This window comes from Bradyrhizobium sp. B039 (genome assembly GCF_038965675.1).
Classification (GTDB): Bacteria; Pseudomonadota; Alphaproteobacteria; order Rhizobiales; family Xanthobacteraceae; genus Bradyrhizobium; species Bradyrhizobium diazoefficiens.
The window spans coordinates 4,583,032-4,638,087 of sequence record NZ_CP152416.1 but is presented as its reverse complement, the minus strand read 5'-3'; the positions used below and the strand labels follow the sequence as shown (position 1 = coordinate 4,638,087).

The 55,056-nt window shown below is 63.0% G+C and carries 55 protein-coding genes (1 of these 55 only partly in view); 20 read left to right on the top strand and 35 right to left on the bottom strand.

Annotation, left to right across the window (positions count from 1 at the left end):
- Positions 1 to 250: 250 nt before the first annotated feature.
- The 7 genes from AAFG50_RS21670 to AAFG50_RS21640 form a co-directional block, all read right to left on the bottom strand.
- The gene (locus AAFG50_RS21670; protein ID WP_028174021.1) at positions 251 to 835 is read right to left on the bottom strand and encodes a hypothetical protein; all 585 of its coding nucleotides are present in this window, start codon (positions 833 to 835) and stop codon (positions 251 to 253) included.
- A 171-nt stretch (positions 836 to 1,006) separates the two neighbouring features.
- Positions 1,007 to 1,303 (bottom strand): hypothetical protein, encoded by a 297-nt coding sequence (locus AAFG50_RS21665; RefSeq protein WP_028174022.1) that lies wholly within the window; start codon positions 1,301 to 1,303, stop codon positions 1,007 to 1,009.
- 330 nt (positions 1,304 to 1,633) lie between these two features.
- Positions 1,634 to 2,155, bottom strand: a complete 522-nt coding sequence (locus AAFG50_RS21660; protein ID WP_131234211.1) for a hypothetical protein — start codon at positions 2,153 to 2,155, stop codon at positions 1,634 to 1,636.
- Positions 2,142 to 2,486 (bottom strand): hypothetical protein, encoded by a 345-nt coding sequence (locus AAFG50_RS21655; protein ID WP_028174024.1) that lies wholly within the window; start codon positions 2,484 to 2,486, stop codon positions 2,142 to 2,144. The genes AAFG50_RS21660 and AAFG50_RS21655 overlap by 14 nt, the downstream gene beginning before the upstream one ends.
- Positions 2,483 to 2,908, bottom strand: coding sequence for a hypothetical protein (locus AAFG50_RS21650; RefSeq protein ID WP_131234212.1), 426 nt, complete (start codon positions 2,906 to 2,908; stop codon positions 2,483 to 2,485). The genes AAFG50_RS21655 and AAFG50_RS21650 overlap by 4 nt, the downstream gene beginning before the upstream one ends.
- Positions 2,909 to 3,219: 311 nt before the next feature.
- Positions 3,220 to 3,387: a hypothetical protein gene (locus AAFG50_RS21645; protein ID WP_166466010.1), complete on the bottom strand. Its 168-nt coding sequence runs from the start codon at positions 3,385 to 3,387 to the stop codon at positions 3,220 to 3,222.
- 46 nt (positions 3,388 to 3,433) lie between these two features.
- A complete protein-coding gene (locus tag AAFG50_RS21640) occupies positions 3,434 to 4,219 on the bottom strand; it encodes a hypothetical protein (RefSeq protein WP_028174026.1) in 786 nt (261 codons plus the stop codon).
- Positions 4,220 to 4,526: 307 nt separating this feature from the next.
- Here AAFG50_RS21640 and AAFG50_RS21635 point away from each other — a divergent pair, with 307 nt between their 5' ends.
- Positions 4,527 to 4,961, top strand: coding sequence for a hypothetical protein (locus AAFG50_RS21635; protein WP_131234213.1), 435 nt, complete (start codon positions 4,527 to 4,529; stop codon positions 4,959 to 4,961).
- Positions 4,962 to 5,298: 337 nt separating this feature from the next.
- Here AAFG50_RS21635 and AAFG50_RS21630 read toward each other — a convergent pair whose 3' ends face one another.
- The 3 genes from AAFG50_RS21630 to AAFG50_RS21620 form a co-directional block, all read right to left on the bottom strand.
- Positions 5,299 to 7,731, bottom strand: a complete 2,433-nt coding sequence (locus AAFG50_RS21630) for a DUF5906 domain-containing protein (RefSeq protein WP_028174028.1) — start codon at positions 7,729 to 7,731, stop codon at positions 5,299 to 5,301.
- Positions 7,732 to 7,871: 140 nt separating this feature from the next.
- A complete protein-coding gene (locus AAFG50_RS21625) occupies positions 7,872 to 8,117 on the bottom strand; it encodes a helix-turn-helix domain-containing protein (protein WP_080668163.1) in 246 nt (81 codons plus the stop codon).
- A 174-nt stretch (positions 8,118 to 8,291) separates the two neighbouring features.
- Positions 8,292 to 9,536 (bottom strand): site-specific integrase, encoded by a 1,245-nt coding sequence (locus AAFG50_RS21620; RefSeq protein ID WP_028174029.1) that lies wholly within the window; start codon positions 9,534 to 9,536, stop codon positions 8,292 to 8,294.
- A gap of 333 nt (positions 9,537 to 9,869) precedes the next feature.
- Here AAFG50_RS21620 and AAFG50_RS21615 point away from each other — a divergent pair, with 333 nt between their 5' ends.
- Entirely contained in the window at positions 9,870 to 10,613 is a 744-nt protein-coding gene (locus AAFG50_RS21615) for a DUF2786 domain-containing protein (RefSeq protein WP_028174030.1), read from the top strand.
- 337 nt (positions 10,614 to 10,950) lie between these two features.
- Positions 10,951 to 11,142, top strand: a complete 192-nt coding sequence (locus AAFG50_RS21610; protein WP_028174031.1) for a hypothetical protein — start codon at positions 10,951 to 10,953, stop codon at positions 11,140 to 11,142.
- A gap of 55 nt (positions 11,143 to 11,197) precedes the next feature.
- Here AAFG50_RS21610 and AAFG50_RS21605 read toward each other — a convergent pair whose 3' ends face one another.
- Complete coding sequence (locus tag AAFG50_RS21605) at positions 11,198 to 11,413, bottom strand: hypothetical protein (RefSeq protein ID WP_028174032.1); 216 nt, start codon at positions 11,411 to 11,413, stop codon at positions 11,198 to 11,200.
- 253 nt (positions 11,414 to 11,666) lie between these two features.
- Between AAFG50_RS21605 and AAFG50_RS21600 the strand changes: the two genes are divergently transcribed.
- Positions 11,667 to 11,984 carry a DUF1476 domain-containing protein gene (locus AAFG50_RS21600; protein ID WP_038967566.1) on the top strand — a complete coding sequence of 106 codons (318 nt, stop codon included), beginning with the start codon at positions 11,667 to 11,669 and terminating at the stop codon, positions 11,982 to 11,984.
- A gap of 117 nt (positions 11,985 to 12,101) precedes the next feature.
- Here AAFG50_RS21600 and AAFG50_RS21595 read toward each other — a convergent pair whose 3' ends face one another.
- Complete coding sequence (locus tag AAFG50_RS21595) at positions 12,102 to 12,683, bottom strand: TIGR00645 family protein (RefSeq protein ID WP_011087294.1); 582 nt, start codon at positions 12,681 to 12,683, stop codon at positions 12,102 to 12,104.
- Positions 12,684 to 12,896: 213 nt separating this feature from the next.
- On the opposite strand from AAFG50_RS21595, the gene AAFG50_RS21590 reads away from it, so the two are divergent.
- Positions 12,897 to 13,127: a hypothetical protein gene (locus AAFG50_RS21590; protein WP_085966842.1), complete on the top strand. Its 231-nt coding sequence runs from the start codon at positions 12,897 to 12,899 to the stop codon at positions 13,125 to 13,127.
- Positions 13,128 to 13,160: 33 nt separating this feature from the next.
- Here AAFG50_RS21590 and AAFG50_RS21585 read toward each other — a convergent pair whose 3' ends face one another.
- Positions 13,161 to 13,289: a hypothetical protein gene (locus tag AAFG50_RS21585; RefSeq protein WP_256380384.1), complete on the bottom strand. Its 129-nt coding sequence runs from the start codon at positions 13,287 to 13,289 to the stop codon at positions 13,161 to 13,163.
- An 801-nt stretch (positions 13,290 to 14,090) separates the two neighbouring features.
- Here AAFG50_RS21585 and AAFG50_RS21580 point away from each other — a divergent pair.
- On the top strand, positions 14,091 to 15,026 hold the full coding sequence (locus tag AAFG50_RS21580; protein WP_049832503.1) for a septal ring lytic transglycosylase RlpA family protein: 936 nt from the start codon (positions 14,091 to 14,093) through the stop codon (positions 15,024 to 15,026).
- Positions 15,027 to 15,164: 138 nt separating this feature from the next.
- Here the strand turns inward: AAFG50_RS21580 and AAFG50_RS21575 are convergent, their stop codons facing one another.
- Entirely contained in the window at positions 15,165 to 16,121 is a 957-nt protein-coding gene (locus AAFG50_RS21575; protein ID WP_028174035.1) for an alpha/beta hydrolase, read from the bottom strand.
- A gap of 152 nt (positions 16,122 to 16,273) precedes the next feature.
- On the opposite strand from AAFG50_RS21575, the gene AAFG50_RS21570 reads away from it, so the two are divergent.
- From AAFG50_RS21570 to AAFG50_RS21545, 6 genes are all read left to right on the top strand, one after another.
- On the top strand, positions 16,274 to 17,536 hold the full coding sequence (locus tag AAFG50_RS21570) for a D-alanyl-D-alanine carboxypeptidase family protein (RefSeq protein WP_028174036.1): 1,263 nt from the start codon (positions 16,274 to 16,276) through the stop codon (positions 17,534 to 17,536).
- A 2-nt stretch (positions 17,537 to 17,538) separates the two neighbouring features.
- Positions 17,539 to 18,225 carry a dTMP kinase gene (tmk, locus tag AAFG50_RS21565; RefSeq protein ID WP_028174037.1) on the top strand — a complete coding sequence of 229 codons (687 nt, stop codon included), beginning with the start codon at positions 17,539 to 17,541 and terminating at the stop codon, positions 18,223 to 18,225.
- On the top strand, positions 18,222 to 19,268 hold the full coding sequence (locus tag AAFG50_RS21560) for a DNA polymerase III subunit delta' (RefSeq protein ID WP_028174038.1): 1,047 nt from the start codon (positions 18,222 to 18,224) through the stop codon (positions 19,266 to 19,268). Before tmk ends, AAFG50_RS21560 begins: the two co-directional genes overlap by 4 nt.
- Positions 19,269 to 19,377: 109 nt before the next feature.
- A complete protein-coding gene (gene metG / locus AAFG50_RS21555) occupies positions 19,378 to 21,354 on the top strand; it encodes a methionine--tRNA ligase (RefSeq protein ID WP_097532087.1) in 1,977 nt (658 codons plus the stop codon).
- 12 nt (positions 21,355 to 21,366) lie between these two features.
- Positions 21,367 to 22,143 carry a TatD family hydrolase gene (locus AAFG50_RS21550; protein WP_011087286.1) on the top strand — a complete coding sequence of 259 codons (777 nt, stop codon included), beginning with the start codon at positions 21,367 to 21,369 and terminating at the stop codon, positions 22,141 to 22,143.
- 13 nt (positions 22,144 to 22,156) lie between these two features.
- Positions 22,157 to 22,954 (top strand): MBL fold metallo-hydrolase, encoded by a 798-nt coding sequence (locus tag AAFG50_RS21545; RefSeq protein WP_028174040.1) that lies wholly within the window; start codon positions 22,157 to 22,159, stop codon positions 22,952 to 22,954.
- Positions 22,955 to 22,983: 29 nt separating this feature from the next.
- Here AAFG50_RS21545 and AAFG50_RS21540 read toward each other — a convergent pair whose 3' ends face one another.
- Genes AAFG50_RS21540 through AAFG50_RS21530 form a run of 3 tightly spaced genes read right to left on the bottom strand, consistent with a single transcriptional unit; the run spans position 22,984 to position 27,590 of the window.
- Positions 22,984 to 24,645, bottom strand: coding sequence for an acyl-CoA synthetase (locus tag AAFG50_RS21540; protein ID WP_028174041.1), 1,662 nt, complete (start codon positions 24,643 to 24,645; stop codon positions 22,984 to 22,986).
- 20 nt (positions 24,646 to 24,665) lie between these two features.
- Positions 24,666 to 26,555: a TRAP transporter large permease subunit gene (locus AAFG50_RS21535; RefSeq protein ID WP_028174042.1), complete on the bottom strand. Its 1,890-nt coding sequence runs from the start codon at positions 26,553 to 26,555 to the stop codon at positions 24,666 to 24,668.
- 15 nt (positions 26,556 to 26,570) lie between these two features.
- Entirely contained in the window at positions 26,571 to 27,590 is a 1,020-nt protein-coding gene (locus tag AAFG50_RS21530) for a TRAP transporter substrate-binding protein (RefSeq protein WP_011087282.1), read from the bottom strand.
- A 478-nt stretch (positions 27,591 to 28,068) separates the two neighbouring features.
- Between AAFG50_RS21530 and AAFG50_RS21525 the strand changes: the two genes are divergently transcribed.
- The 3 genes from AAFG50_RS21525 (at position 28,069) to AAFG50_RS21515 (ending at position 30,269) form a co-directional block, all read left to right on the top strand.
- The gene (locus AAFG50_RS21525) at positions 28,069 to 29,265 is read left to right on the top strand and encodes a Xaa-Pro peptidase family protein (RefSeq protein WP_028174043.1); all 1,197 of its coding nucleotides are present in this window, start codon (positions 28,069 to 28,071) and stop codon (positions 29,263 to 29,265) included.
- A 312-nt stretch (positions 29,266 to 29,577) separates the two neighbouring features.
- A complete protein-coding gene (locus AAFG50_RS21520; RefSeq protein WP_256380385.1) occupies positions 29,578 to 29,700 on the top strand; it encodes a hypothetical protein in 123 nt (40 codons plus the stop codon).
- Positions 29,701 to 29,906: 206 nt separating this feature from the next.
- Positions 29,907 to 30,269 (top strand): hypothetical protein, encoded by a 363-nt coding sequence (locus AAFG50_RS21515; protein WP_231166479.1) that lies wholly within the window; start codon positions 29,907 to 29,909, stop codon positions 30,267 to 30,269.
- Positions 30,270 to 30,454: 185 nt separating this feature from the next.
- On the opposite strand, the gene AAFG50_RS21510 is transcribed toward AAFG50_RS21515, so the two are convergent.
- The 7 genes from AAFG50_RS21510 to AAFG50_RS21480 form a co-directional block, all read right to left on the bottom strand.
- Positions 30,455 to 31,846: a hypothetical protein gene (locus tag AAFG50_RS21510; protein WP_028174046.1), complete on the bottom strand. Its 1,392-nt coding sequence runs from the start codon at positions 31,844 to 31,846 to the stop codon at positions 30,455 to 30,457.
- Between the two features lie 84 nt (positions 31,847 to 31,930).
- A complete protein-coding gene (locus tag AAFG50_RS21505; RefSeq protein WP_028174047.1) occupies positions 31,931 to 32,395 on the bottom strand; it encodes a hypothetical protein in 465 nt (154 codons plus the stop codon).
- A 178-nt stretch (positions 32,396 to 32,573) separates the two neighbouring features.
- Complete coding sequence (locus AAFG50_RS21500; protein ID WP_028174048.1) at positions 32,574 to 33,401, bottom strand: hypothetical protein; 828 nt, start codon at positions 33,399 to 33,401, stop codon at positions 32,574 to 32,576.
- A gap of 124 nt (positions 33,402 to 33,525) precedes the next feature.
- Complete coding sequence (locus AAFG50_RS21495; protein WP_028174049.1) at positions 33,526 to 33,744, bottom strand: hypothetical protein; 219 nt, start codon at positions 33,742 to 33,744, stop codon at positions 33,526 to 33,528.
- A gap of 200 nt (positions 33,745 to 33,944) precedes the next feature.
- On the bottom strand, positions 33,945 to 35,234 hold the full coding sequence (gene fsrB / locus AAFG50_RS21490; RefSeq protein WP_028174050.1) for a siderophore utilization protein FsrB: 1,290 nt from the start codon (positions 35,232 to 35,234) through the stop codon (positions 33,945 to 33,947).
- Between the two features lie 57 nt (positions 35,235 to 35,291).
- A complete protein-coding gene (locus AAFG50_RS21485; RefSeq protein ID WP_028174051.1) occupies positions 35,292 to 37,280 on the bottom strand; it encodes a TonB-dependent siderophore receptor in 1,989 nt (662 codons plus the stop codon).
- A gap of 486 nt (positions 37,281 to 37,766) precedes the next feature.
- On the bottom strand, positions 37,767 to 37,910 hold the full coding sequence (locus AAFG50_RS21480) for a hypothetical protein (protein WP_157862133.1): 144 nt from the start codon (positions 37,908 to 37,910) through the stop codon (positions 37,767 to 37,769).
- A 66-nt stretch (positions 37,911 to 37,976) separates the two neighbouring features.
- Between AAFG50_RS21480 and AAFG50_RS21475 the strand changes: the two genes are divergently transcribed.
- The gene (locus AAFG50_RS21475; RefSeq protein ID WP_038967570.1) at positions 37,977 to 38,534 is read left to right on the top strand and encodes a helix-turn-helix transcriptional regulator; all 558 of its coding nucleotides are present in this window, start codon (positions 37,977 to 37,979) and stop codon (positions 38,532 to 38,534) included.
- 92 nt (positions 38,535 to 38,626) lie between these two features.
- Here AAFG50_RS21475 and AAFG50_RS21470 read toward each other — a convergent pair whose 3' ends face one another.
- From AAFG50_RS21470 to AAFG50_RS21455, 4 genes are all read right to left on the bottom strand, one after another.
- On the bottom strand, positions 38,627 to 39,292 hold the full coding sequence (locus tag AAFG50_RS21470) for a methionine ABC transporter permease (protein WP_011087273.1): 666 nt from the start codon (positions 39,290 to 39,292) through the stop codon (positions 38,627 to 38,629).
- Positions 39,282 to 40,418, bottom strand: a complete 1,137-nt coding sequence (locus tag AAFG50_RS21465; RefSeq protein ID WP_028174052.1) for a methionine ABC transporter ATP-binding protein — start codon at positions 40,416 to 40,418, stop codon at positions 39,282 to 39,284. The genes AAFG50_RS21470 and AAFG50_RS21465 overlap by 11 nt, the downstream gene beginning before the upstream one ends.
- Before the next feature lie 253 nt (positions 40,419 to 40,671).
- On the bottom strand, positions 40,672 to 42,144 hold the full coding sequence (locus tag AAFG50_RS21460) for a DASS family sodium-coupled anion symporter (protein WP_028174053.1): 1,473 nt from the start codon (positions 42,142 to 42,144) through the stop codon (positions 40,672 to 40,674).
- Between the two features lie 144 nt (positions 42,145 to 42,288).
- Complete coding sequence (locus AAFG50_RS21455) at positions 42,289 to 43,047, bottom strand: hypothetical protein (RefSeq protein ID WP_028174054.1); 759 nt, start codon at positions 43,045 to 43,047, stop codon at positions 42,289 to 42,291.
- 62 nt (positions 43,048 to 43,109) lie between these two features.
- Here AAFG50_RS21455 and nthA point away from each other — a divergent pair, with 62 nt between their 5' ends.
- From nthA to AAFG50_RS21440, 3 genes are read left to right on the top strand one after another with little or no spacing between them, the layout of a single operon-like run.
- Complete coding sequence (gene nthA / locus AAFG50_RS21450; RefSeq protein WP_028174055.1) at positions 43,110 to 43,736, top strand: nitrile hydratase subunit alpha; 627 nt, start codon at positions 43,110 to 43,112, stop codon at positions 43,734 to 43,736.
- On the top strand, positions 43,733 to 44,392 hold the full coding sequence (gene nthB, locus AAFG50_RS21445; RefSeq protein ID WP_028174056.1) for a nitrile hydratase subunit beta: 660 nt from the start codon (positions 43,733 to 43,735) through the stop codon (positions 44,390 to 44,392). The genes nthA and nthB overlap by 4 nt, the downstream gene beginning before the upstream one ends.
- Positions 44,392 to 44,769, top strand: a complete 378-nt coding sequence (locus AAFG50_RS21440; RefSeq protein WP_028174057.1) for a nitrile hydratase accessory protein — start codon at positions 44,392 to 44,394, stop codon at positions 44,767 to 44,769. The genes nthB and AAFG50_RS21440 overlap by 1 nt, the downstream gene beginning before the upstream one ends.
- Before the next feature lie 115 nt (positions 44,770 to 44,884).
- On the opposite strand, the gene queC is transcribed toward AAFG50_RS21440, so the two are convergent.
- Positions 44,885 to 45,598, bottom strand: a complete 714-nt coding sequence (gene queC, locus AAFG50_RS21435) for a 7-cyano-7-deazaguanine synthase QueC (RefSeq protein ID WP_028174058.1) — start codon at positions 45,596 to 45,598, stop codon at positions 44,885 to 44,887.
- A 128-nt stretch (positions 45,599 to 45,726) separates the two neighbouring features.
- On the opposite strand from queC, the gene mazG reads away from it, so the two are divergent.
- Complete coding sequence (gene mazG / locus AAFG50_RS21430; RefSeq protein ID WP_028174059.1) at positions 45,727 to 46,587, top strand: nucleoside triphosphate pyrophosphohydrolase; 861 nt, start codon at positions 45,727 to 45,729, stop codon at positions 46,585 to 46,587.
- 192 nt (positions 46,588 to 46,779) lie between these two features.
- Here the strand turns inward: mazG and hflX are convergent, their stop codons facing one another.
- From hflX to AAFG50_RS21400, 6 genes are all read right to left on the bottom strand, one after another.
- Positions 46,780 to 48,162 carry a GTPase HflX gene (hflX, locus tag AAFG50_RS21425; RefSeq protein ID WP_028174060.1) on the bottom strand — a complete coding sequence of 461 codons (1,383 nt, stop codon included), beginning with the start codon at positions 48,160 to 48,162 and terminating at the stop codon, positions 46,780 to 46,782.
- 11 nt (positions 48,163 to 48,173) lie between these two features.
- The gene (hfq, locus tag AAFG50_RS21420) at positions 48,174 to 48,422 is read right to left on the bottom strand and encodes an RNA chaperone Hfq (protein WP_007591126.1); all 249 of its coding nucleotides are present in this window, start codon (positions 48,420 to 48,422) and stop codon (positions 48,174 to 48,176) included.
- 289 nt (positions 48,423 to 48,711) lie between these two features.
- The gene (locus tag AAFG50_RS21415; protein WP_011087262.1) at positions 48,712 to 50,082 is read right to left on the bottom strand and encodes a sigma-54 dependent transcriptional regulator; all 1,371 of its coding nucleotides are present in this window, start codon (positions 50,080 to 50,082) and stop codon (positions 48,712 to 48,714) included.
- Between the two features lie 17 nt (positions 50,083 to 50,099).
- Entirely contained in the window at positions 50,100 to 52,526 is a 2,427-nt protein-coding gene (locus AAFG50_RS21410) for a PAS domain-containing sensor histidine kinase (protein WP_028174061.1), read from the bottom strand.
- A gap of 492 nt (positions 52,527 to 53,018) precedes the next feature.
- On the bottom strand, positions 53,019 to 54,461 hold the full coding sequence (ntrC, locus tag AAFG50_RS21405) for a nitrogen regulation protein NR(I) (protein ID WP_028174062.1): 1,443 nt from the start codon (positions 54,459 to 54,461) through the stop codon (positions 53,019 to 53,021).
- A gap of 9 nt (positions 54,462 to 54,470) precedes the next feature.
- Positions 54,471 to 55,056, bottom strand: partial view of an ATP-binding protein gene (locus AAFG50_RS21400; protein ID WP_011087259.1) — the final stretch only. Its footprint extends 590 nt past the window's final position; the window shows 586 of its 1,176 coding nt (coding positions 591-1,176); its start codon lies beyond the right edge, outside the window; its stop codon occupies positions 54,471 to 54,473.

The window sequence follows — 55,056 nt, the reverse complement described above, 5'->3', positions numbered from 1 at the left end:
CCTGTGTACAAGCCTCCTCCCGGACCGGAATACATGCCGCCGCCCGGACCAGAATAAAGACCGCCGCCGGGACCAGAATAGAGACCGCCACCGGGGCCAGAATAAAGCCCTCCACCCGGTCCGGAATAGAGACCGCCGCCGGGACCAGAATAACAAGCACCTCCGGGGCCGGTGTAGCCAAAACATCCAGCTGCATTTCCTGGGCTGCAAAGTAGAACGCTCGCCACTACAACGACAACGCTCACGAATTTCATGTTTCGCCCCGGGGCCTCGAATTAATCGCGTCCGAACGCGGAATGGATGTTGTCTTTACACCGGTCTGCGCCTCAAGAATGTTGTGGAACTGCCGCAGCATTCCTAAAAGGTGCAGGCTTTTGGTCATAAATCTTTCGAACCGCCACGGCTCAAAATACTCGCCGATTACACTATCGGTGTCCTCTGCAAATTTGTGCCAGACCACCCACGGCTTTTCATTGGTCATTGTCCATGCGCCGTGAACCATAAGGTTTCGGTCGTCGGCGAGTTGTCGAACGGTCTCCTTTAGCGCATCAAGTTTTAGACCCGGCTCCGCTTGCTCGACCGCCTCGATGATGTCGACGAAATTTTCTTTAGTCGGGGCGCGCGCGATTCTGAGCCTTTGCTTTAGGTCAGCATTACTCATTATCCATGCAATTTCGATCAACTCTTGCTCTATGCGCCCGAACACAATCACAGCGTCGGCAAGGGCGAGCTTTACCTGATCCGGTATTTCCTGCGAAAGCCGGAGTCCTTCGGGCATAGGGGTATGCATGATGACCTCTGACCGCCACGCGGTGGCGCGGCGATTCGCGCCCATGGCCTCTCTTTCAAATTGTCGCCCCAAGTTGACCCGCGCGCAATTCTTGATTTTTACACCCAAACCATAGCTGCGCGAGGTCCGCTCCGGGTCATAAGCCGCCGATGAACGACCGAACGGGTAGCTTCCGCTTTATAACCGAAAGCCGCCGTTTAGAGTACACGCCCCTATTTAGCCCGGAGTGAACGATGCGACTTGCGTGTTCGACGCTGTGATGATCTGGGCCGGCCAGTCTTGCTTCAGGCTGGGAGCGAATTCGGCGTGTTGCAGAAGCCGCACAAGGTCATCAAGCGCGCTTTTGTCACGCAGGAAGGTTAGCACCGGGACCGGTCCGCCGACATTGCGGTTTTCGATCGTGCGGTCGAGAGCGGCGAGGTTCACGTAGGCAGTCTTCAGCGCATCAACTGCGCTGGCATATGCCGCACCGGCAGCGGCTCGCTGCGTGATCAGTTGTGACAGTGTGCTCATTTGGTGGCTCTCCTATGCAGCAATGTGGCTGCACAAGATCGGCGGTTCGAGCCGGACGGTCAAAAATGGCAGATCAAGATCAGAAGGGATTACTAGGCGTCACGAGCGGTCATGAACGGTCATCGGGCAGATATCGCGTGACGATTTCCACAGTCATATAAACCGCAATGGCTAGACGCTTTGGTGAGTGCACTAAATTGGTGAGCGATGACAATGCACAGGGTGGAAGGCGCGTCCGCTTGCTTTGGACAATCCCCGATGGCCTGCATACGTCCAGCATGACCATCCGGGATGCTTGAATCGACAGGTGCTCGCTGCCGGGACATTCAATTAGCGTTCGTCCGATAAACCGCGTCGCTGTTTCCACTCAACCATTTCATGCAAAATCGTCAAAAAGGCGCGCGCACGGTCGCGTGGAGTAATCGTTTCGAGCCAGTCGAGCGCATCGTTTTTCTGGTTGGTGTACTCTTCGAACAATAGTGCAAGCTCGCGAGCTTTGAATGCGCCGCCCGGATTGTTTTTGCGCATGGAATGAAACGTAATGATCTTGAGAAACGTTTCAGCGTTGATTAACAGATTGTCATGACCAAGAGCATCTTTAGCGATGCGAAACGGTTCGGCCATCCCGCTCAATATCAATGCCTCTACGCGTTGAATGATTGGTCGCTTGTTTGCTTCATACTGACCGTGCCTCCGGTCGAATTCCTTTGCCGTTACGAAAAATCTAAACGTTGATGGCATCGACTGCCATGTGTACGGATCGATTTCAGGACCGAACGTGTAGATGATCGGCGTAGGATGCTCCACGCGGATCATGTGCCAACCTTCGGGAAGTCTCTCAACGTTGTTCATCGCAAAACTCCATATATCGCCGAGCCGCAGTGTCATCTGTATCGATCAAGAGCACTTTTGGCGTTTCGCCGAAAAGTGCTGCGGCGATCGCTCTAGTTAGTTGCGGGCCGTATCCGCGAAGTGTCATTGCGTAGGCGTTACCGGGGTCGCCATCCGGATCGATATCGTTGTCCGCGATAAATGCTGACATGCGTTCAACATAGCGGTCGTATTGGGCACGATCAGTTTCGTTCAACGCATCGAGACGCGCTTCCAACGAGTGTTTCGGACGCACAATTGCGATGATCGCGCTCAGTCGTTTCCGATCTCGTTCAAGTAAAAGCGCGGTCATCGCGGCTGTAGTTTTTCCAAAATCTCATTCATAATCTCGCGATGTTCAGCAAGTTCGCTGATTGCCTTGCTGGCTTTCTTGACTGCAACGAGTGCGGCCGACTGTTCAGGCGAGAGATCGCCATCGTTGAGCGCCTTCTCAACGTCTTCCATCTCGGTCCCATGCATCGGAATAGTCAAACCAGATGGAAGGGTGAGCCGGGCAATTAACTCAGCAGCCCATCTCTCACGATTGTCCAACGCGTCCGAAATTGCCTGCGCGGCACGCGGGATCATGGCAATTATGAGCGCAGAAAAATCCCGTTGGTGGCGAGATTTCGCGCCGTAGGGTCGTCCAATATTGCCGGTGCCTTTTGTAAAGCGTCCCTTGCCATCGCGACCGTTATTATCGGGTGGCATCGGGAGCGGCGCGACGTTGCTCATCTTCAAACCCAAATCACTGCGATGTTATGAGACGAACACCATCTCACAATATCGGCCGTCCGCGTAAGCGATGCATTCCCGACGCGCGTCGGCGCGGGCAGTCCATAAAGCTTTACCCACAGATGAATAACGCCGCGCGACCTTCCAAGCGCTTCCCGTAGGCTTGCGGCGTCAATCATCGGCGCAGTCGGCAACACGACGCTGTGCGGAAAGTTCGGACGGGGGCCGGGCATCAGAAATAGTCTCGATTGAGCCTGAGCGTGCGGTGTGCGTCCGACCGCACGCTCAGGCATGAACCGGCGTCGTTCGCGCTAAGCCGGAACATTCTTGTTGGGGGATGCGGCAGCGATCAGTGACCGCATGTGATCAGCGTGAAGTTCAAGCCTCGCTCGATCACCGTGCTTCTTTAGCAATTCGCGGATGTGGTCGAGATGCGAAATGCCTGCTTCGCGGTGTTGTTCGTTGGTCATCATCGCCATGGTGATGGTTCCTCTAATGTTGGACGATTGAAAGACGGCCTGTCCGTTAGCCGATTAAGTTGCGATATTGCCCAGTAACGAGCAAGTTGTAAGCCTGATCGCGGGGCAAATCGGTGCAAAGCGCAACAAGGTCCACAGTTGCGCGAAGCGTGTCGGAGACGTGCGCAACCGTGTCGGCGCGCGTGTTGAGCGTGTTGACGGCTTTACGTGCTGCCGACATCGCTGCTTCGACATTTGGCCCTGTCTTAAGAGGTTCCGAAAAATCGGGTTGTGATGGATAATCGCTCTGTAGGCCAGTGCGATCGATATGGCGTTTGAGCATGTATTTTTCGGTGATCTGCTTCTGCATTTCGGCCGGTACATCCCGGTAGGCTTCCGTTTCGATCAACGCGGCAAGCCCTTCCGTCGATAGCCCGTCGATCAACGCGCTCTTGTTGCCAATGCCCTGGGCGGCGTCCCATCGGGCCAAAGCCCTTTGCCGAATATGGAGGGTCGCAGCGTTCGCCGGGTCAACACTGAGTGCGGTAGCGCGCGCCATCGCGATCTGCTGGCCTTCCTTTCGTCCGTCGCTCTGTGTCGCTGCGAACGTCTTGGAGACCACATTCGCGACACCGGCCCGCAACTGTTCGGCGCGAGCGGTTGCTTTGAACTGAGCATCGGCGTTGTTCACGACGCCGGTGATATCGCCAAGCCGGGCCGCGAGATTGGCGACCGCCTTGGAAAGGGCGCTACCCTGTTCAAGCGAGGGTATATGCACGACGACGCTGCGGCCGTCCTCGTGACTGAGTGTGAAGATCGTACCGCGCGACGTGTCCGCCTGTTTCATTTCCATGTTGCAATTCCTTATCTCTGAACTTGCGCCGCTTCGGGCCGCTGTGAACGCGTCCCGAGTTAGAATGTTCGGCAGAGCGCTGACAAGATCATGAGTCCGGGCGACGCGGAGCGTAGCCACAACGCTCGTCGATAGGAGTTTCGAATTAGGTTGCGGTGGTCCGTGGCGCAATTGCGGTGAAGCGCTGTTCTGTTGCGATCGTCCGTGGCGCTATCGATTGGGCCTACAAATTGAGTTGCGATGGTCGGGACAGGCGAGCCGTTCAGTTTGTCCACAGGGGAATTTAGATCACCAGCATAGATGTCGTTTGGCTAGTGATCGTGGTGAGTACAGGGACCATCGCAATCATCATCGCAATCAATTCAGTTATTTAGAAGCAGACCACGGCGGAAGAAGCATCCGCTTGGGATTGCGGCGATCTGTTTTGAACACTGCCCGCGTCGATTATAACGACGAGACCGAAAGCAGGTCTGCAATAGTTGTACTGGGGCGGGGCATCATGAAACTAATCGGCGTAATTCTGTTGGTGGTGTTCGCAACAACCGCAGTGCTGTTCGTCATCACGTTTATACAAACCGCGAGCGAGCTAGAACACTTCCGCGCTGATTGCCGACAACTTTCCGAAAACCGCTTCAGAGGCGAAACGGCGTGGCACTGCAATGACGACATCACATACTTCAAAGATCCGAACGGGCAAATCATCAGTCGGGTTGGCAACCGAAACAGTCGGCCGAAGTACTAGTTTTAGAGTTGCTACGCGCGGCGCTGCAATGCTGTGATCGCGCTATGACGCGGAAACAATCATAGCGTCACTTTCTCCCTTATTTTGCTGCGTTTTTCGACTGTCCGCTATGATCGCTATGATCCTTCCTATTCTGAAATAGAAAAATAGAAGAGCCCGTCCATAATTACATAATTCTGGGCCATGCGCCGTCCTACAGTAGGGCCGGGTAGGGGGCGAATTGCAGCGATCGTAGCGATCATAGAATACGTGAGTCGTTTCAGAGACTTGTGGGCGCTATGATCGACGCTACAATCATTATTCGATCGCGGCGCCGAAATTGCATAAATTATGGCGATCAGTCATAGCCTTGAGCGCGCCCGTAATTGGCGACATCAGCATTTTCATCGACGTTCCACAGAACGCCGCGCTTGCTCGGATCATCCGCGAAGTAGGCTCGTCCGGCTTGCCCGCGATGATGATATTGGAGATTACCGATCGCGTTGCCAAGCGTGCGAGCCGCAACGGGTTTGCCGCCGCGTTCGCGAAGAAGCCGGGCCACGGCGGCTGTGCTTATCCAACCGCCCCGGAAGCCCTGCAAGCCATCGTTTACAGCTTCCGCAATTAGCTGTTCCAGCCAACCGCGACTTTCGATCAGCGCTTCGGCCGTGCTTGTCGTCTTCGGCGCGCGCATTGGGATCGCGCCACATTCGATCGGATAATTTAGCAGGTAGTTCGCGACAATCTTCAAGCCCGTCCTGTGTCCGCCGTTCTGTTCGTTGCCAAGCCAATAGTAGAGACCGTTAAAATAGTCGTCGTTCATTCCGCGCGATGTAAGATCACCCAAGGTTTGAAGAGGGCTATAGAATATCGCGAAGCGTCGTCCATTCGCGTGAATCGGGATCGCGTCCTTATGATTGGTAAAGAACAGCCAATTGCCCGGCGTATCGCCCATCTTTTGATTGATGTTCTTACCTTCGATTTCGAGTTCTGTCTCTGTAATGAACGGCTTGAGCGTTTCGACCATATCGCGCTTCTCATCGGTCTTGATCTCATCGACCAAGAAAAACAACTTTCCTTCCATCCACCCGTTAAATTTGCTCCCGCTATCGTTCAGTTGCTTCGCCTTCGGCTGGTAAAAGTACTGCGTGTCGATGACGTGGCGCATTACCTGCTTGAACACGTTCTTTCCAATACCCTCTGTCGATTGGATCAGCGGTGACCAGGGTATTTTGTGTCCCGGAAAGCGAGCGTTGTGCGCCAAGAAGTCGATCAGTGTACGTTGGTCGTGTGCATCTGGTAGCACTAAAGCAATATGCCGCAAGAACGGCATTGCATCACCATCCATGCGTTCAATAGTTGCCGGAATGTAGGTGTTGATATAGGTGCGAGACAAGCCATCGGTGATGATCTCGCCTGTTACCTGTCGCGGTCTAAAGCACGTTCCATCAACTGTTGGAATGCGCCATAACCGCGAGTTGGTCGCGGCTTCCCAAGGCTTGTTGACCGTCTTTCCTAACCCATCGACGACGAAATTCTTGCCGCCGTATGTGCTGTTGAAGCTTCCAACGTCGTAACGGATACCTCGGGGGCCGAAGATTGTGTTTTCCGGACCGATCAACACACAGCCCTTAAACCATTCGCGTTGCTCGCTATCGGTCAGCAATTCGCCAACAGGCACCGGCATTGATTCCTGCGGCTCATGCGGCATTGGTAGCGGGTTAGATTGGCGCTCTTGCTCCTGAAGCTTTTCGCCGAACAGACGCAGCGCATGCAGATTGCCGTTGCGTCGCTCTAAAGACGGCCACCCGACCTCCGTGTTGCGCACACTGTTCCAGTTCTTTTTCAGATAGGCAGGCGTCGGTTTGCTTCCATCTTCAAGCGTGTATTGCATCGACCATTGCGACCAAGCCTGAATTAGCTGATCTTCGCTCGCCCAATTCCACGCGGCTTGCTTCCATGCCGCGGTGAAGCCGATCCATTCCGAACGGTCTAAGTCATTCGGATTGGTTTCAGCGAGTGCGCGCAGACACCAATCCCAGCCCGGCGCTTGCATTTTCTTTTCACCAAGCGGATAGCGTTCGCCAGTGCTGTCAAACACGTTGACGCCAGCAAGAGCGATTTCCAACATTGCGGGATCGATCGGGTTGCCGAAGCCGCCTAACGCCCAACACGTGACTAGATGCGGATTATTTTGGTCTTTGAGGTGTAATGTTCCGGGTAGTCTCAACACTCTTGAGGCGTCTATAACTCGCTTATCGCCGTCAAACAGGGTGCGAAGTTTGCGCTGGAGTAGGGTAAATTTCTCACGATCGGGGTGTTGATGGGTTTGCCAATAGACGTGCCAGCGTCCCGGGGACGATTGCACAGCGAACGATGGTGGCGGGTTGAATTGCGTTGCGCGATCGTAATTCTGTTGGGCGCTTAGACTGTCCAAATCGATCGCTTGGCACCGAATGGCTTTGACGTTGGCGATCTCGTATCGGCCGCTGCCGTCCATGGCGTTGATGCAACAGAACACCCCATATCCTAACGCCTGCCAACTGATGATTTCAGCCCATAACTGCGGTAACGTTCCCCGCCTTGGAATGGCTGCTAGGTCTTTCCTTGCGTCGTGGATCAAACGAATATCGACGATCGCGGTGTTTGCATCGTTGCCAGTCAGCGCGCCGATGAACGCGAGGGCTTGCTCATAGCTTTGCAGCAGCGGGCCGCTGTCGAATGCGCGCAGGGCAATACGGTGCAGCGGCGCGCAACGGTTGAGATGCGACGCGTGGTCGTGTATAAGCATTCTGCTTTCCTAGAAGCGAAGAGTTAGCTAGAGGCCCTGCCAAGGTCGCAACTTGGCGGGGCCTATTTCTCTGCGGCGGATGAACGTTCCGCCCTGTGCTTTGAGACAGTTCGCAAAATTGCCGCCACTAACCGGAACGACTAGCCGTCCGCTGTGGCGAGGGCCGCTTTACGCCGGTTCGCGATATAGTTCTCGATGTCGCTGGCGAGATAGCCAACCCGACGCGGGCCTAAGGGGATCTTGGGGGGGAAGCCGTGACCTGCTTTGGCGTAGCGGCGCAGCGTTGGCGCTGAGATAGTAAGGCGCTGGCAAACCTGATCGGTAGTCAGGATAGTCGTGTTGTCCTGGGGCATCGGAGCGGGGTCCTGCTTTGAATTGATGGGCATTGCAGGGCATCCACCCACGCACGCTGCGTCTTTACCGCAACTTAGGCCATCCGACCCTTACGCCGCTGTCATCCGACTGCGCGACCGGCTAAGCACTCTCATATTCGCTCACGATGCGTCAAAAAGAAAAAGCCCGCGAACGGGCTTCTTCCGGGGATTATACACAATCAGCTTTCAGGCGATCAGCTTTTCCCATTTCGCTTTGTACGTTGGTGCGTCCGTTAGGAGGTAATCGCACCATTGTTGCATTAGATCGCGACGACGGTCGAATGCATTGCCCCGGCGATAGGCTCGCTTGGTCTTGTTCTTGATAGTGTGCGCGAGTGCCATATCGGTGATCACGTCCGGATGCATAGTTGTATCTTCCGCCCAGTCTTGGAACGTTGATCTAAAACCATGCACCGTGAAGCCTTCGCGCATTCCGCGTAGCATCTCCAACATGCTCATGTCGCTAAGCGGCTTGCCACGCTTCATGCCGGGGAATACGTAGGGGTTTTCATCGATCGTTGGCAGCGCCCGCAATAACTGAACAGCGGCATCCGACAAAGGGACGCGGTGTTCAACGCCCGCTTTCATACGTTGCGCAGGGATGATCCAGATAGCATTGTCTAGATCGAATTCGGTCCGTTGCGCGTTTAGCGTTTCGTTCGTGCGCGTTGCGCAGAGAATTGTCAGCATCAATGCCTTTGCGCTGTAATCGGGCTTCTCCCGCAGTTCGATCATGAATGCGGGAACTTCCTTCCAATCCATCGCGTCGAAATGGCCCCTCGATTGCTTGCCATTCAGCCAATGTTCAAGGTGATCTTTCCATTGCGCCGGGTTGTGATGGTTGATCCAAATTTCGCGCGTCTCGGGATTGGTTATCCCTTTCGCCTTTGCAGCACCGATCACGGTCTCAATTCTCATACGCACTCGCGATGCTGTTTCGCGCGCGCCTGTCCAAAGTGTGCCTTTCTTTCCCGCGCGCTCGTGATCCTGTCGCAGAACGTCCAACACGTTATCAGTCGTGATTTCGTGGGGGAGTAACTTGCCGATGATCGGGTATGCATAAGTTTCCAGCGTGTTTTCCCACTGCTGGCGGTGTTTGGGATTTTTCCAGCCGTCCTTGTGTTGGGCGATGTAGTCGCGCGCTACTTCCTCGAATGTATCAAGGGCTGTTCGACTGACCGTCGTGGCCGCCGTAGCGGTCGCGGTGTTCTCCGCGTCTCGTTCGGCCAACGGGTCGCGTCCTGCCTTGATCAGCTTTCGGAGTTCCGCGGCCTGCCATTCAAGGGCCTTCAGTCCGGCTGCATCGATCTGCTGGTATTGCTGTAAGGTCATCAGCCGCCGACGGCCCGCTACCGTGGAATAGCGGAGCGCCCAGAAGGCTGAACCGCTTTTGGCGACCGCAAGGCACAGCCCGCGTTCATGCGCCCACATGCCCGGCTGAGCGGCTTGGACAAGGGCTTGAATCGTTTTAAGTGTGAGACCTTTTCTAGGGCTTGCTGGCTGGGCTCTATGGGGATTTGGTGCGTGCACTGCTGGCGACCTCGCTGGTTAATCGCCACGCTAGACATTCACCTTTCCGAGTTCACCACCGCTCTTTGCGCCTGTTTCCTCATGATTGCTCATGATCGTCTAAGCTTGGGGATATCGAAACATGCTCAGTGAGTTAGGTGCGCTCATGATCGCTAGTGACATCGCGTGGCGCCACAACGCTACGGTCACCCCTTCCGCCATACGATCGGTCGGGCGTTCCCGGGCAGGTAATCGGTGAACCAGACGTCCAATCCGGCCGCGCTCGACAAGCTCAAGCTTCGTATCCAGGCGTTGCGCGCCAAGACGATCGCCAATGGCTGCAGCGAGGAAGAGGCGCTGTCGGCCGCCGCCAAGGTCGCCGAGCTGCTGGATCGCCACGATTTGTCGCTCTCCGACGTCGACCTGCGGGCGTCGCCGTGCGAACGGAGGGTCTTTGAGACCCATCGCAAGAAGCGAATTCCTCTGGACGATTGCATCGGCGCGATTGCTCATTTCTGCGATTGTCGGGTCTGGCGCGAGAAGAATGCGGCCGGCGAGAGCAGCTATGTGTTCTTTGGTCTCGGCGCGGATGTCGAGGTCGCGCATTATCTGGCGGAATTGATCGACGGCGCCGTGCGCGCCGAGCTTGGTCGCTTCAAGACCTCGGTCGACTACAGCAGGTTCCGGCACCAGGAGCGGCATCTGGCCAATGCCTCCTTCGCGCTCGGCATGGTGGCGTCAATCGCGGACAGGCTGCAGGCGATCAAGGCCGGTCGCGATCAGGTCAACGAAAGCACCGGTCGCGGGCTGGTCGTGCTCAAGACCTCGGTGGTCGATGCCGAATTCGACAAGCTCGACCTCAAGCTCCGGACCCAGCGCAGCACCGGCCGGATGGTGTCGATGGCGGCCTATGAAGCCGGCGGCGCCGCGGGCGGGTCGCTGGCCATCAATCCCGGCCTTGGCGAGGCGCAGTCAGGGACCACTCCCAAAGGACGCTGATCGCATCGGGGCAAGGGACGATGCGCCGATGTATTTCGGAATAATAGCAGTATACCCCTGTTTTGCCCGACGTGCCAAAGGGCCTTGCGGGGGTGGGACGCCCAAGCTGTTGATCCCAAACGCATTGGCTACTGTGCATGGGGTTGTTTTCGAAAATTCCAGCGGGCCGCGCCGAAATGCCCGCTCGTCGGCGTTAAGCCGGCGCGCGCAAAGAAATAGGTCGAGCCGGCTCTCGATGGCGCCTCTAACTATCTGATATTTCGTTTCTTTATTCGGTTGCGGCAGGGCTTCCGGTTCGGTTCGGGGAACTCTTTCGCTGCGTCCGCGTTGTCTTGCCATGACCGAAGATCTTTCCTTCCGACGCAAACCCTTGACCCCCGAACAGCGTCAGGCGCGCGATGCGGCACGCCGGATCGAGGCTGAAAAGGCCATGCGCGACCACGAGGAGGCGCAGAAGCAGTTCTACGCCAACAAGGAACGGCTGCGGGCCGAGCGGCTCGCACGCGAAGCAGCGACGGCAAAGGACTGACCGAACGCGGTCGCCGCGCCAGAACCTCCGGATGGATATTCCAGCCGGGCCGGATCTAGTGCCGTTGCGTCGTGCTGAAGGCGAGCTTGAGCGCCTGGACGGCGCCTGCCAATGCCCCGCGGGGCGATTGGGCCTCGATCGCTTCGGCTGCGATGCGGCAATCGTCGGCGACCTTGAGCAGTCCGTGTCGTGCAAGGTCCATGGTGGAGAGGGCGGCCTGCTCCAGGCAGACCCGTTCAAGCCGTCGAAACTCCCGCAGCTCTCTGTTCATGCGTCAGCTCTCGATGTCCCCGGGCTATGCGGCGCTGAGTCCACTTAACAAAGAGTAAACGCTTTCCTGTAGCCGGTCTGGCTGGCGCGGAGCTGGCCGGCTGCCGTGATGGCCGGGCCTGCCGCAAGCGGCGGGCTTGACGGCGTTTGGCTTCCGCCGGAAGATTCAAATGATCCTCAACTGACGTGAAAGACGGAGACGTTCGCTCCCAGCCAGTCCGATCCGCAGCAGCGAAAACGAAATGGAGCTGACCATGACCACGTTCGACAAGCGCGAGCAGGGCTTTGAAGCCAAATTCGCCCACGACGAGGAGCTCATATTCAAGGCCACGGCCCGGTCGAACAAGCTGCTCGGGCTCTGGGCCGCCGGCCAGCTCGGGCTCAGCGGCGATGCCGCCAAGAGCTATTCCACGGCGCTGGCGACGGACCATCTGGAGAGCCGGACGATGGACGAGGTCCTGGACAAGGTGTCAGGCGATCTCGCCGCCAAGGGGGTGGCGCGCGAGCAGGTCGCCGCGAAGTTCCAGGAATGCCTGCATCAGGCCATTCAACAACTCGAAGCCAAAGAGTGAGCGCCGCGCAGTTAGGCGCTCACAGCTCCATGTGGACGATCTCGATGGGCTCGCCGCCGAGGCTGTGAGAGAACTGCCCTCTGCCAGGCGGTCGGACGCAAGGTGAGCGGGCTGGTCCTACTCGGCATGCTTGTTGCGCATTCCGGAGTCGCTGAGTTTGTCGACATAGGCGATGCCGAGCGCCGAGACGATGAAGGTGATGTGGATCAGCACCTGCCACATCACGCCGGTCTCGGTGAAGCCGGCGCGGTTCGAGCCGAGATTGCCGGCCTCGATGAAGGTGCGGAGCAGTGCGATCGAGGAGATGCCGATGATGGCCATGGCAAGCTTGATCTTCAGCACGCTCGCATTGACGTGGCCGAGCCATTCCGGCTCGTCGGGATGGCCCTGGAGATCGAGCCGCGAAACGAACGTCTCGTAGCCGCCGACGATGACCATCACCAGCAGATTGGAGATCATCACGACGTCGATCAGCGCCAGCACGCTCATCATGATCTGCTGTTCGGTGAGATCGAGGGCGTGCCAGGACAGATGCCAGAGCTCCTTGAGGAACAGCGCGATGTAGACGCATTGCGCCACGATCAGTCCGAGATAGAGCGGCAGTTGCAGCCAGCGCGAGCCGAAGATGATCATCGGCAGCAGGCCGAGGCGCGGCGAGGGCGGGCGGGCTTCGGTCGTGGGGGCAGGCTCAACCGACATTCAGGCAGCATCCTCGCATCGAGATGATCGCTTTCATGTAGCCCGACAAGATGGTCGGCGGAAGACGCGCGGTGCGCTTGCAGCCTTCCAGGGATCGTGCCGTTTCGTGCTACCGTGCCGGGCGGCCGTCGCGACGGCCTGGATCGCGGGAGGCGGGACGTGCGGAGCGGCTTTAGCAGTGGGCCCGGGAGGATCGCGCTTGTTGCGGCGATAATGATGCTTGGCGGGGGCGAGGTGTCGGCTACGCCGTTGACGCCGTTTCGCTACGAGGCGCAAGCGCAGCGCCATTGTCCGCATGACAAGGTGGTCTGGCTGGATTTCAGGAAGGGCGTCTACTACGCCAGGGGCCAGAAGCGATACGGCCAGGGTTTTGACGGCAGCTTCGTCTGCCTCGGCGAGGCCCGCGACAGCTTCTATCGTCGCTCGCTGCTCGGCCTGCGCTGAGCGGCGCGCGTCGGAGCGCGAAAACGATCCGGCCTATTTCCGGTCGGGCAGCTTCACCGGGATATGCGGGGAGGTGCTGATGACCCTGGGACTTCCGTCCGGATAGGTCCGGCCGCCGCGGATCAGCGACTCCAGGACCAGGAAGAATTTCTCGGCAAGCATTGCGTCACCTTCGTTGGTGATGGCCTCTTGAAATGAGTCGAGGCGCCGAACGCGGAAATTCAATCAACTAAACGGGAGCGGGACAATTCCGGGACAAACACCCGTGTTGCGGGGCCGTACGGTCGTGGTCGGAAACGCCGGGAAAGGGGGGCTGTGATCAGCCGAAGGCCAACGCCACCAGGCTCGAGCACAACAGCACCAGACCGCCTGCGGTCAATGCCAGGAAGCCATCGGATACGAGGTCATGGTTACGCATTGGACACCTGCCGCTCTCGTCTGCGATGCTCGATCGGATCGCTTGAAATTGCCCGAACGTGCCGTCTTGAAAGAGGTGATGCTTGCCGCCCGCGCGAGTGCCTCAGGCCCTCGTACGGTAACCTTCAAACGCATGGGCCAGGAAGATCCCCGCGCTTACCAGACCCATCAGTGCCGAAACCGTCTCGATCATCGTTAAATTCCAAATCCCGCCCTTGCATGCGAGAGAACGCGTGCGGCCTTGCACAGTCAAAAGAATTCCAGTGAGTGGCGCGACAATGGGGGTGGAGTGAGGATTTAGCGCAACAGAATGTCCAGGAGTGGCACAGAGCAGGTGCCTGTGCTCCGTAGATGAACGGGGGAAAGCGAACGCGCCGTTTACCATCTCCGTGCGATCGCCGCGGGCTCCCCATTTCCGCCGTGTTCGGGTTGCGATATCGTCACGACGTCCGAAGCGGTGGTGGGCCGCCTCGGAGCAAAGGACCGGACAGCGCTCCCCGTCGAAGCGGGGTGGGTACGCCTCCGGCGAAATGGTATTTGGGGCGAATGGGGATCCGACGGTCAGATTCGGTATTGCGGGCCGCGCGTGGTGTTGCGGCGGCCGCGACCTGCCTCGCGCTCGCCAATTGCGCGTCCTCCAACAAATTCGCCAGCCGCGTCGACCCGAAATATGGCGTGTCCTCGAGCCCCCGGGTCGTGGCTTTGGGTGATCCGGTCCCCAAGGGCGGCGGCACCTACCGCGTCGGCAAGCCCTACGTCGTCGCCGGCCGGACCTATGTGCCGGAGGAGGACGTCAACTATCGTGCCGAGGGCATGGCGTCCTGGTACGGCGACGATTTCCATGGCCGCCTGACCGCCAATGGCGAGGTGTTCGACATGGCCTCGCTCACGGCGGCGCATCCGACCCTGCCGATGCCGTCCTATGCCCGGGTGACCAACATCTCGAACGGCAAGTCACTGATCGTCCGCGTCAATGACCGCGGTCCCTATCACGGCAACCGGCTCATCGACGTCTCGAACAAAGCCGCCGAACTCCTTGAATTCAAAGGCAATGGCGTCGCCAAGGTCCGCGTCGAATATGTCGGCCGGGCGCCGCTGGAAGGTTCCGACGACCGCCAGCTGATGGCGACCCTGCGCACCGGGATCCCGGCGCCGTCGCCTTCGATGGTCCGGGTCGCCTCGGCAAGGCCATTCGTGCCGGAGCTGCCCTCGTCGAACCGTGGCGCCATCCGCGGCGAGGTTCCGATGCCGGAGGGGCGGCCCTACAGTCTCGGCAATACCTCGGCCGACATGGCCTCACTCAATGCGACCTCGGAAATGTCGGCCTCGAGCCGCAGCCGGGGCCGGCCGCTCCAGAACGCGCGCGCCGTGTCCTATGACGAGGACGGCCGCTACGCCACCGAAAGCGCGCCCTCGGCCGCCTATGCCTCCGACGGCGCCGCCGAGGCCCGCAGCATTCTGAGCGGCCGCGGCCTCTACTAAACCCGGACAATCACCGAGCGGTTCTGACGTCGCTGGCTAACGCCTAGAACAGGATTCGCGCCGGTTTTACCTTCGGCGCGGATTCGCCGAGACGGAGCAGGCGGGCGCCGCTCACATCGCAATGAAGAAGGACATCGGCTAGCGCGCCGACGCTTCGCGCAGGAATTTCACGAGCGCAGCGTTGACCTCGTCGGGCCGCTCCTGCTGCACCCAATGGCCGGCGCCTTCGATGATCAGTTTTCGTGTGAGATTTGGCAGCACGCGCTCGAGTTCGTTGACGCGCTTGGCGCCGATCAGGCCTGTAATGACGGCGTCTTTCGAACCGGCAATGAAGAGGGACGGCTGGTGGATCTGCGCATCCTGCCAGGGCGCCGTCAGCTCCCAGTTGCGGTCGAGGTTGCGATACCAGTTCAGCCCGCCGCGGAAGCCGGATTTGCGGAATGTCTCGGTGAAGTAGGCGAGGTCGGCCTCGCTCAGCCAGTCCGGTAGCGGCTCATCGGCAGTCGCGTGGCCGAGAAAGCCCTTGCCCTCCTGCACGAACATGGCCGCGGAGGGATCGGCGAGGCCGCGTCCGCCGAGCACGATGCGCATGGTGCGGGCGACGTCGCGCTCGAGCTCGACTTCGGCGACGCCGGGCACCTGGAAATACTGCCAGTAGAAGTTGGTCACGCCGCCCTGACGCAGCAGGTCGAGCGGCTTGCCGCGACCGCGGAATGGCGGTGGCACGCTCAGGCCCGCCACCGCCGTGAAGATGTCGGGGCGGAACAGCGCCGCGTGCCAGGCGACCGGCGCCCCCCAATCGTGGCCGACTACCATGGCCTTGCTCTCGCCAAGCGCCTGCACGAGGCCGACGATGTCACCGACCGTGTCGAAGATCGAATAGGCGCTCACGTCGGCCGGCGCCGCGCTCTGGCCGTAGCCGCGCATGTCGGGGGCGACGACGTGAAACCCGGCGGCCGCCAGCGCCGGGATCTGGTGGCGCCAGGAGTAGGACAATTCCGGCCAGCCATGGCACAGCATCACCAGCGGTCCCTGGCCGGCCTCGCGGATGAACAGATCGATCCCGTTGGCCTTGATCACGCGGGTGGAAGACATCGCTTTTCCGCCTTGTTTCAGGGGTTTGGTCGAGAAATATAAGGTGGCACGATAGGGGCGTGACGGGAATCGTGCAATCTCGGGTTCCGGCACCAGCCTCGTGTTGTTCGCGCCGGTTCCAACTGTTAGAACGCCGCTCTCAGGGCTTGGCCATGGCATTTCGTTTCATTTCGCTCCGTCGCAGCCGCTTCACCTCCGGCATGCTGGTGCGCGCGCTTGTCGCCGGGCTGCTGCTCGCGAGCCTCGGATGGTGCGGCGTGCTCTACGCAGCCAACCAAAGCATCCAGGGCGCCAAGAAGGCGGAAGATACCGGCTTTGACGGCGATGCCCCCACCGCGATCCTGATCGAGGCCTCCAGCGGCAGCGTGCTGTTCGAGAAGAACGCCGACGAGCTGCGCGCGCCGTCCAGCATGATGAAGCTGATGACGGCGGAGGTTGTCTTCAACGCCATCCAGAAGGGCGACATCAAGCTGACCGACGAATACCGGATCAGCGAGAACGCCTGGCGCAAGGGCGGGGCGCCGTCGGGCGGCTCGACCATGTTCGCCGCCATCAACAGCAAGGTCTCGGTCGACGATCTCCTGCATGGCGCGATCATCCAGAGCGGCAACGACGCCTGCATTGCGCTGGCCGAAGCCATGGCGGGCAATGAGCGCATCTTTGCCGCCGACTTCATGACCAAGCGAGCCCGCGAGCTCGGCATGACCAAGTCGACCTTCGGCAACTCCAACGGTCTGCCCGACCCCGGCAACAAGATGACGGTGCGCGAGCTCGGCATCCTCGCCCGCCACATCATCCTGGACTTTCCGGAGTTCTACAAACTGTTCGGCGAGAAAGAGTACACCTGGAACAAGATCCGGCAGCCCAACCGCAATCCGCTGCTCAACTCGATGGAAGGCGCTGACGGCCTCAAGACCGGCTACACCAAGGAGGGCGGCTATGGCATGGTCGGCTCGGCCGTGCAGAATGGCACGCGGCTGATCGTCGTCGTCAACGGGCTCGAAGACCCCGAGGATCGCGCCACGGAAGCCAAGAAGATGCTGGAATGGGGCTTTCGCAATTTCGAGACCCGCACGCTGATCGCGGCCGACCAGCCCGTCGGCTACGCAAAAGTGTTCGGCGGCGAGAGCCGTTCGGTGAAGCTGGTCGCCAAGACACCCGTGAAGGTGATGGTGCACAAGAACGGCAGCGACAAGCTGATCGCGCGCGTCGTCTATAGCGGTCCGGTGCGGGCCCCGGTTGAAGCCGGCCAGAGGGTCGGCGTGGTGAAGGTCTGGCGCAGCGGCAACATCGCGGTGGAGACGCCGGTCTATGCCGCCGAGGCAGTCGCCACCGGCTCGACCATGCGCCGCGCCATCGACGGCGCCAGCGAGCTCGTGATCGGAATGTTCCGCGCAGGCGCCGAGAAGCTCTGACCATGAGTGACAGTGCGGTACAGCGGCCGTCCGGACGCGGACGCTTCATCACCTTTGAGGGCGGCGAGGGGACTGGCAAGTCCACCCAGATCAAGAAGCTCGCCGACCGCCTCAAGGCAGCAAGGATGCGCACCCTTGTGACGCGCGAGCCGGGCGGCTCGCCGGGTGCCGAGATCATGCGCCATCTGGTGCTGTCGGGCATGGGCAAGCTGCTCGGCCCCGAAGCCGAGACGCTGCTGTTCGCGGCCGCGCGCGATGACCATGTCCACACCGTGATCGAGCCCGCGCTCAAGCAGGGCATTTGGGTGCTGTGCGACCGCTTCGCCGACTCGACGCGCGCCTATCAGGGCAGCCTCGGCAGCGTTTCTCCCGGTCTGATCAACGCGATGCAGCGCGTTACGATCGGCGATCTCAAGCCTGACCTCACCATCATCCTCGACCTGCCGGTCGAGATCGGTTTGCAGCGCGCCGCCGCCCGTCGCGGCAGTGGCACGCCTGACAGGTTCGAGGGCGAGCAGCTCAGCTTCCACCAGGGCCTGCGCGAGGCCTATCGCAAGATCGCCGCGGACGAGCCCGCGCGCTGCGTGTTGATCGACGCCAATTCCGATCCGGATACGGTCGCAGGCCGCGTCTGGAACGCACTGCGCGATCGTCTCCTTCCGACGCCGGCCTCGGTGGTGTCGGTATGAGCCCGCGTCAGGCAGAGCGCGAGAGCGCCATTCCGCATCCGCGCGAGACCAGCCGTCTGTTCGGCCATCGCGAGGCCGAGACGGCGCTGCTGTCGGCCTATCGCAGCGGGCGCATCCCGCATGCCTGGCTGATCGGCGGGCCGCAGGGGATCGGCAAGGCGACGCTGGCCTACCGCATGGCGCGCTTCGTGCTGGCGCACGGCCAGCCGCTGGCGGGCGTCGTGCAGCGCGCCGAGAGCCTGGCAGTCGACCCTGATGACGCCGTGGCGCGCCAGGTCGCCGCAGAGTCCCATGGCGGGCTGCTGACACTGGAGCGCACGGCGAACGACCGCGGCGTGATGCGCACCGTGATCACCGTGGACGAGACGCGCGAGACGATCTCGTTCTTCGGCTCGACGGCAGCAGCCGAAGGCTGGCGCGTTTGCATCGTCGATACGGTCGACGAGCTCAATCCGAATGCGGCTAACGCGCTTCTGAAGATCTTGGAGGAACCGCCGCAGCAATCGCTGTTCCTGCTGGTGAGCCACGCGCCCGCGCGCGTGCTCGCCACAATTCAGTCACGCTGTCGCAAGCTGCGCCTGCGGCCGCTCGGAACGGACGAGGTGATCAGTGCCGCCGCGGAAGCGGCCGGCCTCGCTCCGACCGACCTGGCGTTGCGCGAGGCGGCGGAGGCTTCGGAGGGCAGCGTCGCGCGGGCGCTGACGCTGCTCGGCGGCGATGCGCTGAAACTCCAGCAGCGCACGGCGGCACTGCTTGCGCGATTGCCACAGGTCGATCCGCGCGAATTGCACACGCTCGGCGATTCGCTCGGCACCAGCGACCGCGTCGCGCTTGCGGCCTTCATCGACGGCATCGACCGCTGGATCGCGGAACGGCTGCATGCGGATGAGGCCAATGCCAACCAGAACCTGCCGCGCCTTGCGCGCCTAGCTGAGGTATGGGAAAAGATCGTCCGCGCCGCGCGCGACACCGAAACCTACAATCTGGAGCGAAAGCCCTTGGTTTTCTCGGTGTTCGGCTGGCTGGCGGACGCAACGCGCTAGAGCATGATCCGGAAAAGTGTGTAGCGGTTTTCCGAGAGGATCATGCTCAAAACAATAACCTAACGCAGGTTCGCTTCCAAATTTTGAGAAGCCGGTAAAGGAATTCGTCGTGGCAACGCGAGCTAAAAAATCCGTCAAGCGCAAGAGCGGCAAGAAAGCTGCGAAGAAGGCCACCAAAAAGGCCGTGAAGGCGCTTGCGCGCAAAGCTGCCAAGAAGGTCAAGAAGACCAAGAAGGCTGCCGCCAAGAAGGGCGTGAAGAAGAGCGCTGCGAAGACGGCAAGGAAGGCCGGCAAGAAGGCTGCGAAGAAGCAGGTCGGCGCCAAGAAGGCGGTGAAGAAAGCGGCCAAACAGCCGGCCAAGTCTCCTACAAAGAAGGCTCCTGCGAAGAAGGCAAAGGTGACTGCGGCTGCCGTGACCGCCGCACCGACGCCTGTCGCCACGCCGCCGAAGGCTGTGAAGCCCAATGTGTCGAAACCCAAGGCGCCCCGCGCGCCGAAGCCGGTTGCGGCTCCGCAAGCCGCCGTGCCCGCAGCGGCCCCCGCGCGCGACAACGTCTTCTACATCACGACCGCGATCGCCTATCCCAACGGCAACCCGCATATCGGCCACGCCTATGAGGCGATCGCCACCGACACGCTGGCACGCTTTGCGCGGCTCGACGGCAAGGACGTGTTCTTCCTGACCGGCACCGACGAGCACGGCCTGAAGATGATTCAGACCGCGCAGAACGAGGGCCTGACCCCGTCCGCGCTCGCGGCCCGTAACGCGGCCCGCTTCAAGGCGATGGACGAGCGGCTCAACGTGTCGTTCGACCGTTTCATCCGCACCACCGAAGAGCAGCACCACCGCTCCACCCAGGAGATCTGGCGGCGCATGGAAGCGAACGGCGACATCTATGCCGACACCTATGCGGGCTGGTACTCGGTGCGCGACGAAGCCTACTACGCCGAAGACGAGACGCGCCTGAACGACGACGGCGTGCGCCTCGGGCCGCAAGGCACGCCGGTCGAATGGGTCGAGGAGAAGAGCTACTTCTTCCGCCTGTCCGCCTATCAGGAGAAGCTGCTCAAGCTGTACACCGATAATCCCGATTTCATTGGCCCGGACTCGCGCCGCAACGAGGTGGTGAGCTTCGTCAAGGGCGGACTGCGCGATCTCTCGATCTCGCGCACCACCTTCGACTGGGGCGTCAAGGTGCCCGGCGACGAAGAGCACGTGATGTATGTCTGGGTCGACGCGCTCACCAACTACATCACCGGGGTAGGCTTCCCCGACGAAAGCGACAAGAACTGGCGCTACTGGCCGGCCGATGTGCACATCATCGGCAAGGACATCATCCGCTTCCATGCGGTGTACTGGCCGGCGTTCCTGATGTCGGCCGGCATTCCCGTGCAGAAGCGGGTCTATGCCCACGGCTTCCTGTTCAACAGGGGCGAGAAGATGTCGAAGTCGGTCGGCAATGTCGTCGATCCCTTCAACCTCGCCGACCAGTATGGCGTCGACCAGATGCGCTATTTCTTCCTGCGCGAGGTGCCGTTCGGCCAGGATGGCAACTACAACCACGAGGCCATCGTCGCGCGCATCAATGCCGATCTCGCCAACGATCTCGGCAACCTTGCACAGCGCTCGCTGTCGATGATCGCCAAGCAACTCGGCGGCGTGCTGCCGGAGCCGGGTGAGTTCAGCGACAACGACAAGGCCATCCTGGCGATGGCCGACGGCATGATCGCAGCAAGCCGCGAGGCGATGGCGACGCAGCAGATCCATCACTGGCTCAACGCCGTATGGGCCGTGGTCGCGGAAGCCAACCGCTATTTCGCGGGCGAGGCGCCGTGGGCGCTCGCCAAGACCGATCCTGCCAGGCAGAAGACGGTGCTCTATGTCACCGCCGAGGTCGTGCGCCAGATTGCGATCCTGGCCCAGCCGGCGATGCCGACTGCCTCGGGATTGCTGCTCGATAGCCTCGGTGTCCCCGGGGGCGAGCGCAATTTTGCGGCGCTCGGCGGCGCCAAGCGCATCGCGCCCGGCTCGACGCTGCCCGCGCCGACACCGGCCTTCCCGCGCTACATCGAGCCGGCGGCCTAAGGCGTTCGCGCGATGCTTGTCGACAGTCATTGCCACCTGGATTTTCCCGATTTTGCGGAAGATCTCGACGGGATCGTGTCACGTGCGCGAGCGGCCGGCATCGGCCGCATGGTCACGATCTCGACGCGGGTGCGAAAGTTGAACCAGCTTCTGGCCATCGCCGAGCGCTACGACGACGTCTACTGCTCGGTCGGCACCCATCCGCACAACGCGGACGAGGAGGACGGCATCTCGCCGGACGAGCTGATCGCGTTGACGCAGCATCCCAAGGTCGTGGCGCTCGGCGAGGCCGGGCTCGACTATTTCTACGACAACGGCTCGCCGGAAGCGCAGGCGAGGGGCTTTCGCGCCCACATCGCGGCCGCGCGCGCGACCGGCCTGCCGCTGGTGATCCACACCCGCGAGGCGGACGAGGATTGCGGCCGCATCCTGGAAGAGGAGGTAGCACGCGGATCGTTTCGCGCCGTGCTGCATTGCTACACCGGCGGGCGCGAGCTGGCGCTGAAGGCGGTATCGCTCGGCCTGTACATCGGCTTCACGGGCATCCTGACCTTCAAGAAGTCGGAGGCGCTGCGCGCGCTCGCGGCCGAGTTGCCGGCTGACCGTATTCTGGTTGAAACAGACTCGCCCTACCTTGCGCCCGGCAAGTTCCGGGGCAAGCGCAACGAGCCGGCCTATGTGGTCGAGGTCGCAAAAGTGCTGGCTGAAGCGCGTGGCGTGTCGTTTGATGAGATCTCGCGCCAGACCACCGAAAACTTCTTCCGCCTGTTCTCCAAGGTGACAGCTTGATTCCGGGAGCCGCATGACGCTGACGCTGACGATCCTGGGCTGCGGCTCCTCCGCCGGCGTGCCGCGCCCGGCGCTCGGCTGGGGCGCCTGCGACCCGAGCAATCCGAAGAACCGCCGCCGCCGCTGCTCGCTGCTGGTCGAACGGGCGTCCGAGCACGGCACCACGCGGATCGTGATCGACACCTCGCCGGATCTGCGCGAGCAATTGCTCTCGACCAATGTCGACCACATCGACGCGGTGTTCCTGACCCACGAGCACGCCGACCAGACCCACGGCATGGACGACCTGCGCTCGGTCGTCATGCACATGCGCCGGCGTATCCCGACCTACTTCAACCAGTCGACCGCCAAGGACATCCTGTCGCGGTTCTCCTATTGCTTCATCGCGCCGGAGGGCAGCGACTACCCGCCGATCCTGACGCGGCATTCGATCGAGGCGGGCGAAAACCAGACCATTCTGGGGAAGGGCGGCGCCGTGACGATGACGGCCTTCCTGGTGCAGCACGGCAACATTCCCGCGCTCGGCTATCGCATCGGGGACGCCGCCTACACGCCCGATCTCAACGACATCCCGCGCGAGAGCTGGGGCGCGCTGGAAAACCTCGACCTCTGGATCGTCGACGGGCTGCGCTACACCAGCCATGTCAGCCATTTCAGCATCAACGACGCGCTGTCCTGGATCGAACGTTTCAAGCCGAAGCGCGCCGTCATCACCAACATGACGGCCGACGTCGATTACGAAGTCATCCGGCAGTCGCTGCCGCCGGGCGTGGTGCCGGCGTACGACGGCCTGCGGCTGGAGACACACTGAGCGCAGCAGCCTTGAAACGGGAGATCAGCTCAGGCGGTTATTGCCTTCGCCGATCCCACCTCGTTGCGCAGCAGGAATTTCTGGATCTTGCCCGTGGACGTCTTCGGGATCGGCCCGAACACGATTGCCTTCGGCGTCTTGAAGCCGCTCATGTGCGAACGGCAGAAGGCGATGATCTCGGCCTCGGTCGCGCTGGCGCCGTCCTTCAGCTCGACGAAGGCGCACGGCACTTCGCCCCATTTCGGATCGGGCTTGGCGACCACGGCGGCGAACAGCACCGCCGGGTGCTTGTAGAGGATGTCCTCGACTTCGACCGAGGAAATGTTCTCGCCGCCCGAGATGATGATGTCCTTGGAGCGGTCCTTGATGATGACGTAGCCGTGCTCGTCGAGCACGCCGAGATCGCCGGTGTGAAACCAGCCGCCCTCGAAGGCCTCCTTCGTCGCCTTCTCGTTTTTGAGGTAACCCTTCATGACGATGTTGCCGCGGAACATGACCTCGCCGATGGTCTCGCCGTCGCGCGGCACCTCCTGCATGGTCTGCGGGTTGATGACGGTGACGCCTTCCTCGAGCGGGTAGGGCACGCCCTGCCGGCGCTTCATCCGCGCACGTTCGGCCGGCGGAAGCTCGTCCCAGCCGGGCTGCTCGGCGCAGACGGAGGCGGGGCCGTAGACCTCGGTCAGGCCATAGACGTGGGTGAGCTTGATGCCGATGTTTTCCGCGCCTTCCAGCACCGCAACCGGAGGCGCGGCGCCGGCGATCAGGCCGACGACGCGGCGGGCGGCATTACCCGTTGGCGTTTCCTTGGGCGCGTCGGGGGCGTTGATCAGCGTGTTGTAGACGATCGGCGCGCCGCACATGTGGGTGACGCCGTGCTGCTTGATCAACTCGAAGATCTTGGTCGGCTCGACCTTGCGCAGGCAGACGTTGATGCCGGCCGAGGCCGCGATGGTCCAGGGGAAGCACCAGCCGTTGCAATGGAACATCGGCAGCGTCCAGAGATAGACCGGATGCTGGCCGAGATTGCCGGCCAGGATGTTGCTGACGGCGTTGAGATAAGCGCCGCGATGATGCGTGACGACGCCCTTGGGATTACCGGTCGTGCCCGAGGTGTAGCTCAGCGCGATCGCGTCCCATTCGTCCCTGGGCGGGATCGCGGTGAAATCAGGATCGCCCTGCGCGACCGCGGCCTCATACTCGATCTCGCCGATGCGCATTCCCCCCTTGAAGGCGGCATCGTCGACGCCGATCACGAACGGCTTCGGTCCGCTCATCTGCGCGAGCGCGTCGGTGATGACGCCCGAAAACTCGGGATCGACCAGGATGATCCTGGCCCCGCCATGATCGAGCTGAAAGGCGATCGACGGTGCATCGAGGCGGATGTTGAGCGCATTGAGCACGGCGCCGGTCATCGGCACCGCGAAGTGCACCTCGTTCATGGCCGGGATGTTCGGCAGCATCGCCGCCACGGTGTCGCCGACGCCGATGCCCTTGCCGGCGAGATACGACGCAAAGCGCCGGCAGCGCTCATAGGTCTGCGCCCAGGTGAAGCTGCGGCCCTCATAGACCGTGCTGACGTGATCGGGATAGACCGCGGCGCTGCGCGCGAGAAAGCTCAGCGGGCTCAGCGGCACGTAGTTGGCGGGCGTCTTGTCGAGGCCGATATTGTACGGGTTCTGCCGTTCGCTCATCGACACCTCCTCAAAGCGCTTCAAAGAAATCCGATCGAGATCCAGGGGAAGATCGCGACGATGATCAACCCCACCAGCAGCGCCAGCAGATAGCCCCAGATCGGCCTGATGCCTTCGGCCGGGTCAACGCGTCCGATGGCGCAGGCGGCATAATAGCCGACGCCGAAGGGCGGGGCGAATAGCCCGATACCCATGGCCAGAATGATCACCATCGCATAGTGCACCTCGTGCACGCCGACGGCGCGGGCGATCGGGAACAGCAGCGGCCCGAACAGCACGATCGCCGGGATGCCCTCCAGCACGCTGCCGAGAATGGTGAAGGCCAGGATGGACACGGCGATGAAGGTCGCCGCGCCGCCCGGCAGTCCCGTCATGGCCGCCGCCAGCGAGCGCGAGAAGCCTGACTGCGTCAGGCCCCAGGCCATGCCGGTGGCCGTGCCGATGATCAGGAGGATCGCGCCCGACAGCGCCGCGGTCTCGACCAGCATCGGAAACAGCCGCCGCCAGTCGAAGCGGCGATAGACCAGGAGGCCGACCAGGGCGCCATAGACGATGCCGATGGTGGAGACTTCGGTGGCGGTGGCGATGCCCTCGACCACGGCGTAGCGGATCACGAAGGGCAGCGCGAGCGCGGGCAGGGCGACGATGAAGGTCCTGCCGACCTCGCCCCCCGTGGCACGGCGGACATGGCTCATGTCCTCGTGTCGGTAGCGCCACCACACCAGCATGCAGAGCGTGATCGCGAGCACGACGCCCGGCAGCAGGCCGCCGGTGAACAGCGCCGCGATCGAGACGCCGGTAACCGAGCCGATCGTGATCAGCACGAGGCTCGGCGGAATGGTCTCGGTCTGGGCCCCCGTCGCCGCAAGCAGCGCGACGAGATCGCCGGGACGGGCGCCACGCTGCTTCATCTCCGGGAACAGCACGGGCGCGACCGCGGCCATGTCGGCGGCCTTGGCGCCGGAGATGCCGGAGACCAGGTACATGGCGCCGACAAGCACGTAGTGCAGGCCGCCGCGGACATGACCCAGCAGGCTCGCCAGGAACGCCACCATGGCCCGCGCCATGCCGGTCATCTCGATCAGCAGGCCCAAGAACACGAACAGCGGCACCGAGAGCAGGATGAGATGGCTCATGCCCTCGTCCATCCGCCCGATCAGCACCATGACGGGCGTGCGCGTGGTCAGCGCCAGATAGCCGAAGATCGCGAGGCCAAAGCCGAACGCAATGGGAACGCCGGCAAAGACGCAGAATCCGGCGACGCCGACGAAGAAGATGACAAGGTTGAGATTGCCGAGCGGCCGCAGATATGGCTGCGCCAGCCAGAACAGACCGACGACGACGGCAACGGAGATCACGGCCGTCAGCACCATGCGGACATCGGCGGCGCGCAGCAGCCGCAGCAGCGCGAACGCCGCCATCAGGCAGATGCCGGCCGGCAGCGCGGCGGCCCGCCAGATGTTCGGGATCTGGAGCGCCGGCGTGGTGATGAAGCTTTCCTCGTAAGCGTAGTCCCAGGACGGCCACACGATCAGCGCCAGAAACGCCAGCGCCGCAGCGGTCGCGACCAGGTCGAGATAGGCCCGCATCGCGGGTCCGGCGCTTGCGACCACGGCGGTCATGCGCATGTGCTCGGAGCGGCGGAATGCGACCGCCGCGCCCAGCATGGCCAGCCACAGGAACAGGATCGAGGCGAGCTCGTCCGACCAGATCAGCGGTCGGTGCAGGCCGTAGCGCGCGACCACGCCGGCAAACAGGATCGCGATCTCGGCGACGACCAGGGTCGCCGCGGGGATCTCGACGGCGAGGCCGAGGAGGCGTTCGAGCGAAGCCAGCAACGGAGGTCGGCGAGGGGACTGAACAGCCACCTCGCCCGCCGCTTCGGTCACCTCAACCTCGACATGAGCCATGACGGCCCCAACGCGTTACGAGAGCTTGCCGACGGCCTTCTCCAAGAGGTCCCAGGCCTGATCGCCATATTTGCCTTTCCACTCGGCATAGAAGCCGGCGGTCCGCAGCTTGTCGCGGAACGGCGCAACCGCGGGCTGGTTGAAGGTCAGGCCCTTGGCCGCGAGCTCCTGCTGGAGATTGGCATTGAGCTTGGCGGTATCCTCACGCTCCTTGACCGCGGCGGCGTTGATGTTCTTGGCGACGATCGTGCGGACGTCCTCCGGCAGCGCGCTCCAGGCGCGGCGGTTGGCCAGGAACCAGAAGCCGTCCCACATGTGGTTGGTCAGCGAGCAGTATTTCTGCACCTCGTAGAGCTTTGCGGTCGAGATGATCGCCAGCGGGTTCTCCTGACCCTCGACGATCTTGGTCTGGAGCGCGGAATAGACTTCGCTGAAATTGATCGAGGCGGGCGCTGCATCGAACGCCTTAAACATCGAGGTCCACAGCGGCGACACCGGCACGCGGATCTTGAAGCCCTTGAGGTCGTCGGGACCGGTGATCGGCCTGGTCGAGGACGTGGTCTGGCGGAAGCCGTTGTCCCAGATCTTGTCCATGACCTCGAGGCCGGCCTTCTTGATCTCGCCGCGGACATGGGCGCCGAGATCGCCGTCCATGGCCTTCCAGACCGTGTCGTAGTCCGGGAACGCGAAGCCGATGCCGTTGATGGACGCGGCCGGAACCAGGGTCGACAGGATCAGGCCCGACAGCGTGAAGAACTCGACGCCGCCGGAGCGGATCTGGCTCAGCATGTCGGTGTCGGAGCCGAGCTGGTTGTTCGGAAAGATCTGAAGGTCGAACTTGCCGTTCGTCTCGCTCTTGATCGCCGCCGCCATCTCCCTGGCGCGCACGTTCAGCGGATGGGTGTCCGGCAGGTTATTGGCGTATTTGTAGCTGAACTCGGCGCTCTGGGCGCGGGCCACGTGGGGCGCGCTGAGGCCGCCCAGGACCGCGGTCGCGGCGGAGGCCTTGAGAAGCGTGCGTCGGGAAAAGCTCATGGGTCTGCTTCCTCGGAAGGTTTGTTGGGGTTCTGAGACGCAAACCTATACGGACGGAAGGTCAGAAGGTCATCTGCGATCTCGCGAAGCCTCGCTTATTGCAGCCGGACCACGTCACCGCAATATCGCTTTCGGCACATGGAGCCGGATTCAAAAAGCGAAAAACAACCCCATGCACAGTAGCCGTCAAGAGTTGGGACGACGTTCGAGGGCCGAGCCGAAAATCGCGCTGGAGCGAAGCCGGGATGTCAGGAATTCCGTCTAAATATTTGATCTGATTGTATATAAAGATATTCCATAATATACCTTATGCGAATCATGGATATGGTCGTGCAGGTCAGGCCAGCCAAATCCGCAGCTACCCAGAACCCCGCTCCCGGCGGACAATCGCGGCGCGCTGCGACGATCCGACGGTCGCTCGGATGGTCGCAGGCAAGAACACAGGCGGTCCAAACCGTCGCCTATTGGGAGGTCCATCATGGAGCTGAACGTCGCCGGCGCGACCGGCTCGCGCGCCATTCCATTCGATGCCGCCAAGCTCGACCGCCTGATGGAAGCAGCCGGCCTCGACGTACTCATCGCGACCTCCAAGCACAACGTGCAGTACCTGCTCGGGGCCGAGCGCGCGATCTTCTTCGACTACATGGATGCCATGGGCGTCAGCCGCTATCTGCCCGTCCTGGTCTATCCCAAGGGCGCGCCGGAAAAGTCCGTCTATCTCGGCCACCGCCTGGAGACCCATCAGCGCGTCGTGGCGCCGCCCTGGGTGCCGCAGGTCCGGACCGAGTCCAGCGGCTCGGTCGACGCGATCACGCGGGCCGTCGCGGCCCTGAAGGACGCCGGCGTGCCGATGAAGCGGGTCGGGGTCGAGATGGCGTTCCTGCCGATGGATGCGGGCCGGGCGCTTGCCGACGCCCTGCCCGGCGCCGCGCTCAAGGACGCCCTCCTCGTCCTGGAGCGTCTGCGCGCGGTCAAGTCCGCGGACGAACTGGCCAAGCTGAAGACTGCGTCTGAATTGGTGATCGCCGCGATGCTGGAGGTGATCGCCGGGCACGGTCCCGGCACGACCAAGCAGCAATTGTCGGACGCACTGCGCATCGCCGAGGTCAACCGCGGGCTCACCTTCGAATACTGCCTGCTGGCCTGCGGCAACAGCCACAACCGCGCGCCGTCGGCGCAGCGGTGGGAGCAAGGCGAGGTGCTGTCGCTCGACTCCGGCGGCAATTTTCACGGCTATATCGGCGACCTCGCCCGCATGGCGGTGCTGGGCGAGCCCGATGCCGAGCTCAGGGATTGTCTGGCCGAGATCGAGGCGGTGCAGCGCGCCGCCTTCGCCGCGGTCCGGCCGGGTGCCATGGGCGGCGACATCTACGTCGCGGCCAAGCGGCAGCTCGCCCAGATCACCCAGCGTGATTGCACCGATTTCCTCGCCCACGGCATGGGCCTCGTCAGCCACGAGGCCCCTCGCCTGACCGCCACGGGTCCGGTTCCCTATGACGACACGGACGCACGGCTGCCGCTAGAGCCCGGCATGGTGGTCTCGATCGAAACCACGATGAAGCATCCGAAGCGCGGCTTCATCAAGCTCGAGGACACGGTCGCGGTGACGGCGGCCGGCTACGAGATCTTTGGCGAAGGCGGCCGCGGCTGGAATCGCGGTGGGAGTGCGCTTTGATCTGACTGGGTCGCACGCCGGCTGAGGCACTCTGCGTGATTTCTTGCGCACGGCTTCCGCCCAAGCGCATTGTTTTTCGTTCCATCAGTGCACGCGCAAAAAACAAATCGGCGATCGCGGGAACCCTTGTCGGTCCGCCCTGTTCATTCTTTGTCCGATCCGGACGCGTAACAATTGGTGGATACTATGAAAAGAATTTTATTGGCGGCAGTCGCCGTTCTCGCATTCGCTTCTCCGTCAGTCGCAGCTGAGACGGGCAAGACCGTTGGCCAATCGCCCTCCTCGTTCTACCTGGCTCAGGATACCGCGACCATGAAGTGTCAGATCGTCGAGAGCCAGCCTGCCGGCGGCACCATGAAGGTTGTCGGCGCCGCTCACACGACAAAGGCTTCGGCAGAAGCAGCTATGAAGGCGGACAAGACTTGCGCCAAGTAAACTTGTGCCAAGTAACTTGCGCCAAGTAATCGGCTAAGTCGGAGCGTGAGTACGGAGGCGGGTCTGTGAGTTCGTTAGAACCACGAATCCTCAAATCCGCCGCCACCAGCGCCCCTCAAGAGTGCCCCGCGTCGAGCTTCTTTCTCGGCCAGTGGCACGCAAGTGACTTGCCGCTTGAGATGCTCCAAATTCGAAAGGATACGATCATGAACCAGCAGACAATGAAATGCGTGGTTGCCGTCTCGTTCTTCGGCGCGGCGATCCTCGGCTCGGTGCTCCCGTCAGGGGCAGCTCCGATCTCGCCGAGCACGAGTCTCCTGAAGCAAGCGGTTTCTTCGTCCGCAGTGACAGAGGTCTACTACAGACGCCACTACCGCGGTCGCGGCTACTACGGCGCTCCCGGGGCCGCAATCGGGCTCGGCATCTTGGGCGCCGCGGCTGGAGCCGCCGCCTATGGGGCCTACGGGTCCAGCAATTACGGGCCCGGGTACTACGAGCCAAGGTACGCTGCGCCAGGGTACTACGGCGACGCCTATCCCTATCGCCGCCAATACTACTCCCCGTACTGAGGGCACGAATGACGCTGTTTGGGCGCGGCAGTCTCTGTCACTGACCCTTCCCAATCAGCGTGCCATCGAGCGCGCGCTTGATCACCCGTTGCGGCTACGTGCTGAACCGTAATGCCAGATACTCGCGTGAGGGGACGATCAGCGGCTGAGGGCGGCCGCGGCTGGAATCCCGGCGGCACTGCGCGCTAGGCTGAAATCATCGTACTGAGCGCTCGCATGCTCGGCGCAAACAGGACTGCAACCCCCTTGAAACGGATAAATTCCTCCAACCGAAAGGTCACGGAGGCGTTGTCCTTCAGAGGGACAAAGAACTGGGTCTCAGCCTTCGGATATTGGCGATTCCCGGTCAGGGCATCCTGGGCGTTGTATCCGTTCGGGAGCTTCTTGTAGGCATCGGCGAACTCCGTCTTCTGCATCCATCTCAGGATCGTGTAGAATTGCTCGTTGATCCTGGCGAAGTAGAAGAGACCGACGATGCCGCGATCTTTGCCATCGTCCTGCACGCCGTCCAGGCGGGGCCCATAGGAGAATCCGCGGCGGATGACGCGCGGCGGCCCTTTCGGAAAGCGAACCTGATTGGCATATTTCATCGGCTGATCGCGGCAATTGGCAATTCGAATGTGAGCCCCGAGCGGGCATTTGACGCCATTCGGATCGTCGCCATAGCCGAATGAATCATCCAATTGCGGGGTCGACGGCGGTGCGTCCGGAAACCTGGACAGCGGCGATCCGTGCCGCCAGCGTCCCATGAGCTTTGCGGCGATCCACTCCTCGGCCAGTTCCGGGCCGACATGCGGCGCCGCCAGCGGCGCGTTGTCCTGGAGGAATTTGTTGAAGCCCGCGACGTCCTGATACACCCACGACAAGCCGACAAAGGAGCCATCCCGTGCAAAGTCCTGCCATGGGCCGGGATTGTGCGGCGCCGTGGGAAACGCTTCGTTCGGATAACCGACGACGATCTCGCGACAGTCGACCGTGCCGGGCGTGCCAGCGTCCTGCCAGTCGATGTTGGGGGCGGTGATTCCATCCCGGTAGCCGAAATGCAGGCGGCCGTCGGCCGGCAGACTGCCGGACAGCGCGCTGTCGTCCCAACCTTCGAGCGCTAATTCCTGCACACCGAAGCTTGCCGCCGACTGTCGCAAGTCTGCGAGGCAATCGGATTTCTGCTCGGCTGTGTCGAACCCGATGTGGATGGCGAGATCGACATCACCCGACTTGAACTTGCCATCCCACCACGCAGCCGGAGCGCTGGTTCCGGAGAAACCGAGTTGCTCCGCGACGCCGCCGTCCGGCGCCTGCGCCGGATCCACGAAAAAGACGTCGAACTCCCGACGCCCCTGCGCCACGTCGAAGCCGGGACGCCCCGCCATCAGCGCCTCTATACCTTTCCAACTGAACATGAAGTGGAAGGCCGGCCCAGCGGGGTCCGGCGCCCTTCCCGCCGCAGTCCGCGGTATCCATTGGCGCAGGAATTCCCGGGCGCGGCCGGCGTCGCCGAACTTGAACAGCAGCACCGCGAGCAGCGGCTTGGTGGAGCTTCGGGCAACGATCGCCTGCAAATTGGCAAGATCCACCATCGCGTCTGTCCTTGTGGGAACGCTCAATAGCCAGCCACAGAGCCGGGCACGTCGCTCAACAGGCGAGCGAATGTGCCCGCAATGCTATTTCCCGAGCTTTGTCAGGATGTCTTCGACCGTCATGTGGTCATAGGCCGAGAACAGCCAGCCGGACGGATTGCCGTTGATGTCCGTCGAATTGTCGGTCGCCTTGCCCAGCGAACGCTCGTTGCGATTCTTGGAGAATTCGAAAAATGCATTGGGGTTGGTGACGTCCAGCTCCTTGTCGCCCATATCTGCCAGCGAAAATATCGCCGCAAAGACCGGGGTGAGCTCGCGCCGGAAGAATTCGGTGTATTCCTGATGCGAGCCCTCATATTCGGTGATGACCTGGATGTACTCGGTGCCGATGACGACGACACGCGCAAAATGAACGATCCTGGATTTCTTCAGCGCCGCTTCGTTCAAGGGCTGAACCTTGTCGGCGAAGATCGCCTCGAGGTTCTTCAATTGCGCCTGTGTCGCGGCATCCTGTTTGATCTTCAGCGTGAGATTGAGCGCATGGGTCATGGGAAATGTCCTTAAAAAATACAACTTTGGGATGTTATCATTGCAGCAGGGAATTGAAAGCGAATCTTTTCGCCGAATGCGGATGCCCCGCGTCATTATGGCGTCTGTGCTGACATTTTTGGTTGTCCTTTGATGTGCAAAGGCACCGGCCGGCCAAGGTCGTGACGATGCAGCAAAGCTAGCGCAGCGGCAGCAGGTCCAACTGGCTCTGCGCCTTCTTGACGGCGGCCGCGAACCAGCCCTGGCTTGGTGCTTCCTTGGCGAAGCACGCCGTGAAGGCCGTCATCGCGTTATCTTCGCGGGTCATGTCGCCGCGCGGATCCTTCTTGTCGACGGGCCTCGCCATCATCTGCTTCCAGACCTTCTCGCAGGCCGGGATCGGCGTCGTCTTCACGGCGTCCGATGAGGTGAGAAAGAAGACCTTCTCGCCCTGGATCGCGACGACGTCGATTTCATGCGGCGGTCCCTTCAGATCGCCATTGCCGCGCACGCCGAGAACGGCGACTGCGGCGCTCGCGGATGCGGGCTTGGTGACCGGCAGCTCGGCATATTTGGCGAACGCTGAGTCCTGGATCGCTTGATAATAGAAGCGATCCGACTTGAATGCGGCGCCGGTCTCCTGCGGCATGCCGTCCTCGCGATGCTCGCGCAGCCAGTGCTTGAGCAGCGCCATGGTCGTCACCACGGCTTGCAGCTTGTCGCCTTCCGACGCGAAGCCGAGCCCATCGAGATGGCCGAAGCCTGAGTCACCCTTGAAAAGCGTATCGGCGTTCGACTTGCCCTCTGCCGGAAGCCCCTTGATCGCGACCGGTCCCACCAAGTCGCGCAACACGCCTGTCAGCTCGTTGAGCGCCGCATCGTGCTGCCTGGAGGTCTCGTCGTTTTCCGTAGCCTTCGAGAACTCTGCGATGTAGCGATCGCGCAGCTCGAGATAGCGCTGCTCGGGAGTGGCCGCATGGGCAGGCGCAGCCAGGACGAGCAGGCAGAGTAAGGCAAGGCACTTCATATCGATCCCACGAAGCAAGAGCTGTCTTTAGTCTTGGTGCCTCTGTTTCGCGGGAAGGTTCATCCGTGGTGGTCGCCGCGCCGTCGTGGGGCCCTGCTGCGCCGGCGCAAGTGGACCGCGATGGTCAACGGTTCTTCGAATATACCGGCTCGCGATGAACTTCGCGGCCGTTCTCATCGGTGACGACGATCCGGAGATCTGGATGTCCTCCCGGCCTCTTCGTGCGAACGTCTTCCGCCAGGCTCTTGCTGTGGGCAATGGCGGCGCCGTCGCTTCCAAACTCCAGACCTGACTTGTCCCGAGCCGGAACGCCATCCTTCATGTCGAAATAGTAAGTGCGCATCACAATCCTCTCGCGTCCACCTGTCCTGGAGTGCCTGGCCCTCTTATCGGAGAGGACAGCAAACATGGGCCTCCAAGCCCTGGCTGACGCAACTGCAAATCGGGTTAAACACCCCGCGAAGCTAGCGAAGGTTCCCAGGGGCGGATTTGATTCCGATCAACGCGTAAGCCGTTGCGATCACCGGCGGGGGCGTGAGCGCCCTACTCCGCCGGCGTGAGCTGCCGGCTCAGGCGCATGGCGGCGGTCTCGCGCACCCGGACACGGGCGCGGCGCTTGCGCCACCAGATCACGACGCCGGTGACCGAGAGCGCGGCCACCACCAGCCCCATGATCGAGATCAGGATGCGGCCGAACAGTCCGACTATGCGGCCTGAATGCAGCGGAAACTGCGCCTGCACGAAGATGTCGGCGGCGGTGCCGACCCATGGCAGACGCGCGCCGAGCGGACGGCCGTCCTCGCTGTCGTAATAGAGCTGCGCCGGGCCGACGCCGCCGGCGCCGTGGTCGTCGCCGGGATGGAAGTAGGCGGCGGCATAGACCCCGTGAGCGGGGCCGTAGCTGAGCGCGCCGACCGGAGTGGACCACCCTCGCCCCTTGCCGTCGGCCGCCGCGCGCGCGGCAATGTCGGCAAATGTCACCTTGGGCTCGATCGGATTGTCGAGATCGCGGTACGGCCGCTGCTCATACGGCGTGGGCGTGTAGTTCGACACCATCTTCATCAGCGGCGAGAACACCTCGAAATAGAGGTTCAGCGAGAACGCCGTGAAGGCGATGACGAACAGCACGCCCCAGGTCCACAGGCTGAAGGCGCGGTGGATGTCGAAATTGATCCGGTAAGCGCTGCCCGACGTCTTGATGGTCCAGGCCGGCGCCCAGCGCGCCCAGAAGCCGCGTTCGAGCTGGCGCGTGACTTGCGGCGCCCGCGCGGCCTTCGCGCTGCGCCGTGACGGCAGGGTCAGGTAGAGGCCGACGAAGCAGTCGATGGTCCAGATGATGGCGATGATGCCGAGCAGGCGCATGCCCCAACGGTCGCTGCCCCAGAACTCCGGGATGTGCATCGTGTAGTGCAGCTTGTAGAGGAACGAGACGAAGTTCTCCCGCGTCACCGGCCACACCGCGCCCCAGTAGCGCCGCCCCAGCTCGACGCTGGTGTTGGGATCGAGGAAGACCTGATTGTAGTCGAGGGCATAGCGCTTGCCGGTCGCGGGATCGATCCGCGGCATGATGAAGAACCACAGCGAGTGGCCCTCCTCCGGCGTCATGAAGAGATAGACGACGCGCGCGCGGGGATCGCGCTGCTCGATCAGCTTGGCGAGCTCGATCGAGGGAATGGCCGGTCCCTTGCTGGTGGCGTCGAACAGGTGGCTGTTCAGGACGTCGTCGATCTCGTGATCCCAGGAAATGATCGCGCCGGTGATGCCGGAGAAGAACAGGAATCCGGCCGTGAGCAGTCCCGCCCAGCGATGCAGCCTGCCGAATATCGCTCTCATCGTCGTCTCTCACCAAACAGGTCCGGTCCCGCTTGCCGGATCGGTTTCAATTTGAACTCACCAGCGATAGGTCAGCTTGCCGATGGCCTTGCGTCCCTCCGCGTAGAAGCAGCCCGACAGGCTGTAGCAGGCGGCGACATAGCGCGTGTCGGCAAGGTTGGTGACGTTCAGCGACAGGCGCCAATTGTCCCTGGTGTAGGCAACAAGCGCATCCAGCACGGTCGAGGCTCCCACCTTGAACGTGTTGGCATCGTCACCCCAGGTCGCGCCGACATAGCGGACGCCGGCGCCGAACTGGAGGCCGGCGAGCGGCCCGTTCTGAAGCGTGTAGTCACTCCACAGCGAGGCACGGTTGAGCGGCACGGTGACCGGCGCCTTGCCGACATTCACCGGATCCTGCGTGAGTATGGCGTCGACATAGGCATAGGCGGCGCGCAGGTTCCAGCCGTCGGCGAGCGACATGGTACCTTCGAGCTCGATGCCGCGCGATTTCACCTGACCGGTCTGCTCAGCAACGTTCAGCGGAGGCGCGTAGGTGACGACGTTGTCGCGCGTCAGGTCGAAGGCGGCGAAGGTGAACAGCGCGTTCCATCCGATCGGCTGGTACTTGACGCCGACCTCGTACTGCACGCCGGTTTCAGGGTTGAGCAGCTGGCCGCCCGGTCCGGTCGCGAGCACCGGCAGAAACGACTCGGAATAGCTGAAATACGGCGCGATGCCGTTGTCGAAATTGTACATCACGGCGGCGCGGCCAGTGAAGGCCGAAGCATCCTTCGAGACCGATGTGTCGAAGATACCACTGTCGACCTGCGTGGTGACGAAATCCTGGCGACCGCCGAGCTGGAACGACAGCCGGCCGAGCCTGATCTGGTCCTGCGCGTAGAGGCCGACCTGCGACTGCTTGACGCCGGTGTTGTCGCTCATCGCGCCGATGGTCCAGTCGTAGCTGTAGACCGGGTTGAACACGTTGATCTCGGGGGCCGAGGTCGTGACGCCAAAGGCGGTGTCGCGGAAGGAGGTGTTGCGATAGTCGATCCCGACCAGCGTGGTGTGGCTGAGGATGCCGGTGGTGAACTTGCCCTGGAGCTGGTTGTCCACCGCGAAGGAGTTGATGTACGAGTTGCTGTAGCTGCCGAAACGCGCGAGCTGCCCCGCGGCCTCGTCGGTATAGCCTCCGCCGTAAAACACCTTTTCCTCGTTGTGCTGATAGGCGTAGCGCAGGTTCTGCCGGAACGTGATGTTGTCGGTGAAATTGTGCGAGAGCTGGTAGCCGGCGGTTGCGATCTCGGTGTTGAACGCGTTGAAGCTCGGCACGCCCGCGAAGAACGAGACCGGGATGGTGCGGCCGTTGTTCGGCCATACCGTGCCCGAAGCCGGCAGGAACTGGAGGCCCCACCCTGCCCGGTCCCTCTGGTAGTTGGCCAGGATCGAGATGGTGGTGTCCTCGTTCGGCTTGAAGGTGACGGCGGGCGCGATGAAGACGCGGTTGTCCTTGGTGAAGTCGACCTGGGTCTCGCCGTCGCGGACCACGCCGGTCAGGCGCCACAGCACGGTGCCGTCCTTGTTGGCGGAGCCGCCCATGTCGAACTGGCCCTGATAGCGGTTGAAGCTGCCGCCGGAGACCGAGACCTCGCCGAACTGCTGAGCGGTCGGCAGCTTGGTCACGTAGTTGAGGATGCCGCCGGTGCCGCTGCCGCCATACATCGCCGAGGACGGCCCCTTGAGGACCTCGAGGCGCTCGGCGCCGTAGGGATCGAGGCCGTTGAAATGCACGTAGTTGCTCGATGGGATTCGCAGGCCGTCGACGTAGAGGCCCGACATGGTGGTGTCGAAGCCGCGGATCTGGAGGGCGCCGAAGCGGGTGTCCGAACCGCCATTGACGTCGCCGCTGACGCCGGCGGTGTAGCGCAGGGCCTCGCCGATCGAGACCGCGCCCTGGTTCCTGACCTGGTCGGTGGTGACGACGGACACCGACTGCGGCGTTTCGATCAGCGGCGTATCGGTCTTGGTGGCGGTGCCGCTGCGCGTGGCGACGAACCCGCGCACCGGACCGTTGGCGCGTTCGCCGGTGGCGCCGTTCGAGGCCGACCGGGTTGGCGCGGCTTGCTGCGCGGGAGCGTGACGATTGGTGCGGGAGCTGCGCGTCGTTGCCGACCGTCGCGACGAAGCAACCGCCGCGGGACGGGCACGCTGAGCCGGCGCTTCAACGGAGACAGCGGGAATTTGCGTCTGCGCCTGCACCGAACCGAAGGGGGCGACGAGAGAAAATGTGCTGACGGCGCCGAAGAAGAACACCTGAAGCTGTCGAAGACGCGTTTGGGAACGCGAAGGAAGTTGGAAGTTGGTCACGTCTTGCGAGGCCCCACGCACTGCCGGCTTTGCCGGTATCGTTCTTGATGCCCCGCCCTAACGCAGGCGATTTCGGAGTGCGATAGGAACAGCGTTAGAATTTCTCCAGAGCTGTGCGCAGCAACTGCGGCGAATGCGCCCATGCGCGACCCAACGTGCATGTGCTCCGGATTTGGAATCCTTCTAGACGAACACGGTCGATCGACCGGACAGGACATCCCCGCCGACATCGATGGCGAGGGCGGAGAACGAATCCTTTACCATGCCCGCCAGGCTCGATTGAGCCTGAGGAACCCAGGAGGTAAATTCAGCTTCGGGATAGTTCATTCATTTTGCGGAACGCACCGCAACGTTCTGTGCCAGCGCGTGCTGGGCACCCGGGGTTCGACGTCCATGAGCGAATTGCGCGCTGCGACCAGGCAACCGACCGCGAGGACCGGGATCATCGAGTTTGACGGTGCCAGGGGCATCGTCAGCATCCCCTGCACGATCTCGGACGTATCAGGCACGGGTGCAAGACTGAAGCTAGACTGGTCGCTGTCGTTTCCGAAGGAGGCCACGCTGATCTTTGCCGACGGGCTGCGAAAACCCTGTCGTGTGGCATGGCAGAAGCGGAGACTCCTCGGCGTCGCGTTCGCGGATGGTGTTGCGAGCCTCGACGAACAGGCCCTCATGATGACCGAAGCAGAGCAGGCTCTGCACCGGCAGCATATCGGCGCGCAGGTGCGCGGCGCGCGCGAAGCACGGGGCTATACCGAGCTCCAGATTGCGAACTTCATTGGCGTCTCGCCCGATTACGTGTCACGTGCCGAGAACGGCGAGATCAGCATCCCGCTCCACCAGCTCACCCACATTGCCGATCTGCTGCTGGTCGACCTCGACAGCCTGGTTGCCGGCCCGCCGTCGATCGGATTGCCCACCGCGAGCGAGGTCGAACTGGCGGCGGAGTGAATTCACGCTGACGAAGGCGACATCACTCGCTGGCTGCAGCCGCCAGCGTTGCCGGAAAGCGCATTGAGCTCTCCGGTGTGCGGAAGCTTGTGTCAGCGATGCCGCAGCCGGCGATTGACCCGGCCCGCCAGATAGTCGCCGGCGCTCTGGACGAGCTGGACCAGTGCGATCAGCACGACGACGACGGCCAGCATCATCTCCGGCATGAAGCGCTGGTAGCCGTAACGGATGCCGAGATCCCCCAGGCCCCCGCCGCCGACGGCGCCGACCATGGCGGAGTAGCCGAGCAGGCTCACCACCGCGAGCGTCAGCGCCAGCAACAAGCCGGGCAATGCCTCGGGGATCAGCACCTTGAACACGATCTGCATCGGGGAAGCCCCGAACGAGGACGCGGTCTCGATCAGGCCGCCGTCGACCTCGCGGATCGCGGCTTCGACGAGGCGCGCGATGAACGGCGTCGAGGCGATGGTCAGCGGCACGATCGCCGCGGTCGAACCGATCGAGGTGCCGGCGACGAGCCGCGTGAACGGGATGATGGCGACGACCAGGATGATGAAGGGCGTCGAGCGCGTCGCATTGACGACGATGCCGAGCACGCGATTGACGACGGGGGCCGCGAACAGCTCCCCTTTCCGGCTGGTCGCCAGGAACACGCCGAGCGGCAGGCCGAAGGCGGTACCGAGCAGCGCTGCGATACCGACCATGTACAGGCTTTCGAAGGTGGCCTGGATGATCAAATTGATGAGTTCAGGCGACATAGCCGAGACGCTCCGCCGGGAATTGATATTGAGAGAGCCAGGCGAGCGTCCGCGTCATCGCGTCTTCGCCGCTGGAAATACCGAGAGGGATACCAAGGGTGAGCGAGCCCACATGCTGGCCGCCGATCTCGTCGATACGCGCCGCAAGCAGCGCAACGTCGAGGCCGAGCTCGCGCGCGAGCCGCGCCACCAGCGTGTCGCCGGCCCCCGCCCCGTGCACCTGGACGCGGATTACGGCTTGCCCGCCGGCAGGCAGCTCGGGCACGATCCGGCTCGCCAGCGACACCGGCAGGCTGTCGCCGATCACCTCGGCGAGGAAAGACTGCGTGATCGGATGTTTGGGACGGGTGAAGATGTCGGCGACGTGGCCGCTCTCGACGACATGGCCGGCATCGAGCACCACGACTTCCCTGGCGAGCTGGCGCACCACGGACATCTCGTGGGTGATCAGCACGATGGTCACGCCAAGCTCGCGGTTGATGTTGGCAAGCAGATCGAGGATCGCGCGCGTGGTCTGCGGATCGAGCGCGGACGTCGCCTCGTCCGACAGCAGCACGCTCGGTCGTGTCGCCAGCGCCCGCGCAATGCCGACGCGCTGCTTCTGGCCGCCGGACAGTTCCGAGGGATAACGGTTGTGCTTGTCGGCGATGCCGACCAGCGCCAGCAGCTCGGCGACGCGGGCCTTGATATCCGCCCTGGCCCAGCCGGCGATCTCGAGCGGCAACGCGATGTTGTCGGCCGCGGTGCGCGACGACAGCAGGTTGAAATGCTGGAAGATCATGCCGATCGAGCGCTGCGCCAGCCGCAACTCGCGGCCCGCCAGCGCCGAGATATCCTTGTTGTCGACGATCACGCGTCCCGTGGTCGGCTTCTCCAGCCCGTTGATCAGCCGGACCAGGCTCGACTTGCCGGCGCCGGAGCGGCCGATCACGCCGGTGATCGAGCCGCGCGGAATCGCGAAGTCGATGTCCTGCAGGGCGTTGACGCCGGGCTTGCCGCGATAGGCTGGATAGGTCTTCGAAATGCCTTCGAAACGGACCATCGCGTCCGGCGCGGTCGCGGCAGGTGAAATCGCATCGCGCGTTTCGATCCTCTGTCCGATCGCGAGCGATTGGTGGGCGTTCATGGCGGCGGCCTTCTTGTACAATAGTTCGCTTGCCGCGTGTCCCAGGGGGCGCACGGGAACCAGGTCGCATCGCGCGACGGGGAATGAAACTGCGACCGGGCGCCCGGGTCGAGCGCGCTGCACCGCAGCATGCACCATCGCCCGAACGGGTCTTTCTTGCAATGTCAGATATTTGCGGGGAGTTGGACGAAGTTTTCCCAATCCCGCCCCGGCGAAGAAAATTCATCTGCCGGGGGCATCAGTCTCGCCCGGCTCAGCGGACCTGCAACCAGGGCAGCACGATCAACAGAAGGCCTGCGAAATAGAGCAGCCCGAAGATCAGGCCAAAACCCCAGAACTGGCCCTTCCCGATATAGCCGCTGCCGAAATACATCGGCGCCGGCCCCGTGGCGTAAGGCGAGATCACCCCCATCAGGCCGAGCGAATACATGCAGAGCATGGCGAGCGTCGTAACCGGCAGGCCGGGAATGCCCGAGCCGACCGCGAGCACGACAGGCAGCACGGCGGCGGCATGCGAGGTGATGCTGGAGAAGAAATAGTGGATCCAGAAGAACAGCGCGACCAGCAGGATCATCGCGGTCGACGGCGACAGCCCCGCGAGCGGTTTTGCATATTCGGTCGCGAACCATTTGATGAAGCCGATCTCGTTGAGGCCCGAGGCCAGCGTCAGCAGCGAGGTGAAATAGAAGAACACCTCCCAGGCGCTCTTCTCGCTGACGATGTCGGCAAACTCGATCACGCCCGTGACCAGCATCAACGAGATCACGATGAAGACGACGGTGGTGGCGTTGACGAAGTTCGAGCCGAGCAGCGGCACGTTGATGTCCGGGCTGGAGCCCGCGATCCACAGGAACATCGCGAGCACGATAAGCGCCAGCATGATCCATTCGTTGCGCGACATCGGGCCCATCTCGGTGAGCTCCTTTGCCGCCCATTCGGCGATTTCCGGGCTGCGCTTCACTTCGGGCCGGCACACCAGATAGCTGAGCAGCGGGACGAGGATCATCAGGAGGATGCCGAGCGGCGCAAAGCCGATGAACCACTGGCCCCAGCTCACCTCGACCCCGACGGTCTTCTTGGCGATGGCGAGCGCCGCCGCATTGGGCGCGAGCGCGGTGAAGAACAGCGAGCTGGTGACCGCGGTCGCCGCGAACGCGGTCCACATCACATAGGTACCGATCCTGCCGGCGGTCGGTCCCGGCTCGGAGCCATAGATGCGCGGGATGTTGCTGATGATGGGATAGACGATGCCGCCGCTGCGCGCGGTGTTGGAGGGCGTTGCCGGCGCGAGCAGGAAGTCCGACATCGCGACCGCATAGCCGAGGCCGAGCGTGTTGCTGCCGAGCTTTTGCACCAGCACCAACGCGATGCGCCGGCCGAGCTGGCTCTTGCGATAGCCGATCGAGAACACGAAGGCGCCGACGATCAGCCACACCGTGCTCTCGGCAAATCCCGCCAGCATCCAGCGCAGCGACTTGGTCGGATCGGGATCGATATAGCCGCCGACGCCGGCGACCGTGAGCCCGATCAGGCCGACCGCGCCGACCGGCATCGATTCCAGGATCAGCCCGGTGATGACGGCCGCGAACACCGCAAAGTAGTGCCATTGATTGACGTTGAGCCCTGATGGCACCGGCCACAGATAGATCGCCAGCCACACCACGAGCGGTGCGATCAGCTTCCAGCGAAACCCTTTCGCCTCAGGTGCCTGTGAGCTCGCGGCCATGGGCCCTCCCCCTCGATTGTCGTTGCGTCGTGCCGCCCGTTGGCCGGGCCGCTCTTGTCCCTGCGCGGCGTATAAGGACTGTCCGCGGCGCGATCAATGGCTTGACGCGGGTTCTGCCGCCCGGTGCCTGATTTTCCCTCGCGGTCACAAATGCCCGGTGCGCCGGTGCTCCGGCTCGCTGCCATGGACCGGAAAGCGGATTGTGGTGCCGATGGTGATCCAGTTGGCGTTCTCGCCGGTGATGTTGCGGCCGTAGATCACGTCGACGGAGAAGATCTCGTTCGGCCGGTAGCGGACGCCGGTCTGGAAGCGCGGCTGCACGGCGCTCGCGATTTCGGACGCGCCGGCCTGGCCAAAGGCCTCGATCGTCCACTGCAACGTGTCGGTGAACTTCCAGTCGAAGCCGATGCCGTAGGTCAGATAGTGGCGATCGACCGTGCGATCCCAGAGCCAGCCGCCATTGATGTTGACGCGCATGGTCTCGGACAGGCGAAAGGTCGCGGGGATGACGGCAAAGGCGGACAGCGCCTCGCCGGTCGCCGCATCGAATGATCCGCCGCCATAAGCCGACAATCCCCACCGCCCGATGCCGGTGGGGATGAAATTCGTCTTGGCTTTCGGAGCGACCGTCGTGCTCCAGTCGCCGTCGCTGCGGGCCCGGATGGTCTGCATGCTCAGCTCGATCGGCCTGAAAGGATCGACGACGCAGGAGGGATTGGCGACCGCCTCAACATCGGTGTTTGAAGCCGTCGACAGCCAGCTTTCGACCTTGCAGGAGCCGACCTCGGAGATGTCGGCGGCATCCACCGCATAGGCGCCATTCGCGGCGCGCGCATCCCGCGCTGCGAATACGACAAGAGCCGCGATTGCGGCGGTTATTCCGGTTCGTGCAGCCCATCCCATGGCCCGATGTTAGCAGAGTCTTCGCCTCGACAAGGCCCGGATTCTGGGACTATCTTCCGTCCATGAGCGACCATCATCATCACCACGATCACGACCATTCCGAACTGTCCGAGACCGAGCTGCGCGTGCGCGCGCTCGAGACGATCCTGACTGAAAAAGGCTATGTCGAGCCGGCCGCGCTCGATGCCATCATCCAGGCCTACGAGACCAGGATCGGCCCGCACAACGGCGCGCGCGTCGTCGCCAAGGCCTGGACCGATCCGGCCTTCAAGCAGGCGCTGCTCGAGGATGGCTCGAAGGCGATCGGCACGCTCGGCCACGTCAGCCGCGTCGGCGACCATCTCGTCGTGGTCGAGAACACGCCGCAGCGGCACAATATGGTCGTGTGCACGCTGTGCTCCTGCTACCCCTGGGAAATGCTGGGGCTGCCGCCGGTCTGGTACAAGGCCGCGCCCTACCGTTCGCGCGCGGTGAAGGACCCGCGCGGCGTGCTCGCCGATTTCGGCGTCGCGCTGCCCAAGGATATCGAAGTTCGCGTCTGGGATTCCACCGCCGAGACGCGCTTCCTGGTGCTGCCGATGCGGCCCGGGGGTACGGAGGGCTGGAGCGAGGAGCAGCTCGCCGAGCTTGTCACGCGCGATTCCATGATCGGCACCGGATTCCCCAAGACGCCGGGAGCGCCGTCATGAACGGCGTGCACGACATGGGCGGCATGGACGGGTTCGGCAAGGTCGAGCCCGAGCCGAACGAACCGATGTTTCACGAGGAATGGGAATCCCGCGTTCTCGCCATGGTGCGCGCGATGGGCGCGGCCGGCGCCTTCAACATCGACACCTCGCGCTTCTATCGCGAGACGCTGCCGCCGCACGTGTACCTGTCAAGCTCCTATTACAAGAAATGGTTTCTCGGTCTCGAGGAGATGCTGATCGAGAAGGGCTACCTCACCCGCGAGGAGGTCGCCGCCGGCCACGCGATCCAGCCTGCGAAGGCGCTCAAGCATGGCAAGTTCGACCTCGCCAATGTCGAGCGCGTCATGGTGCGCGGCAAGTTCGCCCGCCCTGCCCCGGCGCCAGCGAAATTCAACATCGGCGATCGCGTGCGGGCGAAAAACATCCATCCGGCGACGCACACGCGGCTGCCGCGCTATGTCCGCGGCCATGTCGGCGTGGTCGAGCTCAACCATGGCTGCCACGTCTTTCCGGATTCGGCGGCGATGGAGCTCGACGAAAATCCGCAATGGCTCTACACGGTCGTGTTCGAGGGCAGCGATCTCTGGGGCGCGGATGGCGATCCGACCTCGAAGGTCTCGATCGACGCGTTCGAGCCGTATCTGGACCTGGCGTGATGAGCAGCACGCTTGCTGCCGCCGCGACCGCGGCGATTCCGAGCATTCCGCGCGATGACGACGGCCCGGTGTTCCGCGCGCCCTGGGAGGCCCATGCGTTCGCGATGGCCTTGAGCCTGCACGAGCGCGGCGTGTTCACCTGGCCGGAATGGGCCGCAGCCTTGGCCTCCGAGATCAAGCGCGCGCAGGCCGCCGGCGACCCCGATACGGGCGAAACCTACTACCTGCACTGGCTCGCTACGCTGGAGGGGCTCGTCGCACGCAAGGGTGTCGCATCCACGGAGACGCTGCACCGCTACCGCGACGCCTGGGATCACGCCGCCGACAGGACGCCGCACGGCAGGCCGATTGAGCTGAAGCCGGAGGATTTTAGGTAGGTCGCACCACACCCGTCATTGCGAGCGCAGCGAAGCAATCCAGAATCTTTCCGCGGAGGGATTCTGGATTGCTTCGTCGCAAGAGCTCCTCGCAATGACGGTGGAGTTTGAGACGCTACCTGTGCGCCACGTACTCGTTCCACCCCTTCGCCCGCAGGCTGCACGCCGGGCACTCGCCGCAGCCGTATCCCCACTCATGCTGCGCGCCGCGTTCGCCGAGATAGCAGGTGTGCGACTGTTCGCGGATGAGATCGACGAGGCCCTCGCCGCCGAGGTCATGCGCGAGCTTCCACGTCGCGGCCTTGTCGATCCACATCAGGGGCGTATGCAGCTCGAATTTACGGGCCATGCCGAGCGAGAGCGCGGCCTGCATGGCGCGGACGGTCTCGTCGCGGCAATCGGGGTAGCCGGAATAATCGGTCTCGCACATGCCGCCGACGATGTGGGTGATGCCGCGCCGGTAGGCCAGCGCCGCGGCAAAGGTGAGGAACACCAGATTGCGGCCGGGCACGAAGGTGTTGGGCAGGCCGTCCGCGCCCATCGCGATCGCGACGTCGCGCGTCAGCGCCGTGTCCGAGATCGCGGCTAAGGTCGGGATCGACAGCGTGTGGCTCTCGCCGAGCTTGTCCGCCCAATCCGCGCGCAGGCCCTTGAGGCCATCGAACAGACGATCACGGCAAGCGAGCTCAACAGCATGGCGCTGGCCGTAGTCGAACCCCAGCGTCTCGACGCGCGCGAAGCGGCTGAGCGCCCAGGCAAGGCAGGTGGTGGAGTCCTGCCCGCCGGAGAACAGCACCAGGGCGGTTTCGGATGAAAATGCGTCACTCATGGCCCCGCGCTTTAGCACTGCGGAACGGGCCCGCCAATCGATGGAAATCGGCCCGTTCCGTCGCGCCGCGCTGGGATCGGCGGGCCGCTTTTGGCATAAGGCTGGAGACCCAGGAGCAATGGCCCGCAATGACCCCTTCCCGCGACATTTCCCGCCTGATCGAGATCATGGCCGCGCTGCGCACGCCGGTGACCGGCTGTCCCTGGGACCTCGAGCAGAATTTTGCGACCATCGCGCCCTACACGATCGAGGAAGCCTATGAGGTGGTGGACGCCATCACCCGCGGCGATCTCGACGATTTGCGTGAAGAGCTCGGCGACCTCCTGCTCCAGGTCGTGTTCCACGCCCAGATGGCTTCGGAGCAGAACGCGTTCGCCTTTGGAGACGTGGTCGAGGCCATCACCCGCAAGATGATCCGGCGGCATCCCCATGTCTTCGCCGACAAGGACGGCAATCTCGCCTCCTCCCACGTCAAGGAAGTCTGGGACCGCGTCAAGGCCGAGGAGAAAGCCGAGCGCGCCGCGCGCCGGCCGCCGGAGGAAGCTCCGTCGCACAAATCCCTGCTTTCGGGCGTGAAGGCCGGCCAGCCTGCGCTGACCCGCGCCATGGAGCTGCAGCGCAAGGCCTCCACCGTCGGCTTCGACTGGAACGATCCTCGCGCGGTGCTGCAAAAGATCCGCGAGGAAGCCGACGAGATCGAGGCCGCGCTGGATCGCAATGACAAGCAGGAGATCGCCGAAGAGACCGGCGATTTGATGTTCGCCCTCGTTAACCTCGCCCGCCATGTCGATGCCGATCCGGAAGCCGCGCTGCGCGCGACCAACGCAAAGTTCGAGCGGCGGTTTGCGTTTATCGAACGCGCGCTGGAGGCACAGGGACGGACGCTGGAGCAGGCATCGCTGGCGGAGATGGATGCGCTATGGAATGCGGCGAAGGGTGAGGAACAGCGGGCTCCTGCTGTTGAGAGAAGCAGCCAAGCGCGCCGCTAACTCCACTGTCGTCCTGGCGAAAGCCAGGACCCATTACCCCGACTGGTTGTTGTTGAAGCACGTTGAAAGCCACCAGCGTGCCAATTCCAACGGCCTGTGGCTATGGATCCCGGATCTGCGCTTACGCTTGTCCGGGACGACGGTCTTGCTTGAGGCCGCAGTTGGCCCAACTCACTCGCCGGACGACACCTGTTACGCGGCGTGATGCGGCACGGCGTCGAACCGGTTCACCACGATATCGCGCTTGGTCTCGTCCACCCGCACGGTCATGTCGAAGCGGCCGTCGTGCAGCTCCTTGGTCAGCACCTCGGAATTGCGGTGCAGCCAGCTGATTCCGGCACCGTCGCCGGCGTCGATCGAGAGATCGAGCGTGGTGCGTTTGGCCGCAAGCCGCTCCTCGATCGCGGCGAGCAGCGCGTCGACCCCCTCGCCTGACACGGCCGAGACCAGCATCGCCGGATGATCCTCCGGCCTGCGCGCGGCGATGTTCAAGAGCTCTTCGCGCTGCTCGGCGTCGTAACGGTCGATCTTGTTCCAGACCTCGATGATGCGGCCGGAATCGTCGGGATTGATGCCGAGCTGGCGCAGCACCGCGTCGACGTCGCTCTGCTGCGCCTCGGCGTCCTCATGCGAGATATCGCGGACATGCAGGATGACGTCGGCTTCCAGCACCTCCTCCAGCGTGGCGCGGAAGGCGGCGACGAGCTGCGTCGGCAGATTGGAGATGAAGCCGACGGTGTCGGACAGCATCGCCTTGCCGCCATGCGGCAGGGTGAGCGCGCGCAGGGTCGGATCGAGGGTTGCAAACAGCATGTCGGCGGCCTGCACGTCGGCGCGCGTCAGGCGGTTGAACAGCGTCGACTTGCCGGCATTGGTGTAGCCGACCAATGCGACGACGCGATACGGCACGCGCTGGCGCCCGGCGCGATGCAGCCGCCGCGTCGCCTGCACCTTCTTCAGTTCGCCCTCGAGCTTGGAGATGCGCTCCTGGATCAGGCGGCGGTCGGCCTCGATCTGCGTCTCGCCGGGACCGCCCATGAAGCCGAAGCCGCCGCGCTGGCGTTCCAGATGGGTCCAGGATCGCACAAGGCGCGAGCGCTGGTAGTTGAGATGCGCGAGCTCGACCTGAAGGGAGCCTTCCTTGGTCTTGGCGCGGCGGCCGAAGATTTCCAGAATGAGCCCGGTGCGGTCGAGCACCTTGGCGTGCAGCTCCTTCTCGAGGTTGCGCTGCTGGATCGGCGCCAGCGCGCAATCCATCACCACGAGCTCGACGTCGAGGCTCTTGGCCAGCGCGGCGATCTCCTCGACCTTGCCCTTGCCGATATAGGTGGCGGGACGGATCTGGCTGATCGGCGCGATGATGGCGTCGGCGATGACGAGATCGATCGCGCGCGCGAGGCCCGCGGCTTCATCGAGCCGGGCCTCGGCGTCACGCACGACATGACTTTCCGATTGCGCGTCGGTACCGCCCGCGCGCACACGCAAGTAGGGGCCGATGACAAGCACCCGCCCCGTTTGCTTAGCCCCTGCCGGCCGCGAACGGTCGGCATCCCCGTCGAAATTCCGGGGTTCCAATCAGGTCACTCTCAAGCCGGCTGATCCTCGCCGCCTTCGAACAGCTGGATCGGAGCGCCCGGCATGATGGTCGAGATCGCATGCTTGTAGACGAGCTGCGAGTGACCGTCGCGCCGAAGCAGCAAACAGAAATTGTCGAACCAGGTCACGATGCCCTGGAGCTTCACTCCGTTGACCAGAAAGATCGTCAGTGGCGTCTTGGTTTTGCGAACGTGATTAAGGAAGGTGTCCTGTAGGTTTTGTGCGCGGTCTGCCGCCATTGTTTTTTTCTCGCTTTGAGTTTCTTTTTATTGCACCGGTTGCGGCCCTCTTTGTGAAATTCGGGGCCTCTTCCGGTTGCCGCTCCTCATGAGATCCCCCTCGGAGGAACAGCGGTTCGATTAGAGGACAGGTCGGGTTATTAGGCAAGCCGCTTCACGCGGCAGCCCATGCCCTATTGCCCCGAAAAACTACGGAAATCGATGATTTTCCTCGCTTATCCCTGACGAGCCGCCACGACGTCGCGGCGATTTCTGTATGCGGGCCGGTATCCAATTCGCTCGCAGCGTTCTAACCGACGCCGAGTGCCTTCAACTTTCGATGCAGTGCCGACCGTTCCATGCCAACGAACTCAGCCGTGCGAGAAATATTTCCTGAAAAACGGCTGATCTGTGCAATCAAATAGTCGCGCTCGAACACTTCGCGCGCTTCGCGCAACGGCAGGCCCATGATGTGCTCGCCATTGTTGCTGGTCGGCATCGCCGGCACCATCGAGCCGACGTCCTGCGGCAGCATGTCGGCGGTGATGATGACCTCCGGTCCGCCCGCGGCCAGAATCATGACTCTTTCAACGTTGTTGCGGAGCTGGCGCACATTGCCGGGCCAGACATGCGATTGCAGCACTGCCATCGCGTCCTGTCCGATCTGTCGCTTGGGCAGGCCGCTGCCGGCCGAGATCTGCTCCATGAAGTAGTCGATCAGCTCCGGAATATCCTCGCGCCGCTCCGAGAGTGCGGGCACGCGGATCGGCACGACCGAGAGGCGATGATAGAGGTCCTCGCGGAAATGGCCGGCCGCGATCTCCTCCTCCAGGTTGCGCGCCGTCGAGGAGATGATGCGCACGTCGACCTGCACTTTGCCGGTGCCGCCGACGCGCTGGAACGACTGCTCGACCAGCACGCGCAAGATCTTGTTCTGGGTCTCGCGCGGCATGTCCGCGATCTCGTCGATGAACAGCGTGCCGCCATGCGCCTCTTCGAGCGCGCCCGGCTTGCGCGGCTGCTCGCCATTGGACTGCTCGACGCCGAACAGCTCGTGCTCCATGCGCTCGGGCGTGATCGCGGCGGCGTTGATGACGACGAAGGGACCGTCGGCGCGGCCCGAGGCCGTGTGCAGCGTGCGCGCAGTCAGCTCCTTGCCGGCGCCGGCGGGGCCGACGATCAGGATGCGGCTGTTGGCCTTGGCCGCGCGCTCGATGGTCTGGCGCAGCTGGTTCATGCTGGGCGAGCGGCCGACCAGCGAGCTTGCACTCGGTGCGAGCTGCTTCAGCTCCTTGACCTCGCGCTTGAGCCGCGAGTTCTCCAGCGCTCGGTTGGCGACCAGGATCAGCCGGTCCGCCTTGAACGGCTTCTCGATGAAGTCGTAGGCGCCACGCTTGATTGCGGCGACCGCGGTCTCGATGTTGCCGTGGCCGGAGATCATCACGACCGGCAGGTCGGCATTGTCCTTCTTGACCTGCTCCAGGAGCTGCAAGCCGTCGAGCTTGGAGCCCTGGAGCCAGATGTCGAGGAACACCAGATGCGGCCTGCGGTTGGCGATTTCGGCCAGGGCCGAGTCGCTGTCGCGTGCAGTCCGGGTGACGAACCCCTCGTCCTCGAGGATGCCCGCAACGAGATCCCGAATATCGGCCTCATCATCGACAATCAGAATTTCACTTGCCATGGGTCGCGCCTGTCTTGTCAGCTGCCTGTTGAGGCTTCGATCTTCGTTGAATCATTGGTCTTTTCAGCCGGCTCTTTGGTTTCGGCTGCCGGCCCTTTTGTTTCGGTGCCCTTGATGGATTCCTTGGCGATTTCCGCTTCCTTCGCCGCATCCTTGACCGTTTCCGCGGTCGCTTCCTCGCGCGTATTCTTGACGGCCGGCGCCTGCTCGGTCCCTTCGGTCTTCGCCGGCGTGCCGGAGATCGCAAAGCGCATCCGCATCCAGGCGCCGCGCTGGCCTGCGCGGAAGTCGGAGGCGTCCTTCAACTCGATGCGCCCGCCATGGTCTTCCAGCACGCGGCCGACGATCGCAAGGCCAAGGCCGGTGCCCTTGGCCCGCGTCGTCACATACGGCTCGAGCAGCCGCGAGCGCGCCACCTTGGGCAGGCCGATGCCATTGTCGATGACGTCGATCAGCACGTCCTCGCCCTCGCGCGACACCACGACGTCGATGCGGCCCTTGCCGAGCTCTTCCGGCGGGACCTGCTCGATTGCCTCGGTGGCGTTCTTGACGATGTTGGTGACCGCCTGCGAGATCAGCCGGCGGTCGAACTGGGCGCGCAACGGATCTTCCTTGAACTCGGCCTCGATATCGAGCTCGGGGTGGGCGACCTTCATCAGGAACACCGCCTGCCGCACGGTGTCGACGACGTCCTCGCCCTCCATCACCGGTTTCGGCATCCGCGCGAAGCGCGAGAATTCGTCGACCATGCGCCTGATGTCGTCGACCTGGCGCACGATGGTGTCGGTGCACTGCTCGAAGATCTGCTTGTCCTTGGTCTCGGTGATGTCCTTGCCGAACTTGCGGCGGATGCGCTCGGCCGAGAGCTGGATCGGCGTCAGCGGGTTCTTGATCTCATGGGCGATGCGGCGCGCCACATCGCCCCAGGCCGAGGTGCGCTGTGCCGACACCAGCTCGGTGATGTCGTCGAGCGTGATGATGTAGCTGTCGTGCGGCTGGTTCTTCTCGGCGCTGACGCGGACCGAGAGGTTGCGCTCCTGTCCGTCGCGGGTGATCGTGATCTGGCCCTGCACCAGGCGCTGGGTGCCTTCCCGCGCCGTCTTCATCATCTCGTCGAGCTCCGGCAGGACGTCGGAGAGCGCATGGCCGAGCGTCTCCGCTTCGGAGTGCCCGATCAGCTTCTCGGCGGAGCGGTTGAGGATGCCGACGCTGCCCGAAGTATCGACGCCGATGATGCCGGCGCTCGCCGAGGACAGCACCGCTTCGATGAAGCGGCGACGGCTGTCGATGAGGTCGCTGGCGTTGACCAGTTCGTCGCGCTGGCTGCGCAATTCCTGCGTCATCTTGTTGAAGGTTTCGCCGAGCTGGGCGAGATCGCCCTCCGACTGGTGCACCGGCACCTTCACGTGAAGGTTGCCGGTCGAGACCGTGTGGGCCGCGTTCATCAGCCGCCGGATCGGCGAGACCAGCGAGTTGGCGAAGTTCAGCCCGATCAGCACCGAAGCCATCAGGATGGTCAGCGCGATCACCGCGAACATCAGCGCGAAGGCGACCTGGATGCCGAGCCGCCGCGACTCGATCTGGGCATATTCGGCGACGCTGACCTCGGTCTGCTTGAGCTGGTTGACCACGTTCGGATCGAGCGGCCGCGCGACATAGAGGAAGGTGTCGCTGAAGGCGCGCAGGCGGATCACCGCGGCGACGAAGCTCGCATCCGGCAGCACCGCGATCTCGGGCTCGGACTCGTTGACGTTGCTGAGGAAGTCCGGCGCCGGCGGCGAATAGGCCAGCCGCATGCCGGTGTCGGCGGATTCCAGGATGTTGGTGTTCTTGTCGATGATCATCGCGCCCGGCAGATTGCGGGAGCTGGCACTGGCCGTCAGCAGCTCGCGAAACGACCGCCGATCCTGGTCGTAGAGCGGCCGGGCGTGCGCAATATCGTTGGCCATGCCGAGAATGTCGCCGCGGATCAGCTGCGCATGGTCCTGCATATAGGCCCGCGCGATGTTCAGCGAATTCTGGATGACCTCCTTGGTCGGCCCGGAGAACAACCGGTCGAGGCCGCGCTCGAGGGTGACGTTGGCGACGACGGAAACCAGCACGGCCGGCAGCACCGCCACGATCGAGAAGAGGCTGACGATCTGGACATGGAGACGTGCCGCCGCCCTGCCCCGCCGGCGCGCCAGGATGAGCTGCCAGAGCTCGCGGACGATGATCCCGACCAGGAGCAGGATCGTGCCCGCATTCATCAGATAGAACGTGCGGACCACCTCCGGCGTCGGATCGATCCTGGTGAGGCCAGTCAGGACCAGGAAGGTCAGCAGGCCCGACAGCAGCGCCAGCGCCACGGCAAAGGGCGCCAGCCAGCGTCGCGGCGACCAGCGTCGGGGCTCTTCAGCTGGGGCCGTGTCAAAGGATGCGGCCGAGGTGTCTGCGCTGGTCATTCCGGCAATGGGTGCTGAAAACGGGGGTCCGCGGCGGCGGCGGATACTGATGTATTCGTACCACATTGTTGCCGAATTGCGACAATTCCGCGGCGCCCCCGCCGCGACGGACCGGCGCATCCACAGGGCACGCCGGATCAGCGGGAACGGAATCCGTCCATTCCGGCTTGACTGGGATGGACAGGTTCTTTCTCGCGATAATGGTCGCGGCCGTTCTGCTGCTGATCGTGGCTTCCGACCTGCTGGTCAACGGCCCCGGCAGACAGGCACCGGCTGACGTGGCCATGCTGCCGGCATCAGCCCGACTGGTCAGATAGGCGAGAGACCGCACCCCGCGGTCGAATGCCCCATTTGAATGTTCCAGCGGAACAATTTAGTCCGATTCGGACTTCTGCTCACCGCGTCAGCCATCAAGGCCAGCGCGATCCGGACAGGCTCAGCTCCGCCTTGGTTAGGGGGAGCTGAGCCACCGCCCGAGGCGGCGAGCTAGAACTAGCCCCCGCTCCGATAGACCTGGATGTCGAGGTCCCGGATCTTCTTGCGCAGGGTGTTGCGGTTGAGGCCGAGCAGGTCCGCGGCGCGGATCTGGTTGCCGCGGGTTGCCGCCAGCGCGGCCGTGAGCAGCGGCACCTCGATCTCCTTGAGGATGCGGTGATAGAGGCCCGGCGGCGGCACGCCGTTCGGAAAGCCCTGGAAGTGCGAGGACAGATACGCCTCCACCGCGCCGCCGAGATTGTCGACGCCCTGCTGGACCGCAGCACCCGGGCTGACCGAGGGCGGCGCAAGCTCGCCGTCGATGACGGAGGCCGTGATCACGTCCTGCGGATAGAGCGCCGCGAGGCGCCGGGCGAGATTTTCGAGCTCGCGCACGTTGCCGGGCCAGCGGTGCTGCTTCAGCCGCTCCAGCGCCAGCGCATCCAGCTTCTTCGGCGGCAGGCCGTCCTTCTCGGCCAGCGCGAAGAAGTGGCGCACGAGATCCGGCAGGTCCTCGATGCGCTCGCGCAAGGGAGGCAGCCGCAGCGGCACGACGTTGAGGCGGAAGAACAGGTCCTCGCGGAACAGGCCCTGCTGGATCAGCACGCGCAGATCCTTGTTGGAGGCCGCAACGATCCGCACGTCGGTCTTGATCGGGGTGCGGCCGCCGACGGTGGTGTATTCGCCCTGCTGGAGCACGCGCAGCAGGCGGGTCTGCGCCTCCATCGGCATGTCGCCGATCTCGTCCAGGAACAGCGTGCCGCCCTCGGCCTGCTCGAACCGGCCCGAGGCGCGGGTGTTGGCGCCGGTGAAGGCGCCGCGCTCATGGCCGAACAGCTCGGACTCGATCAGGTCGCGCGGGATCGCCGCCATGTTGACGGCGACGAACGGGCCGTTGCGGCGCTTGCCGTAATCGTGCAGCGCGCGCGCCACCAGCTCCTTGCCGGTTCCGGACTCGCCCGTGATCATCACGGTGAGGTCGGTCTGCATCAGGCGCGCCAGCACGCGGTAGATTTCCTGCATCGCTGGCGAGCGGCCGACCAGCGGGATCGCCTCCATCTCGGCATCCTCGTCCGGCGTCGAGGTTCGCTCCTTCGGCTCGGCGAGCGCACGGCCGACGATGGCGATCAGCTCCTTCAGGTCGAAGGGCTTCGGCAGATACTCGTACGCCCCGCGCTCGGAGGCGCGGATCGCTGTCATGAAGGTGTTCTGCGCGCTCATGACGATGACGGGCAAATTCGGCCGCATCTTCTTGATCCGCGGCAACAGGTCGAAGGCGTTTTCGTCCGGCATCACCACGTCGGTGATGACGAGATCGCCCTCCCCCTGGCTGACCCAGCGCCATAGCGTTGCGGCATTGCCGGTGAGCCTGACCTCATAGCCGGCGCGGGACAGAGCCTGATTGAGAACCGTGCGGATGGCGGTGTCGTCATCTGCAACGAGAATGCTACCTGCGGGCATTGTTAATCCTCATTTTGCCCCCTGTGATGCAGACGACGACTTCCCGGCAGAGCCGTCGCGACTGCTGTGATCGGCGTGTTTGACCGATGTGGAATACATCGGCATCAGCACGCGGAAGGTGGTCTTGCGCGGCTGAGATTCGCATTCGATGATGCCCCCGTGATCGCCGACGATCTTTGCGACCAGGGCGAGGCCCAGACCCGAGCCGGTCTGCTTGGTGGTCACGAAGGGATCGAACAGGTTGGGCAGAAGATCGTCCGGCACGCCTGGTCCGTTGTCCCTCACGCAGAATTCGAGCGGCAAGGATACCCGGGATTTTTGACCGGGGACTGACAGGCGCACGCCGGGGCGGAACGCGGTGGTGAGCTGGATCTCGGCATCGGGCACGTCGATCAAGGCTTCGGCGGCGTTCTTCACGAGATTGAGGAACACCTGGATCAGCTGATCCTGGTTCGCCAGCACCGGCGGCAGCGAGGGATCGTAGTCCTCGATGAAGCGGATGTTGCGGGCAAAGCCCGACTGCGCCAGCCGCTTCACGTGATCGAGCACCGAATGGATGTTGACCGGCCCGCGCACCACGGGACGCTCGTCGCCG

Excerpts from the sequence above, each read along its gene's own strand:
- AAFG50_RS21670 (WP_028174021.1), bottom strand. The coding sequence starts at position 835 with ATGGGCGCGAATCGCCGCGCCACCGCGTGGCGGTCAGAGGTCATCATG.
- AAFG50_RS21665 (WP_028174022.1), bottom strand. The coding sequence starts at position 1,303 with ATGAGCACACTGTCACAACTGATCACGCAGCGAGCCGCTGCCGGTGCG.
- AAFG50_RS21660 (WP_131234211.1), bottom strand. The coding sequence starts at position 2,155 with ATGAACAACGTTGAGAGACTTCCCGAAGGTTGGCACATGATCCGCGTG.
- AAFG50_RS21655 (WP_028174024.1), bottom strand. The coding sequence starts at position 2,486 with ATGACCGCGCTTTTACTTGAACGAGATCGGAAACGACTGAGCGCGATC.
- AAFG50_RS21650 (WP_131234212.1), bottom strand. The coding sequence starts at position 2,908 with ATGAGCAACGTCGCGCCGCTCCCGATGCCACCCGATAATAACGGTCGC.
- AAFG50_RS21645 (WP_166466010.1), bottom strand. The coding sequence starts at position 3,387 with ATGGCGATGATGACCAACGAACAACACCGCGAAGCAGGCATTTCGCAT.
- AAFG50_RS21640 (WP_028174026.1), bottom strand. The coding sequence starts at position 4,219 with ATGGAAATGAAACAGGCGGACACGTCGCGCGGTACGATCTTCACACTC.
- AAFG50_RS21630 (WP_028174028.1), bottom strand. The coding sequence starts at position 7,731 with ATGCTTATACACGACCACGCGTCGCATCTCAACCGTTGCGCGCCGCTG.
- AAFG50_RS21625 (WP_080668163.1), bottom strand. The coding sequence starts at position 8,117 with ATGCCCATCAATTCAAAGCAGGACCCCGCTCCGATGCCCCAGGACAAC.
- AAFG50_RS21620 (WP_028174029.1), bottom strand. The coding sequence starts at position 9,536 with ATGTGGGCGCATGAACGCGGGCTGTGCCTTGCGGTCGCCAAAAGCGGT.
- AAFG50_RS21610 (WP_028174031.1), top strand. The coding sequence starts at position 10,951 with ATGACCGAAGATCTTTCCTTCCGACGCAAACCCTTGACCCCCGAACAG.
- AAFG50_RS21605 (WP_028174032.1), bottom strand. The coding sequence starts at position 11,413 with ATGAACAGAGAGCTGCGGGAGTTTCGACGGCTTGAACGGGTCTGCCTG.
- AAFG50_RS21600 (WP_038967566.1), top strand. The coding sequence starts at position 11,667 with ATGACCACGTTCGACAAGCGCGAGCAGGGCTTTGAAGCCAAATTCGCC.
- AAFG50_RS21595 (WP_011087294.1), bottom strand. The coding sequence starts at position 12,683 with ATGTCGGTTGAGCCTGCCCCCACGACCGAAGCCCGCCCGCCCTCGCCG.
- AAFG50_RS21590 (WP_085966842.1), top strand. The coding sequence starts at position 12,897 with ATGATGCTTGGCGGGGGCGAGGTGTCGGCTACGCCGTTGACGCCGTTT.
- AAFG50_RS21585 (WP_256380384.1), bottom strand. The coding sequence starts at position 13,289 with ATGCTTGCCGAGAAATTCTTCCTGGTCCTGGAGTCGCTGATCCGCGGC.
- AAFG50_RS21580 (WP_049832503.1), top strand. The coding sequence starts at position 14,091 with ATGGGGATCCGACGGTCAGATTCGGTATTGCGGGCCGCGCGTGGTGTT.
- AAFG50_RS21575 (WP_028174035.1), bottom strand. The coding sequence starts at position 16,121 with ATGTCTTCCACCCGCGTGATCAAGGCCAACGGGATCGATCTGTTCATC.
- AAFG50_RS21570 (WP_028174036.1), top strand. The coding sequence starts at position 16,274 with ATGGCATTTCGTTTCATTTCGCTCCGTCGCAGCCGCTTCACCTCCGGC.
- tmk (WP_028174037.1), top strand. The coding sequence starts at position 17,539 with ATGAGTGACAGTGCGGTACAGCGGCCGTCCGGACGCGGACGCTTCATC.
- AAFG50_RS21560 (WP_028174038.1), top strand. The coding sequence starts at position 18,222 with ATGAGCCCGCGTCAGGCAGAGCGCGAGAGCGCCATTCCGCATCCGCGC.
- AAFG50_RS21550 (WP_011087286.1), top strand. The coding sequence starts at position 21,367 with ATGCTTGTCGACAGTCATTGCCACCTGGATTTTCCCGATTTTGCGGAA.
- AAFG50_RS21545 (WP_028174040.1), top strand. The coding sequence starts at position 22,157 with ATGACGCTGACGCTGACGATCCTGGGCTGCGGCTCCTCCGCCGGCGTG.
- AAFG50_RS21540 (WP_028174041.1), bottom strand. The coding sequence starts at position 24,645 with ATGAGCGAACGGCAGAACCCGTACAATATCGGCCTCGACAAGACGCCC.
- AAFG50_RS21535 (WP_028174042.1), bottom strand. The coding sequence starts at position 26,555 with ATGGCTCATGTCGAGGTTGAGGTGACCGAAGCGGCGGGCGAGGTGGCT.
- AAFG50_RS21530 (WP_011087282.1), bottom strand. The coding sequence starts at position 27,590 with ATGAGCTTTTCCCGACGCACGCTTCTCAAGGCCTCCGCCGCGACCGCG.
- AAFG50_RS21525 (WP_028174043.1), top strand. The coding sequence starts at position 28,069 with ATGGAGCTGAACGTCGCCGGCGCGACCGGCTCGCGCGCCATTCCATTC.
- AAFG50_RS21520 (WP_256380385.1), top strand. The coding sequence starts at position 29,578 with ATGAAGTGTCAGATCGTCGAGAGCCAGCCTGCCGGCGGCACCATGAAG.
- AAFG50_RS21515 (WP_231166479.1), top strand. The coding sequence starts at position 29,907 with ATGAACCAGCAGACAATGAAATGCGTGGTTGCCGTCTCGTTCTTCGGC.
- AAFG50_RS21510 (WP_028174046.1), bottom strand. The coding sequence starts at position 31,846 with ATGGTGGATCTTGCCAATTTGCAGGCGATCGTTGCCCGAAGCTCCACC.
- AAFG50_RS21505 (WP_028174047.1), bottom strand. The coding sequence starts at position 32,395 with ATGACCCATGCGCTCAATCTCACGCTGAAGATCAAACAGGATGCCGCG.
- AAFG50_RS21500 (WP_028174048.1), bottom strand. The coding sequence starts at position 33,401 with ATGAAGTGCCTTGCCTTACTCTGCCTGCTCGTCCTGGCTGCGCCTGCC.
- AAFG50_RS21495 (WP_028174049.1), bottom strand. The coding sequence starts at position 33,744 with ATGCGCACTTACTATTTCGACATGAAGGATGGCGTTCCGGCTCGGGAC.
- fsrB (WP_028174050.1), bottom strand. The coding sequence starts at position 35,234 with ATGAGAGCGATATTCGGCAGGCTGCATCGCTGGGCGGGACTGCTCACG.
- AAFG50_RS21480 (WP_157862133.1), bottom strand. The coding sequence starts at position 37,910 with ATGAACTATCCCGAAGCTGAATTTACCTCCTGGGTTCCTCAGGCTCAA.
- AAFG50_RS21475 (WP_038967570.1), top strand. The coding sequence starts at position 37,977 with ATGAGCGAATTGCGCGCTGCGACCAGGCAACCGACCGCGAGGACCGGG.
- AAFG50_RS21470 (WP_011087273.1), bottom strand. The coding sequence starts at position 39,292 with ATGTCGCCTGAACTCATCAATTTGATCATCCAGGCCACCTTCGAAAGC.
- AAFG50_RS21465 (WP_028174052.1), bottom strand. The coding sequence starts at position 40,418 with ATGAACGCCCACCAATCGCTCGCGATCGGACAGAGGATCGAAACGCGC.
- AAFG50_RS21460 (WP_028174053.1), bottom strand. The coding sequence starts at position 42,144 with ATGGCCGCGAGCTCACAGGCACCTGAGGCGAAAGGGTTTCGCTGGAAG.
- AAFG50_RS21455 (WP_028174054.1), bottom strand. The coding sequence starts at position 43,047 with ATGGGATGGGCTGCACGAACCGGAATAACCGCCGCAATCGCGGCTCTT.
- nthA (WP_028174055.1), top strand. The coding sequence starts at position 43,110 with ATGAGCGACCATCATCATCACCACGATCACGACCATTCCGAACTGTCC.
- nthB (WP_028174056.1), top strand. The coding sequence starts at position 43,733 with ATGAACGGCGTGCACGACATGGGCGGCATGGACGGGTTCGGCAAGGTC.
- AAFG50_RS21440 (WP_028174057.1), top strand. The coding sequence starts at position 44,392 with ATGAGCAGCACGCTTGCTGCCGCCGCGACCGCGGCGATTCCGAGCATT.
- queC (WP_028174058.1), bottom strand. The coding sequence starts at position 45,598 with ATGAGTGACGCATTTTCATCCGAAACCGCCCTGGTGCTGTTCTCCGGC.
- mazG (WP_028174059.1), top strand. The coding sequence starts at position 45,727 with ATGACCCCTTCCCGCGACATTTCCCGCCTGATCGAGATCATGGCCGCG.
- hfq (WP_007591126.1), bottom strand. The coding sequence starts at position 48,422 with ATGGCGGCAGACCGCGCACAAAACCTACAGGACACCTTCCTTAATCAC.
- AAFG50_RS21415 (WP_011087262.1), bottom strand. The coding sequence starts at position 50,082 with ATGGCAAGTGAAATTCTGATTGTCGATGATGAGGCCGATATTCGGGAT.
- AAFG50_RS21410 (WP_028174061.1), bottom strand. The coding sequence starts at position 52,526 with ATGACCAGCGCAGACACCTCGGCCGCATCCTTTGACACGGCCCCAGCT.
- ntrC (WP_028174062.1), bottom strand. The coding sequence starts at position 54,461 with ATGCCCGCAGGTAGCATTCTCGTTGCAGATGACGACACCGCCATCCGC.